General features: G+C 38.6%; 48 protein-coding genes, 4 tRNA genes, 3 rRNA genes and 1 other annotated feature (1 of these 56 running past the window's edge). Of the genes, 27 read left to right on the forward strand and 28 right to left on the reverse strand.

What is annotated here, in order from left to right; translation table 11 throughout:
- Position 1 precedes the first annotated feature (1 nt).
- The 19 genes from rrf to ADH51_RS09430 all read right to left on the reverse strand — a co-directional run bounded on the left by rrf (position 2) and on the right by ADH51_RS09430 (position 22,094).
- Positions 2-117: ribosomal RNA gene (gene rrf / locus ADH51_RS09340) — 5S ribosomal RNA — on the reverse strand.
- 83 nt (positions 118-200) lie between these two features.
- A 23S ribosomal RNA gene (locus tag ADH51_RS09345) occupies positions 201-3,100 on the reverse strand.
- 146 nt (positions 3,101-3,246) lie between these two features.
- Positions 3,247-3,319 (reverse strand) — tRNA-Ala (locus tag ADH51_RS09350).
- A gap of 54 nt (positions 3,320-3,373) precedes the next feature.
- Positions 3,374-4,921 (reverse strand): 16S ribosomal RNA (locus ADH51_RS09355).
- The 16S, 23S and 5S rRNA genes sit together here with 1 tRNA gene alongside, the layout of an rRNA operon.
- A 363-nt stretch (positions 4,922-5,284) precedes the next feature.
- On the reverse strand, positions 5,285-7,264 hold the full coding sequence (ftsH, locus tag ADH51_RS09360; RefSeq protein WP_048676416.1) for an ATP-dependent zinc metalloprotease FtsH: 1,980 nt from the start codon (positions 7,262-7,264) through the stop codon (positions 5,285-5,287).
- A 19-nt stretch (positions 7,265-7,283) separates the two neighbouring features.
- Complete coding sequence (hpt, locus tag ADH51_RS09365) at positions 7,284-7,826, reverse strand: hypoxanthine phosphoribosyltransferase (RefSeq protein ID WP_002883962.1); 543 nt, start codon at positions 7,824-7,826, stop codon at positions 7,284-7,286.
- An 81-nt stretch (positions 7,827-7,907) separates the two neighbouring features.
- The gene (gene tilS, locus ADH51_RS09370) at positions 7,908-9,173 is read right to left on the reverse strand and encodes a tRNA lysidine(34) synthetase TilS (protein ID WP_048676418.1); all 1,266 of its coding nucleotides are present in this window, start codon (positions 9,171-9,173) and stop codon (positions 7,908-7,910) included.
- Positions 9,173-10,465, reverse strand: coding sequence for a serine hydrolase (locus tag ADH51_RS09375; RefSeq protein ID WP_048676420.1), 1,293 nt, complete (start codon positions 10,463-10,465; stop codon positions 9,173-9,175). Before ADH51_RS09375 ends, tilS begins: the two co-directional genes overlap by 1 nt.
- Positions 10,462-10,593, reverse strand: coding sequence for an SP_0009 family protein (locus ADH51_RS09380; RefSeq protein ID WP_002883955.1), 132 nt, complete (start codon positions 10,591-10,593; stop codon positions 10,462-10,464). The genes ADH51_RS09375 and ADH51_RS09380 overlap by 4 nt, the downstream gene beginning before the upstream one ends.
- The gene (locus tag ADH51_RS09385) at positions 10,593-10,964 is read right to left on the reverse strand and encodes an FtsB family cell division protein (protein WP_002886276.1); all 372 of its coding nucleotides are present in this window, start codon (positions 10,962-10,964) and stop codon (positions 10,593-10,595) included. The genes ADH51_RS09380 and ADH51_RS09385 overlap by 1 nt, the downstream gene beginning before the upstream one ends.
- Complete coding sequence (locus ADH51_RS09390) at positions 10,948-11,223, reverse strand: RNA-binding S4 domain-containing protein (protein WP_002883975.1); 276 nt, start codon at positions 11,221-11,223, stop codon at positions 10,948-10,950. The genes ADH51_RS09385 and ADH51_RS09390 overlap by 17 nt, the downstream gene beginning before the upstream one ends.
- 185 nt (positions 11,224-11,408) lie before the next feature.
- Positions 11,409-14,915, reverse strand: coding sequence for a transcription-repair coupling factor (gene mfd, locus ADH51_RS09395; protein ID WP_048676424.1), 3,507 nt, complete (start codon positions 14,913-14,915; stop codon positions 11,409-11,411).
- The gene (gene pth / locus ADH51_RS09400; RefSeq protein ID WP_002883957.1) at positions 14,908-15,477 is read right to left on the reverse strand and encodes an aminoacyl-tRNA hydrolase; all 570 of its coding nucleotides are present in this window, start codon (positions 15,475-15,477) and stop codon (positions 14,908-14,910) included. Before pth ends, mfd begins: the two co-directional genes overlap by 8 nt.
- 72 nt (positions 15,478-15,549) lie before the next feature.
- Complete coding sequence (gene ychF / locus ADH51_RS09405; RefSeq protein WP_002883967.1) at positions 15,550-16,665, reverse strand: redox-regulated ATPase YchF; 1,116 nt, start codon at positions 16,663-16,665, stop codon at positions 15,550-15,552.
- 209 nt (positions 16,666-16,874) lie between these two features.
- On the reverse strand, positions 16,875-17,066 hold the full coding sequence (locus tag ADH51_RS09410; RefSeq protein ID WP_002883961.1) for a DUF951 domain-containing protein: 192 nt from the start codon (positions 17,064-17,066) through the stop codon (positions 16,875-16,877).
- Between the two features lie 51 nt (positions 17,067-17,117).
- The gene (gene dnaN, locus ADH51_RS09415) at positions 17,118-18,254 is read right to left on the reverse strand and encodes a DNA polymerase III subunit beta (protein WP_002883965.1); all 1,137 of its coding nucleotides are present in this window, start codon (positions 18,252-18,254) and stop codon (positions 17,118-17,120) included.
- 154 nt (positions 18,255-18,408) lie between these two features.
- Positions 18,409-19,773: a chromosomal replication initiator protein DnaA gene (gene dnaA, locus ADH51_RS09420; RefSeq protein WP_048676427.1), complete on the reverse strand. Its 1,365-nt coding sequence runs from the start codon at positions 19,771-19,773 to the stop codon at positions 18,409-18,411.
- A 237-nt stretch (positions 19,774-20,010) separates the two neighbouring features.
- Entirely contained in the window at positions 20,011-20,793 is a 783-nt protein-coding gene (locus tag ADH51_RS09425) for a ParB/RepB/Spo0J family partition protein (RefSeq protein WP_048676430.1), read from the reverse strand.
- Between the two features lie 65 nt (positions 20,794-20,858).
- Positions 20,859-22,094: a S1C family serine protease gene (locus ADH51_RS09430; protein ID WP_048676433.1), complete on the reverse strand. Its 1,236-nt coding sequence runs from the start codon at positions 22,092-22,094 to the stop codon at positions 20,859-20,861.
- A 205-nt stretch (positions 22,095-22,299) separates the two neighbouring features.
- Here ADH51_RS09430 and rlmH point away from each other — a divergent pair, with 205 nt between their 5' ends.
- Positions 22,300-22,779, forward strand: coding sequence for a 23S rRNA (pseudouridine(1915)-N(3))-methyltransferase RlmH (gene rlmH, locus ADH51_RS09435; RefSeq protein ID WP_014632473.1), 480 nt, complete (start codon positions 22,300-22,302; stop codon positions 22,777-22,779).
- Positions 22,780-22,794: 15 nt separating this feature from the next.
- Positions 22,795-23,478, forward strand: coding sequence for a YoaK family protein (locus ADH51_RS09440; protein WP_013991345.1), 684 nt, complete (start codon positions 22,795-22,797; stop codon positions 23,476-23,478).
- 25 nt (positions 23,479-23,503) lie between these two features.
- Here the strand turns inward: ADH51_RS09440 and ADH51_RS09445 are convergent.
- Positions 23,504-23,577, reverse strand: a tRNA-Arg gene (locus tag ADH51_RS09445).
- Positions 23,578-23,763: 186 nt separating this feature from the next.
- On the opposite strand from ADH51_RS09445, the gene ADH51_RS09450 reads away from it, so the two are divergent.
- Together ADH51_RS09450 and ADH51_RS09455 are read left to right on the forward strand one after the other, a co-directional pair.
- A tRNA-Glu gene (locus tag ADH51_RS09450) sits at positions 23,764-23,835 on the forward strand.
- A 22-nt stretch (positions 23,836-23,857) separates the two neighbouring features.
- A tRNA-Asn gene (locus ADH51_RS09455) sits at positions 23,858-23,931 on the forward strand.
- Positions 23,932-24,027: 96 nt separating this feature from the next.
- On the opposite strand, the gene ADH51_RS09460 is transcribed toward ADH51_RS09455, so the two are convergent.
- The 3 genes from ADH51_RS09460 to ADH51_RS09470 all read right to left on the reverse strand — a co-directional run bounded on the left by ADH51_RS09460 (position 24,028) and on the right by ADH51_RS09470 (position 29,233).
- The gene (locus ADH51_RS09460; protein WP_048676436.1) at positions 24,028-26,622 is read right to left on the reverse strand and encodes a YfhO family protein; all 2,595 of its coding nucleotides are present in this window, start codon (positions 26,620-26,622) and stop codon (positions 24,028-24,030) included.
- A gap of 49 nt (positions 26,623-26,671) precedes the next feature.
- The gene (locus ADH51_RS09465; protein ID WP_048676439.1) at positions 26,672-28,294 is read right to left on the reverse strand and encodes an ABC-F family ATP-binding cassette domain-containing protein; all 1,623 of its coding nucleotides are present in this window, start codon (positions 28,292-28,294) and stop codon (positions 26,672-26,674) included.
- 66 nt (positions 28,295-28,360) lie between these two features.
- Positions 28,361-29,233: a YitT family protein gene (locus ADH51_RS09470; RefSeq protein ID WP_002883963.1), complete on the reverse strand. Its 873-nt coding sequence runs from the start codon at positions 29,231-29,233 to the stop codon at positions 28,361-28,363.
- Between the two features lie 144 nt (positions 29,234-29,377).
- Positions 29,378-29,617: a binding site (T-box leader), on the forward strand.
- A 44-nt stretch (positions 29,618-29,661) separates the two neighbouring features.
- Here ADH51_RS09470 and trpS point away from each other — a divergent pair.
- Positions 29,662-30,684 (forward strand): tryptophan--tRNA ligase, encoded by a 1,023-nt coding sequence (gene trpS, locus ADH51_RS09475; protein ID WP_048676442.1) that lies wholly within the window; start codon positions 29,662-29,664, stop codon positions 30,682-30,684.
- Positions 30,685-30,862: 178 nt separating this feature from the next.
- Complete coding sequence (gene guaB, locus ADH51_RS09480; protein ID WP_048676445.1) at positions 30,863-32,344, forward strand: IMP dehydrogenase; 1,482 nt, start codon at positions 30,863-30,865, stop codon at positions 32,342-32,344.
- Positions 32,345-32,523: 179 nt separating this feature from the next.
- Here guaB and recF read toward each other — a convergent pair whose 3' ends face one another.
- Both recF and yaaA read right to left on the reverse strand, forming a co-directional pair.
- A complete protein-coding gene (gene recF, locus ADH51_RS09485) occupies positions 32,524-33,624 on the reverse strand; it encodes a DNA replication/repair protein RecF (protein ID WP_048676448.1) in 1,101 nt (366 codons plus the stop codon).
- A 2-nt stretch (positions 33,625-33,626) separates the two neighbouring features.
- Positions 33,627-34,004: a S4 domain-containing protein YaaA gene (yaaA, locus tag ADH51_RS09490; RefSeq protein WP_014635201.1), complete on the reverse strand. Its 378-nt coding sequence runs from the start codon at positions 34,002-34,004 to the stop codon at positions 33,627-33,629.
- A 77-nt stretch (positions 34,005-34,081) separates the two neighbouring features.
- Here yaaA and yfmF point away from each other — a divergent pair, with 77 nt between their 5' ends.
- The 19 genes from yfmF (at position 34,082) to rpsD (ending at position 53,556) form a co-directional block, all read left to right on the forward strand.
- The gene (gene yfmF, locus ADH51_RS09495) at positions 34,082-35,332 is read left to right on the forward strand and encodes an EF-P 5-aminopentanol modification-associated protein YfmF (protein ID WP_048676451.1); all 1,251 of its coding nucleotides are present in this window, start codon (positions 34,082-34,084) and stop codon (positions 35,330-35,332) included.
- 1 nt (position 35,333) lies between these two features.
- Positions 35,334-36,611, forward strand: a complete 1,278-nt coding sequence (yfmH, locus tag ADH51_RS09500) for an EF-P 5-aminopentanol modification-associated protein YfmH (RefSeq protein WP_048676454.1) — start codon at positions 35,334-35,336, stop codon at positions 36,609-36,611.
- A 58-nt stretch (positions 36,612-36,669) separates the two neighbouring features.
- Positions 36,670-37,527 carry a helix-turn-helix domain-containing protein gene (locus ADH51_RS09505; RefSeq protein ID WP_048676456.1) on the forward strand — a complete coding sequence of 286 codons (858 nt, stop codon included), beginning with the start codon at positions 36,670-36,672 and terminating at the stop codon, positions 37,525-37,527.
- Positions 37,528-37,539: 12 nt separating this feature from the next.
- Positions 37,540-38,082, forward strand: coding sequence for a CDP-diacylglycerol--glycerol-3-phosphate 3-phosphatidyltransferase (gene pgsA / locus ADH51_RS09510; protein WP_048676458.1), 543 nt, complete (start codon positions 37,540-37,542; stop codon positions 38,080-38,082).
- A 12-nt stretch (positions 38,083-38,094) separates the two neighbouring features.
- A complete protein-coding gene (locus ADH51_RS09515; protein WP_002885731.1) occupies positions 38,095-38,925 on the forward strand; it encodes an energy-coupling factor ABC transporter ATP-binding protein in 831 nt (276 codons plus the stop codon).
- Positions 38,901-39,743, forward strand: coding sequence for an energy-coupling factor transporter ATPase (locus ADH51_RS09520; protein ID WP_048676461.1), 843 nt, complete (start codon positions 38,901-38,903; stop codon positions 39,741-39,743). Before ADH51_RS09515 ends, ADH51_RS09520 begins: the two co-directional genes overlap by 25 nt.
- Positions 39,736-40,530, forward strand: coding sequence for an energy-coupling factor transporter transmembrane component T family protein (locus tag ADH51_RS09525; protein WP_022496149.1), 795 nt, complete (start codon positions 39,736-39,738; stop codon positions 40,528-40,530). Before ADH51_RS09520 ends, ADH51_RS09525 begins: the two co-directional genes overlap by 8 nt.
- 300 nt (positions 40,531-40,830) lie before the next feature.
- Positions 40,831-41,412: a LysM peptidoglycan-binding domain-containing protein gene (locus ADH51_RS09530; RefSeq protein ID WP_002885621.1), complete on the forward strand. Its 582-nt coding sequence runs from the start codon at positions 40,831-40,833 to the stop codon at positions 41,410-41,412.
- Positions 41,413-41,595: 183 nt separating this feature from the next.
- A complete protein-coding gene (locus ADH51_RS09535; protein ID WP_048676465.1) occupies positions 41,596-42,291 on the forward strand; it encodes a transglycosylase SLT domain-containing protein in 696 nt (231 codons plus the stop codon).
- Between the two features lie 107 nt (positions 42,292-42,398).
- Positions 42,399-44,108, forward strand: coding sequence for a membrane protein (locus tag ADH51_RS09540; protein WP_048676468.1), 1,710 nt, complete (start codon positions 42,399-42,401; stop codon positions 44,106-44,108).
- A 144-nt stretch (positions 44,109-44,252) separates the two neighbouring features.
- Positions 44,253-45,374: a tRNA 2-thiouridine(34) synthase MnmA gene (gene mnmA / locus ADH51_RS09545; RefSeq protein ID WP_037602384.1), complete on the forward strand. Its 1,122-nt coding sequence runs from the start codon at positions 44,253-44,255 to the stop codon at positions 45,372-45,374.
- A gap of 19 nt (positions 45,375-45,393) precedes the next feature.
- Positions 45,394-46,008 carry a MarC family protein gene (locus tag ADH51_RS09550; protein WP_037602382.1) on the forward strand — a complete coding sequence of 205 codons (615 nt, stop codon included), beginning with the start codon at positions 45,394-45,396 and terminating at the stop codon, positions 46,006-46,008.
- A 142-nt stretch (positions 46,009-46,150) separates the two neighbouring features.
- Complete coding sequence (locus ADH51_RS09555; RefSeq protein WP_037602380.1) at positions 46,151-46,606, forward strand: NUDIX hydrolase; 456 nt, start codon at positions 46,151-46,153, stop codon at positions 46,604-46,606.
- Positions 46,607-46,614: 8 nt separating this feature from the next.
- Complete coding sequence (gene mnmG / locus ADH51_RS09560) at positions 46,615-48,516, forward strand: tRNA uridine-5-carboxymethylaminomethyl(34) synthesis enzyme MnmG (protein ID WP_048676472.1); 1,902 nt, start codon at positions 46,615-46,617, stop codon at positions 48,514-48,516.
- Positions 48,517-48,589: 73 nt separating this feature from the next.
- Positions 48,590-50,554, forward strand: a complete 1,965-nt coding sequence (locus tag ADH51_RS09565; RefSeq protein ID WP_037602376.1) for a DHH family phosphoesterase — start codon at positions 48,590-48,592, stop codon at positions 50,552-50,554.
- A 1-nt stretch (position 50,555) separates the two neighbouring features.
- Positions 50,556-51,014, forward strand: coding sequence for a 50S ribosomal protein L9 (gene rplI / locus ADH51_RS09570; RefSeq protein ID WP_002885729.1), 459 nt, complete (start codon positions 50,556-50,558; stop codon positions 51,012-51,014).
- A 43-nt stretch (positions 51,015-51,057) separates the two neighbouring features.
- Entirely contained in the window at positions 51,058-52,419 is a 1,362-nt protein-coding gene (gene dnaB, locus ADH51_RS09575; protein ID WP_002892156.1) for a replicative DNA helicase, read from the forward strand.
- A 25-nt stretch (positions 52,420-52,444) separates the two neighbouring features.
- Positions 52,445-52,747, forward strand: a complete 303-nt coding sequence (locus tag ADH51_RS09580) for a Veg family protein (protein WP_002885699.1) — start codon at positions 52,445-52,447, stop codon at positions 52,745-52,747.
- Between the two features lie 197 nt (positions 52,748-52,944).
- Complete coding sequence (rpsD, locus tag ADH51_RS09585) at positions 52,945-53,556, forward strand: 30S ribosomal protein S4 (protein WP_002885833.1); 612 nt, start codon at positions 52,945-52,947, stop codon at positions 53,554-53,556.
- A gap of 182 nt (positions 53,557-53,738) precedes the next feature.
- Here the strand turns inward: rpsD and ADH51_RS09590 are convergent, their stop codons facing one another.
- Entirely contained in the window at positions 53,739-53,927 is a 189-nt protein-coding gene (locus ADH51_RS09590; RefSeq protein WP_002885644.1) for a hypothetical protein, read from the reverse strand.
- Between the two features lie 115 nt (positions 53,928-54,042).
- Between ADH51_RS09590 and ADH51_RS09595 the strand changes: the two genes are divergently transcribed.
- On the forward strand, positions 54,043-54,405 hold the full coding sequence (locus ADH51_RS09595; RefSeq protein WP_022496154.1) for a DUF1304 domain-containing protein: 363 nt from the start codon (positions 54,043-54,045) through the stop codon (positions 54,403-54,405).
- Positions 54,406-54,481: 76 nt separating this feature from the next.
- On the opposite strand, the gene ADH51_RS09600 is transcribed toward ADH51_RS09595, so the two are convergent.
- A complete protein-coding gene (locus ADH51_RS09600; protein ID WP_002885702.1) occupies positions 54,482-55,021 on the reverse strand; it encodes a TetR/AcrR family transcriptional regulator in 540 nt (179 codons plus the stop codon).
- A gap of 128 nt (positions 55,022-55,149) precedes the next feature.
- On the opposite strand from ADH51_RS09600, the gene ADH51_RS09605 reads away from it, so the two are divergent.
- Positions 55,150-57,519: a YhgE/Pip domain-containing protein gene (locus tag ADH51_RS09605; RefSeq protein ID WP_048676477.1), complete on the forward strand. Its 2,370-nt coding sequence runs from the start codon at positions 55,150-55,152 to the stop codon at positions 57,517-57,519.
- Between the two features lie 37 nt (positions 57,520-57,556).
- Here ADH51_RS09605 and ADH51_RS09610 read toward each other — a convergent pair whose 3' ends face one another.
- Positions 57,557-57,671, reverse strand: partial view of a DUF4097 family beta strand repeat-containing protein gene (locus ADH51_RS09610; protein WP_080730939.1) — the final stretch only. It continues 731 nt past the right edge of the window; only the last 115 of its 846 coding nucleotides appear in the window; its start codon lies beyond the right edge, outside the window — the gene reads right to left on this strand; it ends in the stop codon at positions 57,557-57,559.

Genomic DNA, 57,671 nt, shown 5'->3' on the forward strand with positions numbered 1-57,671 from the left:
CGCTAAGCGACTACCGTATCTAACAGGGGGCAACCCCCAACTACATCAGGCGTACTAGGGCTTAACTTCTGTGTTCGGCATGGGAACAGGTGTATCTCCTAGGCTATCGTCACTTAACTATGAGTATTCTCAACTCAAAATTGAATATCTATACTGTATCAAGAAACCTTAACGTTGTCAATATGTCTCAGTTACTTTCTTTGGATAAGTCCTCGAGCTATTAGTATTAGTCCGCTACATGTGTCACCACACTTCCACTTCTAACCTATCAACCTGATCATCTCTCAGGGCTCTTACTGATATAAAATCATGGGAAATCTCATCTTGAGGTGGGCTTCACACTTAGATGCTTTCAGCGTTTATCCCTTCCCTACATAGCTACCCAGCGATGCTCTTGGCAGAACAACTGGTACACCAGCGGTAAGTCCACTCTGGTCCTCTCGTACTAGGAGCAGATCCTCTCAAATTTCCTACGCCCGCGACGGATAGGGACCGAACTGTCTCACGACGTTCTGAACCCAGCTCGCGTGCCGCTTTAATGGGCGAACAGCCCAACCCTTGGGACCGACTACAGCCCCAGGATGCGACGAGCCGACATCGAGGTGCCAAACCTCCCCGTCGATGTGAACTCTTGGGGGAGATAAGCCTGTTATCCCCAGGGTAGCTTTTATCCGTTGAGCGATGGCCCTTCCATGCGGAACCACCGGATCACTAAGCCCGACTTTCGTCCCTGCTCGAGTTGTAGCTCTCGCAGTCAAGCTCCCTTATACCTTTACACTCTGCGAATGATTTCCAACCATTCTGAGGGAACCTTTGGGCGCCTCCGTTACCTTTTAGGAGGCGACCGCCCCAGTCAAACTGCCCGTCAGACACTGTCTCCGATAGGGATAACCTATCTGGGTTAGAGTAGCCATAACACAAGGGTAGTATCCCAACAACGCCTCACTCGAAACTGGCGTCCCGAGGTCATAGGCTCCTACCTATCCTGTACATGTGGTACAGATACTCAATATCAAACTGCAGTAAAGCTCCATGGGGTCTTTCCGTCCTGTCGCGGGTAACCTGCATCTTCACAGGTACTAAAATTTCACCGAGTCTCTCGTTGAGACAGTGCCCAAATCATTACGCCTTTCGTGCGGGTCGGAACTTACCCGACAAGGAATTTCGCTACCTTAGGACCGTTATAGTTACGGCCGCCGTTTACTGGGGCTTCAATTCATACCTTCGCTTACGCTAAGCACTCCTCTTAACCTTCCAGCACCGGGCAGGCGTCACCCCCTATACATCATCTTACGATTTAGCAGAGAGCTGTGTTTTTGATAAACAGTTGCTTGGGCCTATTCACTGCGGCTGACCATAAGTCAGCGCCCCTTCTCCCGAAGTTACGGGGCCATTTTGCCGAGTTCCTTAACGAGAGTTCTCTCGCTCACCTGAGGCTACTCGCCTCGACTACCTGTGTCGGTTTGCGGTACGGGTAGAGTATAATTAACGCTAGAAGCTTTTCTCGGCAGTGTGACATCACTAACTTCGCTACTAAACTTCGCTCCCCATCACAGCTCAATGTTAGAGATATAAGCATTTGACTCATATCACACCTCACTGCTTGGCCAGACACTTCCAATCGTCTGGTTTAGTTAGCCTACTGCGTCCCTCCATCACTATATACTCTAGTACAGGAATATCAACCTGTTGTCCATCGGATACACCTTTCGGTCTCTCCTTAGGTCCCGACTAACCCAGGGCGGACGAGCCTTCCCCTGGAAACCTTAGTCTTACGGTGGACAGGATTCTCACCTGTCTTTCGCTACTCATACCGGCATTCTCACTTCTATGCGCTCCAGCACTCCTCACGGTACACCTTCTTCGCACATAGAACGCTCTCCTACCATACCTATAAAGGTATCCACAGCTTCGGTAATATGTTTTAGCCCCGGTACATTTTCGGCGCAGGGTCACTCGACTAGTGAGCTATTACGCACTCTTTGAATGAATAGCTGCTTCTAAGCTAACATCCTAGTTGTCTGTGCAACCCCACATCCTTTTCCACTTAACATATATTTTGGGACCTTAGCTGGTGGTCTGGGCTGTTTCCCTTTCGACTACGGATCTTAGCACTCGCAGTCTGACTGCCGATTATATCTCGTTGGCATTCGGAGTTTATCTGAGATTGGTAATCCGGGATGGACCCCTCACCCAAACAGTGCTCTACCTCCAAGAGACTTAACATCGACGCTAGCCCTAAAGCTATTTCGGAGAGAACCAGCTATCTCCAAGTTCGTTTGGAATTTCTCCGCTACCCACAAGTCATCCAAGCACTTTTCAACGTGCCCTGGTTCGGTCCTCCAGTGAGTTTTACCTCACCTTCAACCTGCTCATGGGTAGGTCACATGGTTTCGGGTCTACGACATGATACTAATGCGCCCTATTAAGACTCGGTTTCCCTACGGCTCCGTCTCTTCAACTTAACCTCGCATCATATCGTAACTCGCCGGTTCATTCTACAAAAGGCACGCTCTCACCCATTAACGGGCTCGAACTTGTTGTAGGCACACGGTTTCAGGTTCTATTTCACTCCCCTCCCGGGGTGCTTTTCACCTTTCCCTCACGGTACTGGTTCACTATCGGTCACTAGAGAGTATTTAGGGTTGGGAGATGGTCCTCCCAGATTCCGACGAGATTTCTCGTGTCTCGCCGTACTCAGGATACTGCTAGGTATAAAGACTATTTCGAATACGAGGCTATTACTCTCTTTGGCCTACCTTCCCAGGTAGTTCTTCTATAATCTTTAAGTCCACGTTGCAGTCCTACAACCCCGAAGAGTAAACTCTTCGGTTTGCCCTCTTGCCGTTTCGCTCGCCGCTACTAAGGCAATCGCTTTTGCTTTCTCTTCCTGCAGCTACTTAGATGTTTCAGTTCACTGCGTCTTCCTCTACATTACCTTAACAGTAATGAGTGACAGGCATTACCTGCCGGGTTCCCCCATTCGGACATCTCTGGATCATTGCTCACTTACAGCTCCCCAAAGCATTTCGTCGTTAGTCACGTCCTTCATCGGCTTCTAGTGCCAAGGCATCCACCGTGCGCCCTTATTAACTTAACCTTATTTTGGTCTTTCGACCTAACTCATTAAATATTCACAGCGTTTCGGTTTATTTTCTTGTTACTATCTATATGTAATCAATTACATATGGAATTTGATATAGATATTCAATTTTCAATGGACAATACTTGAATCTTTCGATTCAATGGAGCCTAGCGGGATCGAACCGCTGACCTCCTGCGTGCAAAGCAGGCGCTCTCCCAGCTGAGCTAAGGCCCCACAAGACCTCTCAAAACTAAATAAGAAACTCAAGTACATTCCGTTTTTCCTTAGAAAGGAGGTGATCCAGCCGCACCTTCCGATACGGCTACCTTGTTACGACTTCACCCCAATCATCTATCCCACCTTAGGCGGCTGGCTCCAAAAGGTTACCTCACCGACTTCGGGTGTTACAAACTCTCGTGGTGTGACGGGCGGTGTGTACAAGGCCCGGGAACGTATTCACCGCGGCGTGCTGATCCGCGATTACTAGCGATTCCGACTTCATGTAGGCGAGTTGCAGCCTACAATCCGAACTGAGATTGGCTTTAAGAGATTAGCTTGCCGTCACCGACTCGCAACTCGTTGTACCAACCATTGTAGCACGTGTGTAGCCCAGGTCATAAGGGGCATGATGATTTGACGTCATCCCCACCTTCCTCCGGTTTATTACCGGCAGTCTCGCTAGAGTGCCCAACTGAATGATGGCAACTAACAATAGGGGTTGCGCTCGTTGCGGGACTTAACCCAACATCTCACGACACGAGCTGACGACAACCATGCACCACCTGTCACCGATGTACCGAAGTAACTTTCTATCTCTAGAAATAGCATCGGGATGTCAAGACCTGGTAAGGTTCTTCGCGTTGCTTCGAATTAAACCACATGCTCCACCGCTTGTGCGGGCCCCCGTCAATTCCTTTGAGTTTCAACCTTGCGGTCGTACTCCCCAGGCGGAGTGCTTAATGCGTTAGCTGCGGCACTGAATCCCGGAAAGGATCCAACACCTAGCACTCATCGTTTACGGCGTGGACTACCAGGGTATCTAATCCTGTTCGCTCCCCACGCTTTCGAGCCTCAGCGTCAGTTACAGACCAGAGAGCCGCTTTCGCCACCGGTGTTCCTCCATATATCTACGCATTTCACCGCTACACATGGAATTCCACTCTCCCCTTCTGCACTCAAGTTTGACAGTTTCCAAAGCGAACTATGGTTGAGCCACAGCCTTTAACTTCAGACTTATCAAACCGCCTGCGCTCGCTTTACGCCCAATAAATCCGGACAACGCTCGGGACCTACGTATTACCGCGGCTGCTGGCACGTAGTTAGCCGTCCCTTTCTGGTAAGCTACCGTCACAGTGTGAACTTTCCACTCTCACACTCGTTCTTGACTTACAACAGAGCTTTACGATCCGAAAACCTTCTTCACTCACGCGGCGTTGCTCGGTCAGGGTTGCCCCCATTGCCGAAGATTCCCTACTGCTGCCTCCCGTAGGAGTCTGGGCCGTGTCTCAGTCCCAGTGTGGCCGATCACCCTCTCAGGTCGGCTATGTATCGTCGCCTAGGTGAGCCGTTACCTCACCTACTAGCTAATACAACGCAGGTCCATCTTGTAGTGGAGCAATTGCCCCTTTCAAATAAATGACATGTGTCATCCATTGTTATGCGGTATTAGCTATCGTTTCCAATAGTTATCCCCCGCTACAAGGCAGGTTACCTACGCGTTACTCACCCGTTCGCAACTCATCCAAGAAGAGCAAGCTCCTCTCTTCAGCGTTCTACTTGCATGTATTAGGCACGCCGCCAGCGTTCGTCCTGAGCCAGGATCAAACTCTCATTAAAAACTTTAATAATTGTTCGAGCGTTAACTCATTACCGTCGTCTGACGATTTATTCTTGTAAATTGACAGGTTATAATGTCTTCTATCATAACCCTGCACTTGGTTTCTTATTCAGTTCTCAAAGGTCTTTGTCTCTCTTAAGACAACTTCTATATTCTAGCAAATCTAGAATACCTTGTCAACACTTTTTTGAAGTTTTTTTTACTTCTCGTGTCCGCTGTCTCTCCCGAAACAGCTTATTTATAATATCATCTCTATCTTGTCTTGTCAATAACTTGTATTGATTTTAATTTTCTTTTTTTTATAATACTTTTTAATAGTATTTCTTCTCTCGATTTATCTAAAAAAAGAAGAGTAAAACTCCTTACTCTTCTTCATCTTTATTTTTATTTTCAATTCTTTCTTTGACTTCATCGTAAGATAGGGCATGATTATCTTCTTCTGAATCTCCAAGAGAATCCTCCGGCATCTTACCAGTCTCATAAATTGACTTGATTTGTCCAGCATCAAGTGTTTCATACTTAAGCAAAGCTTCTGCAATGAGAGCATGTGTTTCTCGGTTGGCATTGATAATTTCAGCTGCTTTGTCATGTGCCTCAACTAAAAGTGATCGAATTTCTTCGTCAATAAGTTGAGCTGTATGAGTTGAGTAAGACTTATCTGTCGTAAATTGTCCTGGATTCATCGCATGATTACCCTCATATTGAACTGGTCCAAGTTTTTCGCTCATACCATATTCAGTAACCATTGCACGTGCTAACTGTGTTGCTTGCTCAAAGTCATTTGAAGCACCTGATGTTTGAACGTTGAAAATAATTTCTTCTGCAACACGTCCACCCATAAGACCTGCCAATTGTTCTTTTAGCTCATCTTTAGATGACAACATCTGATCCTCTTTTGGTAGAGAAATCATATAACCACCTGCGCGACCTCGTGGAACAATAGTAACCTTGTGAACATCACGAGCGCTAGAAAGTGTTAAACCAACAATTGTATGACCTGCTTCATGGTAAGCCACAACTTTACGTTCGTGTTCTGAAACTTGGCGGTCTTTCTTAGATGGTCCAGCAATAACACGATCCTCTGCTTCGTCGATATCACTAGCATCAATTCTAGTCTTACTACGTCGTGCAGCAACTAGGGCTGCTTCATTCAAGACATTCTCTAAGTCAGCTCCAACAAAACCTGGAGTTTGTTGAGCAACAACTTTAAGGTCAACATCTTCAGCCAATGGTTTATTCTTGGCATGGACTTTCAAGATAGCTTCTCGGCCTTTTACATCTGGGCGACCAACAAGAACTTTACGGTCAAAACGTCCTGGACGTAGGAGGGCTGGATCAAGAACATCACTGCGGTTGGTTGCAGCAATGACAATGATATTCTCATTTCCATCAAAACCATCCATTTCTATCAACAGTTGGTTAAGGGTTTGTTCACGTTCGTCGTTACCGCCGCCCATTCCAGTACCACGACGACGGCCAACCGCATCGATTTCATCAATAAAGATAATAGCACGTTCGGCCTTCTTAGCGTCTTCAAAAAGACTACGAACACGACTTGCTCCGACACCGACAAACATCTCTACGAAATCAGAACCTGAGATACTAAAGAAAGGAACATCTGCTTCACCAGCAACAGCTTTAGCAAGCAGAGTTTTACCTGTCCCTGGAGGGCCTTCAAGGAGAACCCCCTTAGGGATACGTGCACCAAGTGCTTTATATTTACGTGGATTTTTGAGGAAATCTACGACTTCTACAAGTTCTTCTTTTTCTTCTTCCGCACCAGCCACATCTGTGAAACGAACTTTAATATTCTCTTTTGATTGAGTCTTAGCACGGTTGCGGCCAAAATTCATTGCACCGCGGTTACCACCTTGATTCATCATGAAAAGGAAGAAAATAGCAATCCCAATCAAAGGTAGGTAACTAAAAAGATATGAAATCCAAGCACCACTTGAACTTTCACGTATCATTTTAACATTAACATCAGCTGCTTCTGATGCTGACTGCAATTTCTGCATGGTTGTTTCATTCTGCAGCACAGTCGATGTAAAGCTACGTGTCTCTGATGATGCACTACCTAAAAATGGTAGACTAAGATCAGTATCAACCTTTTCGGCCTTTTTGTAGCTACCTTTAACTTCAATGATACTACCGTCTGGCTGATAAGTGATAGATTTTACCTTACCATCTTCAATTTTCTTAACCAACTGTGTGTAAGACAATTGTTGACTTGGGCTTTGGCTTCCTCCTGCAAAGTATTGTACTCCGGTTACAACCGCAATAATAACTATGATGTAGAGAAAAGCGTTCCGTAAGAAGCCATTATTATTTTTATTATTCATAAATTAATTAGACCTTTACTTATTTTGTATAAATTTCTTCTTTTAGGACACCGACATAAGGGAGGTTACGGTATTTTTCATCATAGTCTAGTCCGAAACCAACGATAAATTCATTAGGAACATCGTAACATACGTAATCTGCCTCAATATCAACAACACGACCTTCTGGTTTATCAAAAAGAGTTGCGATTTTGACTGAATTGGCTTTACGATACTTGAACATATCTCGAAGATAAAGGAGCGTACGACCTGTGTCAATGATATCTTCAATAAAGATGATGTCTCGTCCTTCAACATTAGTGTCAACATCTTTAAGAATCTTTACTTCACCGCTGCTGACAGTTCCGCCACCATAACTAGAAACGACCATAAAGTCCATCTCAATATGGGTGTCGATATGTTTGATAAGTTCTGCCATAAATGGAACAGCACCTTTCAAAACACAGACTAGTAAAGGATTTTTCCCCGCATAATCCTCTGTCAATTGTTGTCCTAGTTCTTTAGTTTTAGCTACGATATCCTCTTGGGAAAAGAGGACTTTTTTAATGTCTTTTTCTAACATTTGGGTTCCCTTTCTCGAAGTCAATATTCTGTTATTATACCACTTTTACTTCAATCATCGTTATTTGAACATGGTATTTGATTAGAAATTCTTATAAATGACTACAGTGCCATAAAGTATAGCATTTTCAGGTCTTTTTTTCAAATAGAGACGCCCAGCAACATAAAGAAAAATAATCTGATCATCTTGTTCTCCTATAATGGCTTTTTGACGATCCTTCTCTAAAATCTTTTTGTCTATAAATAGTCGTCTTAACTTTTTATGGTGACTACCAAGGTCAATCTTATCGCCTTCTTTTCTATGACGAATCACTATTGGGGAATCTGACCAAATACTAATAGTATCTGAGTTAGAAACGTCATTGAATTCTGAAAAACTCAAGGTATAATCCTCAAACTCAACAGATTTTCCAAATTCTAAGAGACAAGGAGGGGATAAAGAGATAGCCTCTTCTTTCCTTACTAGGAAAGAAGTCTGTGTTTTTACTAGTTCGTAACCATTTTTTAGTGGTATCTTCCCTGAACCATTTTTTCTTAGATAACTTATCAATTGATTAAATTGGCCTTTAGAAAGCTGTAAATCAGGAAAGGTATCTAAATAGTTCTGAAGAAGAAAGAGCTGGACAGAATCTGACTGTTGCTGAAAAACAGATAAATCAGTGATAGTAATATCCTTTGTTAACTCCCCTAAAGCTTGCTTCAAAAGACCAATCTCCTCGGCTAAAAGACAAAGGTGCTCCTTAAATTTAGGATTTTCCTGAGATAAGGTAGGAAGATAGGTCAGTCTGATGCGATTTCGAAGATAGGCTAGTGACGTATTACTCCGATCTTCAAAATGGAAAGTTACGGGAAGTTGATCTTTCGTAAGATGCAAAAAGGGACGAATAATCTGACCAGTGCCAAATGGTCTGATCGCTGATATTCCTGTCAGGTGTCTTAAACGACTTCCTCTCAACAGTCTCATAAAAATCGTCTCTGCTTGATCATCTGCATGATGGGCTGTTACAAGAGCAGAGTAATCATAATCTTTCATGACCCGCTTAAAAAACTCATAGCGAAAGGTACGGGCAGCATTTTCTGAAAACTTTCCTGAGAAGGCACTATAGTGAAAAGGGACCTTATGTTCCTTTGCCCAATGACGTAAATACGCTTCTTCATGCTCCGACTCTTGTCGTTGTTTATGGTTAACGTGAGCAATCCCCAACTGAATATCCAAATCTTTTTGATGGTTATACAAAAAGTGCAGCAAACTCATAGAGTCTGCTCCACCTGATACTGCTACTAAAATTTTCTTGTGCTGGTTAAAATAACCCTTGGCTTGCATCATTTGCAACAATTTTTGTGTCATTATTTTAAAATTCCATAAACATCATCTGCAATTGAGGTGATTTTGTCATAGCCCTCTTTATCCGTAAAAATCGATAGAATAAAGGGAGAATCTGCATAAACAATAGCGACGTCATGTTTAAAGTCGTAGGCATCACCAATTTTATGAGCGACGGGAACATCAATGTTTTTGGAAATACGTTCGCCATCATAGTCCGTACTTGAAAGATAAGTGATAATATCTCCATTTTGTCTATAAACAGCCTCCATCAAAGTACCTGCGGCTCTAGCAGTCAACTCCTTTTTATCCATATTCCACGAAGTCGCTGCGGCTTTATCTACTGATTTTTGGAAGGCCTTGTCATACTGATTAGTTACATAATAACCTAATATATTTGTCGCTACATTATCTGAGTTTTGGGCTACAGCCTTTAACAGATTTTCCAAACTATAATTCTTATCATCAGGCATCTTACTAATCTTTCCAGAACCATCTGAATCATAGGCACCTGGAAAACCATTTACAGCTGAGGTATATTGATACTCATCTGATAATGATAATTTCTTTTGAGACAGACGTTCCTGTGCATAATAGAGTACTCCAAGCTTGGCTACGCTTGCTGCATACATGCTTTTTTCGTCATTGATAGCAGCTACTCGGTCCGTATCTAGCTGTTTAACATAAACTGAGATGCGCTCTTGATTGTTATACTTCTCATTAAGGACTTTTTGAACAGCCTCGATGCGATTGTCAGTCATTGATAAATCAGAAGCGTTAATCCACCCCTCTCCGTCTACCAAATAGTAGATTCCTGCATGCGTCTGAGCTGCTTGGCTAACCTTAATGGGTTTAAAACTAGCGAGTTTGGAGTCAGCTTTTTCAGTTCCTAAAACGTAAGGTTCTTTGTATACCGTTAAACCATCTTTAGTCCAGAAGGTCATATCTACTGGTTTTTGATTATAGATACTGTCGTCTACAATTGATTTCTGACTAGCGGCTACATAATCACCATCTTGAAGTTGGAAAACAGGCTCACCTTTAGCATTCCAAAAAATAGCAGAAATCGATAGTTTGGTATCCGCTTGGATACTGGTTTTAAATTCTGTTAAATCCTTGTTCTTGTAAGTTAGGATAGTTGTTATCGTTCTTGGATTTTTAGGAATCTGTTTAAATTGAGTCAAGCTAGCTGTAGTATTTTGAGTCAATTTTTGGACCTGTTTTGGGGTCAGAGTTAGCTCCTTCTCCATAGGAAGTAAGACCAGGGGGCTAGAAGATACAAGCACAACAGTTGCAGCTAGTAAGAGCTTTTTCATGCTTGCTTCTTCACCTCCTCTTTCCTCGGTAATTCCGTTTTAAGTTGCTGATTTTTTTCTGATAGTTCCTCTAACTTGGCTTCTGAATAGGTTAAAAAAGTTTCTACAGTTTTTAGTAAATCTTTCATTAGGGTAATAAGCTTGGTACAGGATAGATTGACTCTCCTTCACGTGAATAATAGTACTTAGCACGCGCATATTTCTCGGCGAAAGCATCATCCTTAAGTTTCTTAGCCAAATCCTTTCGTTCCTTTGTCTGATCTGACAATTTATCATAGTCTTTCTGAAGCGACAAGACTTCCTTCTCTTGCTGTTTGATATTCATATAGGTCTCAACCAGATTGTAGGTTGGCAAGATAAAGAGTAAAACAACCACAAAGAGAATCCACCCCATAAAGCGATTCCTTTGTTCGTGTTCGGCACGCTCTAATCGTTGCTCTTGATTGGCATTATCAATGTAATCGTTCGTAAGCTGTACAATATTAGGCTTCTTGCTCATCTGCTTCAATCCTTGTTTCACTTATAATCTCGTACATTTTTGCCGCATCTTCTTTTTTAGTACTGTCTTTCATTTCTAAAACACGGACAGTTAAAAGTTTATTTCCAAAACGAACTTCCACTTGGTCACCAATTTTTAAATCTGTAGATGACTTAGCGAGTACTCCATTTACTTTTATACGTCCTTTATCAGCCACTTCTTTAGCAACTGGACGGCGTTTGATAATTCGTGATACTTTTAAATATTTGTCTAATCTCAATGTTACTGTTTCCTTTTCGTTAGGATATCTCTTCTATGATAGCATTTTTTTGAGAAAATAGGGGACTAAAGCCTTTTCAAGTACAAAAATAAGAGAATCGACACTAGTCGACCCTCTCAGGAGATTTATGAAAAAGAAAAGTTTTAGGATGTTTTATATTATAGAGAGACTTACTTAAACTTTCCTTAAGCTTCTTTTTTTTCTTTACGTTCTTTGATTTCCATAAATGTCTGTCCAAAAATCTTTAATTCTTCAAGAATCTCATAGTCTTTCTTGTTACGAACATCAAAAGTAATCTCTACTTTCCCTTGGTTATCACTGATTTTTGCTTTTAAATGCGTTTTAGAGATGGCTTCGAAATAGTCTTGAGTCAAGAAGAATTTAAGAGAGGCTTTTTCGAAACGAACAATAATAGTATCGTTCTTACGCTCGACTAATTCTGCAAAGGCAGCATCTAAATAGGCCTTAACCAGACCAATCTCAATGAGATAGGCAACTTGGTCTGGATATTCTCCAAAGCGGTCAATAAGCTCATCTTGAAGGTCTTGATAGTCTTTCTGATTCTCAATTTCTCGAATACGCTTATAAATTTCAATTTTTTGGCGCTCGTCAGAAATATAGTCGGAAGGGAGGTAAGCATCAATCTGAAGATTGAACTCTGCATTTCCTTTACGGCGAACTTGAGTTTTACCTTGACGTTTATTGATAGCCTCTTCCAAGAGTTGCGAGTACATTTCGAATCCGACTGAGTCAATGAAACCACTTTGAGAAGCACCAAGAATGTTACCGGCACCACGAATTGATAAATCACGCATGGCAATTTTGAAACCTGATCCCAGTTCTGTAAAGCCCTTAATAGCATCCAATCGCTTCTCAGAGACTTCCGTCAACACTTTATCAGGACGATACATGAGATAGGCATAAGCAATTCGATTACTACGTCCCACACGACCTCTCAACTGATAAAGAGTAGATAAGCCCATATGATCTGCATTCTCAATAAAGAGCGTATTAACGTTAGAGATATCAATCCCTGTCTCGATAATTGTCGTTGCTACCAAAACATCGTAATCACCATTCAAGAAATCCAAGAGGGTATTCTCCAACATAACCTCACTCATCTGACCATGAACAAATCCGATACGTGCTTCAGGGACCAGCTCATGTAGTTCAGAAACTTTTTGATCAATGGTTTCAACACGATTATAAACATAAAAAATCTGGCCGCCTCGGTCCATCTCTCTTAATATCGCTTCTCGAATAAGACCAGGATTGGTTTCCATAACATAAGTTTGAACTGGATAACGGTTGGTAGGTGCTGTCTCAATAATCGACAAATCACGAATACCTAACATAGACATATGAAGCGTACGAGGAATAGGTGTCGCAGTTAGCGTAAGGACATCAACCTTAGCTTTCAACTCCTTAAGTTTTTCTTTATGCTTCACGCCAAAACGTTGTTCTTCATCAATTACTAGCAAGCCTAAGTCAGAGAACTTAACATCTTTAGACAGCAGGCGGTGGGTACCGATAATAATATCAATACGCCCTTTAGCTAGATTTTCAATAGTCTCATTTTGCTCTTTTTTACTTCTAAAACGACTGAGTTCATCTACTTCAACAGCATGATTTTCAAAACGTTCTTTAAAATTCAAATAATGCTGATGGGCAAGAACTGTTGTAGGAACTAGGATAGCAACTTGCTTTCCATCATTGACTGCCTTGAAGGCAGCACGCATAGCTACCTCTGTCTTACCAAAACCAACATCACCCACCAAGAGACGATCCATGGGTTTGTCTGACTCCATGTCTGCCTTAATTTCCTTGATAGAACGCAATTGATCCTCTGTCTCAGCATAGGCAAAATCATCTTCGAAATCCCTTTGGTTATCATCATCTGGTGAAAAAGCAAAACCTTTAAGTTGACTACGCTCAGCATAAAGTTTTAAGAGATCATCGGCAATATCCTCTACTTGCTTGCTTACTTTTTGTTTAGTCTTTTGGAAACGCCCATCATTGAGTTTATTAATTTTAGGCTCTTTTCCGTCCGCTGATACATACTTAGAGAGACTCTCAATCTGCTCAACAGGTAGAGAAATTGTTGCAGCATCCTGATATTGGATGGTCAAGTAGTCACGATGCACCCCTTTAATCTCAATAGTCTCAATACCTTTAAATTGACCGATACCATGAGTCTGGTGTACAACATAATCACCTTTTTCAAGTTCATTGTAATCTTTGAGACGCTCAGCATTGGAAACGTGACTGGCACGCGCACGACGTTTTACTTTTTTATGAAAAATCTCACGTTCAGTGACAAGAACAAGCTTTTCATCCGCAAAGTAAAAACCATTGGATAAGTTTCCTAAGACTAACTGAGGCTTATGAGGTATCAAATCTCCAAAGCTACTAAGGGGTAAATCTAAATCATATTCTTCCAAGGTTTCCTTCAAAGATTTGAGCTGCTTCTCAGACCCCACTTGTAAAATAACTGTTGCCTTATTCTTGGTATAGCGATGTATTTCATCAACTAGAAGTGGGAACTGGTTAAAGAACTCTTGCATAGGGTATTGCGTGAATTGATACAACTTATCAAATTTAAGATTTCCCAATCCCTTATGAAAATTCGAAAAGAAACTAGCTGGCTGATAGTTACGTAAAGTCTTAAATGAATCCACTAAGTAATTTAGATGACTCAGAGACTTGCCCTGATGAAGATCTTCAGTTAAAAGATTAGCCACTTCCAACTCAAGACGTCCATGGCGGTCCACTATCTTTTGAAAATCATCAATGAATACAGGAGCTCCCTTTGGAAGGTAGTCAAATAAGGTGTAAGCTTTATCATAAAAGAGAGACAAAAACTTACGTAAATCTTTATGACGGTAACCATCAATCGTAACCGAAAGAACATCCTCAAGGTAAGCCTTATGAGGACCTTCTGCCTTTGAGACCGCACTTTCCAAAGTCTTCTCAGCACGTTGGTAATCTTCTCTTGTTAAGATAATATCATCTGCCGGAGATACGATAATATGCTCTAAATTGTCTAAAGATTTCTGACTATCGCTATCAAACTGACGAATACCATCAATCTCATCTCCAAAAAATTCTAAACGGTAAGGGAGTTCTGCAGTCAGTTCATAAATATCTAAAATATCGCCCCTACGACTGAACTCACCAGGGGAGAGAACCTGCTCTACTCTTTGGTATCCAATATGAGTCAGATGCTTACTGAGAGCCTCTAAATCATGTTCCTCCCCTAGTGTTAAGTCAATGCGAGAGTCTTTATAAACCTCAGGATTAGGCAAATGTAACTTAGTACCAACTAAACTCGTAACCAAAACCCCACTGGCCTCTTTATCTATTAAAAAATTAAGACTTTCGAGACGAGAATGGGTCTTTTCTGGAGAAGCGAAGATAAACTCTGCAGCTACTACATCATCTGCAAAAAAAGAATAAACCTTATCCTCTCCTAAGATAGCTGATAAATCTCCTGTTAGTTGCTCAGCTTCATTTTGTGTTGAAGTAACGATTAGAATCTTAGGAACCTGCTCAGAAAGGGCAGATGCCATGACAACTGCCTTGCTGGAACCAGAAAATCCCATGACCAACTGCCTACTCAATAAGGTTACTTTATCACGCCACTCAAGCAATTGATGATTCTTCTCAAAAAGATCTAATAGGGTATTAGCCATTATAACGCCTCATAGTGTCTTCGAAATCATTGGTTTTAAGGTAATGATTGAGAGCCGTCTCTACCTTGTCTAAAGTCAGTAAAATTGTGGCATAATCATCTTCACTAAATTTTCCAAGGACATGATTAACGACCGTCATTCCTTTCTGTGGGCGACCAATACCAATTTTTATACGGTCAAATTCTTGAGTGCCAGTTTCAGCAATGATAGATTTAATCCCATTATGACCACCTGCTGAACCTTTTTGACGAAAGCGCAATTTCCCAACTTCCATATCTAAGTCATCGTAAATGACGATAAAATCCTCTACAGGAATATTGTAATAAGCTAGTAATGCTCTAACAGCTAGACCTGATAGATTCATAAAGGTTGTTGGTTTCACAAAATAAACCTTCTCACCATTTAAAAAGGTCGAAGCCACTTCAGCCTTAAAGGTCTTTTCCTCAGAAAAGGTTAATCCCAGTTCCTTAGCCATTAGGTCAATGGCCATAAAACCAACATTGTGACGTGTCTCATGGTATTTTGAACCAGGATTTCCCAAGCCAACTACTAATTTTGTCATTATTTCTCCTCTTCGATAAACAGCAAAAGGACTGAAAAATACTTTTCAGCCTTGTGCACTATTTTTTATTTTCTAAACGTTGAAACGGAATTCCATAATATCGCCATCTTGGACAACATATTCTTTTCCTTCTTCACGAAGGCGACCAGCTTCCTTAACAGCTTTCTCAGAACCATATTTAATGAGATCATCGTAAGACATGGTTACAGCACGGATAAATCCTTTCTCGAAGTCAGAGTGGATAATTCCTGCTGCTTGTGGAGCCTTGATGCCTCGTTTAAAGGTCCAAGCACGTACTTCTTTCTCACCAGCAGTAAAGTAAGTTCCAAGACCAAGCAAGTGATAGGCTGCGCGTGTCAGTTTATCAACTCCTGATTCTGTCAAACCAAGGTCTTCCAAGAACATTTCTTTGTCTTCATCATCCAATTCAGAAATTTCTTCCTCAACACGTGCCGAGATAACAACTACTTCTGCATTTTCAGTCGCTGCAAACTCACGAATTTGTTTGACATAATCAATATCATCAGGATTTGCGACTTGGTCTTCATCAACGTTAGCCACATAAAGTACTGGTTTTGTTGTCAAGAGGAAGAGTCCCTTAACAATTTTTTGCTCTTCCTCAGTAAAATCAATCGTACGTGCAGACTTACCATCTTCTAGAACAGGTTTAATCTTTTGAAGAATATTAAACTCTGCCACAGAATCTTTATCTTTTTGTGTACGCGCAATTTTTTCGACACGCGCATAACGTTTGTTAATTGATTCAAGGTCAGCCAAAATCAATTCTAGGTTGATTGTATCGATATCAGCCATCGGATCTACAAAGGCATCCTCACGCCCTTGTTCACGCATAACATTTTCATCATCGAAAGCACGAACCACATGGACAATCGCATCTACTTCACGAATGTTCGCCAAGAACTTATTTCCAAGACCTTCACCCTTTGATGCTCCTTTTACGATACCCGCAATATCTGTGAACTCAAATGTGGTTGGAACTGTCTTTTTAGGGGTAATAAGTTCAGTCAGTTTCGTCAAACGCTCGTCTGGTACCTCAACCATTCCGACGTTTGGATCAATTGTCGCGAAAGGATAGTTAGCAGCTTCCGCACCCGCTTTTGTAATTGCATTGAAAAGAGTTGATTTACCAACGTTTGGCAAACCAACGATACCTGCTGTTAAAGCCATTAATTTATTTCTCCATAAAAAAGTAATTCAGTTAATTATAACACAAAAATTGTTAAAATTAGGCAACTTCCCTTTGAGAATCAGAAAAAGGGAAGCAAGGCAAAGAATGCTATAAAGAAGATAATTGGGGACTCTAGAAAGTTTTTATATTGCTAGTAAACTAATTTCCTTAACATAAGAATCTCCTTATCTAGACTCCTCAATGTCTGTTATAAAATCTTCTTAAGTTTCTTTTCGAAATCATGACGACTCATCATAACCACATGATCACAATTCGTACAACGGATCTTAATGTCAGCTCCAAGACGGGTCACTTCCCATTCATTAGCTTTTTTTCCTGTTGCTTTGATGGTACAAGCATGTGGTTTTTTCATTTCAACTAAACTTCCAATTTGATACATAGACTTCCTCTCTAGTAAAAAAGTTATCCACAGTGGATAACTTTTTCGATTTTAGTTTGTTCTTACAGGTGTAATCAATTGAATAAAATTCTCACTGTCATCTGCTGGCGTCAAAGTAAATGGGCGCACTGGTGAAATGAAACGTACACGGACAGTCTCACTCTTAAGAGCTTTCAAAGCATCTATTAGGTAGGTTGGGTTGAAACTAATGACCAAATCACTACCTGAAACATCTTGCACGTCAATATCCTCATTCACCTTTCCGACTTCTGGTGAATTAACATGGGCACTGACACTGCCATTGATGATTTCGAGTTTGACGGTACCACTTTGACTAGCATTAGAAATCAAATATGAACGTTCCATAGCAGAACGAAGGCTAGCTGTCTCGAAAACAACTTCTGTTTCAAATGAATCAGACAAGAGACGATTTGTGTCTGGATAATTTCCTTCAAGTAGACGTGTATAGAAAGAAATTGTTTCACTACGGAATAGAATTTGATTTGCTGAGAAGAAAACCTCTAAGTTTTCAATATCATCGCTAAAGACTGCCGATAATTCTTTAAGTGAGCGACTTGGGATTACAACATCAAAGTTATCTGCAGAATGCTCCAAAACAAGTTGGCGTTGGCTCATACGGTGAGAGTCCGTTGCTACAGCTTTGAGATCTTTATGATTTGAAAGAACGAAGTGAACACCGGTTAAAATTGGACGACTTTCTTGTGTGCTTGCTGCGAATGAAGTTTCAGCAATGATAGATTTTAACACTTTTGTGTCCATGAGTAATGGTGTCAAACTATCAACTTCCTGAATACGGGGATATTGTTCAACATCTTTCCCTTTTAAGGTAATTTCTGATTTACCACTCTTCAGTAAAACTTGGTATTGTTCGATTTCTTCAAAAGTAAGGGTAACATCAGGCAAGCTTGAGACAACATTAATGAAAAAGTTGGCTTCCAAAAGGATACTACCTGGCTGTGTAATTAATAGGCCTGCATTTTCTTCTGAAACTGAGATACTATTTTCAATTGAGATTTGCCCATTTGATCCTGTCAAATAGATACCATCACTGGTAACTTCGATTTTAATCGTTGATAGAATTGGGATAGCATTTTTAGAAGAAATAGCACGGCGAGTCGTATGAAGTGCTTGTAAGAAATAAGCTTTATTAATAGCAAATTGAATCATGATGCTCCTTTATTTTAGTAGTATTATTTTAGTAGTAGTAGTAGGTCTTGTGGACACTGTGCATAAGTCTACAAAACATAGTTTTATCAATGCTTTAAACTTGTGCACAGCCTGTGGAAAAGTTTGGATAATTTTTAATAGTTATCCACAAGTATCATTTTATCTTGTTTTTGATGCTATCAATTTCAATGCGTAAACTGTCATCTTGAGCAATCATATTTTTGATTTTATTGTATGCATGTAAGACAGTTGAGTGGTCTCTTCCTCCAAATTCTTTTCCAATTTTCGGAAGAGAGTTATCAGTCATTTCACGCGCAAGATACATGGCTACCTGACGTGCCAAGACAATATTTTGTGTTCGTTTAGTTGCCTTGATCTCTTTTACAGTGACATTATAAAATTTTCCTACCTCAGTTTGGATATCCTCAATCGGAATAAGAGTTAACTTAGGACCATCCATTTTACGTGCGCGAATGGCTTCAGCAGCTACTTCAACTGTGATAGTATCTAACTGGCGAACATTGGCAACTAAGCTAATATCTTTTAAGGCTCCTTCTAAGTCACGGACATTTGAATCAAATTGGCCAGCTAAATACTCAATTGTTTCAGGAGGAAAATGATAATCATAGTCCATAATCTTATTAGTAAGAATGGCCACTCGCGTTTCAAAGTCAGGTGGTGTGATATTGACGGTTAACCCCCATTTGAAGCGCGTGACAAGACGCTCTTCCATTTCGTTCAATTGATCTGGATTACGGTCGCTGGTCAGGACAATTTGTTTATTATTATTGTGAAGGACATTGAAAGTATTGAAAAATTCCTCTTGAGTGGCTTGCGTTGATTTTTTAGCCAAAGATTGAATATCATCAATTAAGAGAACGTCCAGATGACGGTATTTAAGTTTTAGTTCATCCATTTTATCTAAACGGATATGGACAACAAATTCATTAATGAAATTCTCTGCAGTAATGTATTTGATACGTGCTTGAGGATTATCATGTAAGACCTTGTTACCAATGGCATTGAGTAAGTGAGTTTTTCCGAGACCAGGTCCTCCATAAATAAATAGAGGGTTATACGTAGCTCCTGGTGAATCAGCTACAGCTAAAGATGCAGCAACTGACCAACGGTTTTCATCCCCCTGAATAAAATTATCAAAGGTGTACTTACTATTTAAGTCAGAGTCCAATGTAGGAAGAGCAGGTGTTTGCTGTTCCTTTTTATTGCCAAAGTCATTGTTTGTTACAGTTGAATTTGCCTCGTTTAAGAGTGCTTCGTCAAAGACGTACTCAACTTTGATTTCACTATTATAGGCTTCAAAACCAGCCATCAAAATGAAAGATTGCATATTCTTTTCCCAGAATAGCTTTTTGACTTCTTCAAGCAGAATTGTAGCAACGTTATTTTGAACTTTGATGAGCTTGGTATCCAGGACATAATAATCAAAAGTGGCTTGTGTTAGTTCCTCTTTGGCCAGCTCTAAGAGCTTATTCCAAAAAAAATGCTCTTTTTCGGTCATTCCATCAATTCTCCTTCTTTATTCTTGTTCTCTGATTCTATCATAAAACAAAAAAGTTTTCCACAGGTCCGGAGATAAAAGTTCCTTAAGTTATCCACAAGCAAAAAAGACAATTAACATTGTGCACAAGAGTTATCCACAAGTTGTGAATAAAAAAAGAAACCCTCTTAAATAAAGGGAGGGCCACCGTTTTATGATGTGGATAAGTTTGTTTTTTTTTGCTACTCAATTCACAGGTCAAATAAGCTTGTTGATAATTCTGTTAAAATCTTCTTCTGTCGAAAAGTGGATCTGAATAGTTCCAGAGTGGTTTTTGTGATAACGAAGAGTAACAGGGAGACCAAGTGATTTTTCAAGTTCTTTTTCTTTATCTTTTATATGAATATCTTTTTTTGATTTTTGTTTTTTTGATTTTTGTTTTTTTGGAAGTTCTTGAAGTCTTTTTTCCAGGGTACGAACTGACCATTTTTCAGTAAGGACCTGATGATAGATAGTTAATTGCTTTTTTGTATCCTCAATAGCTAAAAGTGCTCTAGCATGTCCTTGACTCAATTTGCCATTTTCGATACTCGTCTGTATCTCTTGGGGAAGTTGGAGGAGTCTGAGAGAGTTACTGATATAGGGTCTGGATTTTCCCATAGCTTTCGCCAGTTCCTCGTGATTATAAGCTAGCTCATTAATTAAACTACGATAGGCCTTTGCTTCTTCAATGGGATTGAGATTCGATCGTTGTAAATTTTCAATAATAGCTTGTTTACGGCTTTCTTGATCTGTAACTTCCTTTACAACTGCAGGGATTTCTGTCATTCCTAGACGTTTACAGGCACGTAAACGTCTTTCCCCAGCAATTAGTTCATAACCAATAATATCCGATTTTCGGACAATGATTGGCTGTATCAGTCCATTTTCTGAGATTGATTGGCTTAGCTCTGCTAATTCTTCATCAGAGAACTCTATACGAGGTTGAAAAGGATTGGGATAGATGTCACTAATAGGTAGAGCTTTGAGTTGTTCTTGCATGTTATTCCTTTCCAAAAAAGACCTTTACATTATTGTAAAGGTCTTTTGACAGATTTGTCAATGACTTAGTCAGACAAGTCTTCTGTAGATTTTGTTAATTTAAGTTCTTCAGTTTTCTTCTCTTTACCACGATAGAAGGTTACCTTGATTGTATCTCCAATACTATGGCTGTAAAGATTGGTTTGAATATCAGTTTTTGAGCTGATTTCCTTACCGTCAATTTCAGTGATAACATCATTTTCTTGAAGTTTACCGTCAGCTGGCATACCTTTTTGAACGCTGCCGACTACAACTCCAGCTTTCACATCATCTGGTAAATCTAATTTAGAAGTTGCACTGCTAGAAAGGCTGTTAAGATCGGCCATTGAGATTCCTAGGGCTGGTCGTGTAACTTTACCGTCTTTTTCCAATTGATTGATGATTTCGACAACATCGTTTGATGGAATGGCAAATCCCATACCTTCAACGGCACTACCAGCGACTGCTGACGTTGATGAAATTTTACTTGAGTTAATACCGATAACTTGTCCTTCGATATTGACTAAGGCACCACCTGAGTTACCAGGGTTAATGGCAGCATCTGTTTGGATAGCATTTGTTGAAACAGTTTCACCATTGTCGTTTTGCATAGTTACGGTACGGCTAAGGCTAGAAACGATTCCCTCTGTTACTGAGTTGGCGTATTCGGTACCAAGTGGGCTACCGATAGCAATTGCCTTCTCACCGACTGTGAGAGAGTTTGAGTCTGCAAATTCCGCTACGGTTTTAATTTTATCTGAAGAAACTTTGACAACTGCTAGGTCAGAGTAAGTATCTTTACCAACGAGTTCACCAGTAATTTTTGATCCATCTGAAAGCATGATTTCAAGTTTTTTAGCGCCATCGACAACGTGGTTGTTGGTTACGATGTAGGCCTCTTTCCCATCTTTTTTATAGATGACTCCAGAACCTTCACCAGCGACTTGCAACCCATCAGAATCTTTTGATTTGTCTTGGTTAGAGTCAGAACTATCATCTCCACCAAAGATACGGCCATAAAGTTCATTTAGAGAATCTGAAGATGATCCTTCTTGGTAATTGATGACAGAAACAACGGCATTTTGTACTTTCTTAACAGCTTTAGTTGTATCTGTTGTATTATTGTATACGGTCTTAGCTGTTTTAACACCTGTATCTGTTGAATTGGTAAAAGATACCCCTGCTGCTGTTAGTAGGATAAAGGCACCTAGTAAACCACCTAGTAAGCCAATAACAAGCATTGCAATTGGCGCTACTATTTTTTTCCAGTTAAATTTTTTCACGTTTAGTCCTCCTTTTTGATAAACATATCAAAGTAAGCTTAATTATATCATAAAGTGATTTTAAAAAACAGTTATCAACAGTCTGTGGATAAGTTTCAAAAAGTGTAGATAAGAAGCTATTTTATAGGGATAACTAAAGATTCTTAACAGTAAAAAGGTGTGGATAAGGTGTTAAAAGATTGTGGATATGTGCTATAATAAGCCTATGAAAGTTAAATTGATTACCGTTGGAAAATTGAAAGAAAAATATTTGAAAGATGGCATTGCGGAGTATGTCAAACGACTAGGACGCTTTACAAAATTTGAGTCTATAGAATTAACGGATGAAAAGACGCCAGATAATGCAAGCGAAGCTGAAAATAAAGCTATCCTAGACAAAGAGGGGCAGCGTATCTTGGCTAAAGTAGGTGATCGTGATTATGTCATTGCCTTGGCTATTGAAGGAAAACAATTTCCCTCGGAGCAATTTGCTAAAGAGTTAGAGCAGGCGACCCTTAGAGGCTATTCAGATATTACTTTTATTATAGGGGGAAGTTTGGGACTCTCTCCTACAGTGAAAAAGAGGGCTAATCAATTGATGAGTTTTGGTCTCTTAACGTTCCCTCATCAACTTATGCGCCTTGTATTAGTAGAACAAATTTATCGTGCATTCATGATTCAGCAGGGAAGTCCTTACCATAAGTAGAAGAAGGAAACAGACATGTTCAGAATGAAAAAACGCTCCTATCGTGTTTTTGAAGGATTACGGGTAGCAACTCTAGTAAGTTATATAGGGGGCTTCATTGATGCCTATACTTACAATACTCAAGACGGACGATTTGCAAGTATTCAGACAGGTAATCTCCTTTATTTGGTTATTCATCTTGTTGAGGGGCATATTGCAAGAGCTTTCAGCTATGTGATACCTATTTTTTTCTTTGTTTTAGGTCAGTTTTTTGTTTTTTTTGTTAAGAAGTGGCTCATTAACCATAAATGGGGATGGCATTTGCAAGCGATTAGACTTGCCTTTCTCTTGATGACTATTCTCGCCATTATTACACCTTACGTTGATTCTACTATTACGATTGCAGGCTTGGCATTTTTTGCCTCTCTTCAGGTAGGGATTTTTAAGCGTGTCAGAGGGGTAAATTATGCTTCCTTCATGATGACTGGTAATATTACGAATACCTCTTTAACCGTTGCCAGGGCTATTGACGAGGGGGATCCCAAAGTGCTTAAACAAGCTTCTTATACTACTATTATCATCTTTACATTTATGGTAGGAGTTGCAGCCTCAACTTGGTTTGCTCAATATTTACATGAATACAGCCTATATACGACTTTGCTTCCCTTGTTTGTTTTAAATTATTTCCTATTTATCGAGGCAAAAGAAAAACGCAACTAGAGATTCTAGATTGCGTTTTTTTATCTGATCCCAGCAGGATTCGAACCTGCGACCGTTCGCTTAGAAGGCGAATGCTCTATCCAGCTGAGCTATGGGACCAATAACTCTATTAGTTTACAAAATATAAAGCAACATGTCAATACTTTGTAAAAGCAAGATAAAAACTAACGTAAAATTCGAATAAATTTAGCAAAATTTAATATTTTTTTTGAAAAAAAGTATAGACAAAATCGAATACTCTGATATAATAATAAGAGTGTTAACGAGATAAAAATCTCAGAACTTGGTCCGTTGGTCAAGGGGTTAAGACACCGCCTTTTCACGGCGGTAACACGGGTTCGAATCCCGTACGGACTATTTTTGCTACTTAGCAGTTTTATCCGCCATAGCTCAGTTGGTAGTAGCGCATGACTGTTAATCATGATGTCGTAGGTTCGAGTCCTACTGGCGGAGTGATAAGACACCTCAAGTTGTATAGCTTGAGTTTTTTTGTACCCAAAGATAAATAGGTCTGGAACAATTGTTCCAGACCTATTTAATTTAAGATAATCAGCGTTTTTGAATAACCGTTATTTTTCTGATGAAATAAGCGTAGCAACAAAATATGATACTTGCCAATAGACTAATCAATAAACCTGTCTTAAGACCATAGGGAATGAAGGTTAGAACAACTTTACCTTTCCCACTAGGGACATCAACTTTCATGAACCCCTTTTGAGCTCTATGAATCTTAACTTTTTTATGATTTATGGTCGCTGTCCACCCCTTATCGTATGGAATGGTGAAGAATAGTGAGGCATTCGTTTTACTACTATAATCAACGAACACTTTATTATTTGACGTCGTAACCTTGCTATCACGTTCATTAATAGTATCCATAGCTATCTGATAGTTTTGAGTATCAAGGGCATAAAAACTAGGATTATCAAAGGATATTGCTTTATTGCCAGGAAAACTAAGTTTGATGGTAACCATTGATTCTGTTTCAAAGTAGCCAAGATCGAAGAAATCAAAGGTATTATCAGTAACTTGATTCCTTGTCACACCATTTACAGTAATTGACAGAGAGTGGTTATTGTCATCGGACCAAGAAATATTAGGAACACTAACATAGAGTTGACTATGTGGTGGAGCGATGACTCGATAGGTTATTGTAACAAAATCTTGATTCGAGTTGCTAACGTTTTTAGCCACGCGCTGATTCAAAGACTTAGCATCTTGATCAAAGAGTTGAGATGGAGCTCGTTTAAAATAGTTTAAGTTAAGTCCAGATAGAGCATTTAACAAGCTAGTTTGATTGTCAAGCGTATTGACAGTGAAGTCAATATTCTTGTAAATGCCATCAGTTAAGATAGCAAGCTGGCTTGCATTATTATTTTGATAAAGCCCCATTGTTTTCTCAGAAGTTACGTGATTAAAACCATACTTATTAAGGTCAAAGTTCGATAAATTATATTTTATTCCGAAGAGACTATCAGCGATAATGGTGTTATTTTGGTAACGTAGGTTTAAATTAGTCCCTTCAGATTTGAAGCCTAACCTATCGAGTGTTGAGCTTGAAGCAGTATTTCGAATGGATGAAAACTGAGAAATACCATTATAGTTAAATTTCATACTGTCGTTACCAGTTTGAGCCTCTAACCTTTCAGTACGGTAAAAAGTCTTATTCGCTTGCTTAGTATCTGAAACTAGTTTTGTAATGGCAGACATATTTCGTAGGTAGCCTTCACGAGTTGGGAATACCCACTCATTTCCCAGAGCTCCAACAACATAGTAAGTACTTAATGCAAGCTCAAAAATGCAGAATAAGAAGGTGAAACAGCGAAAAACACTCCTAGGAATTTGCTGTCTAAAATAGCTAATAAATAGAATGGCATAGGCTAGAAGAAATGCTAGGCTTAATAGCCAGGAGACTGATTCAATAAAGCTATAATGAGATTGGAAAATCCAAGTTAGTAAGTAAGCGGTACTCAATCCTAAGAAAGATAGGAGGAGTCTTTTAAAAGAAAAGTTTTTAATTCGGTTGAGTGTTTCTCCTGCCAAAAGAACAATTAGGAGAGATAGGAGCCAAGAATAGCGATGGAGAAACATGTTGGGTGCATGCATTCCTTGCCAAAACAAATCAAGAGGCTGTAAGTAGAAGCTAGCGATAAAGAAAGCTACTAATAGGAGATAACCTATACGTAATGATAGCTTGACTTCCCTACTAATAAAGAAAAGTAGAAAAAGAATCAAAGGTAAGATTCCCACATAGATCATAGGTATTGATCCAAATTTAGTAGTATCGTAAACTCCAACGAGATTTTTCGCAAAGAAGTCAAAATAATAGGTGGACTCTGTCAATAAACTTGACGCGCCTGTAAACTTTTCACCATGTGTGGTCAAGTCAAGTAGTGTTGGTAGTAGCATGACAGCACTACTTAAACCAGCAAGTATAGAAACAATTCCAAAGTCTATGAAATGAAGAATCTTACTCTTCCATCCCTTGATAGTTATCAATTGTACTATGGTGTAAAGGGTTAGGAAAATAGCCATCATATAACCAAAATAGTAATTTTGGATAAAAAGGCAGTTTAAGCTAAAAAAGTATAAGCCCCGTTTATTGAATCTTAGTAAGAGGTGTAAACCTAATATGATTAGAGGTGCTAGAATAAAGGCATCTAGCCAGGTATTAATTTCTAACTGACTGGTAGCGAAGCTCATCAAAGAAAATCCTGTAGAAAGACATAGGATGAAACTTCTTGACACTTTTGTAAAGAGCCGCTTAAAACTAAAAGATCCTGATAACCCAATAAGACCGAATTTAAGTAGTGTTATATAATAAAAAGCATCGGCCATTTGGTTGACAGTAAAGAAATAGTAAAGTGGAGACAAGAAAGAACCTAGGTAATAACTTGTTAGAGCATAGAAATTAAGCCCTAGACCACTTGTAAAGGTGTAAAAGAGGCTCCCATCTCCATGAAGTATATTCCGAAGTCCAGTTGCAAAAATCACATACTGATGAAAACCATCACTTGTTAAAATAGTCCGCTCACTACCAGGATAGATTTTTTGGCTATACAGCACCCCTATCATGATTAGTACTGGCAAGAAAAAAGCAGCCAGATAAAATAATAAAGTCGTATGGTATTTTTTATTTGTCATAATGATACTAAGACAGGTTGGGATATCCCAACCTGCATCTTTTTATAGTTTAATCAGCCCATAGTGCTTTGACTTTAGCTTGCACTTCTTCATTTTCAAGGAACTCATCATAAGTTTCATCAATACGGTCAATAACCCCATTTTTAGAAACAACTACGATGTGGTTCGCTATTGTTTGAATAAATTCATGGTCATGACTGGCAAAGATAACAGACTCTTTGAAGTCACGGACGCCATCATTCAGACTTGAGATTGATTCCAAATCCAAGTGATTAGTAGGATCATCTAGAAGAAGGACGTTAGATTTCAAAAGCATGAGTTTAGAAAGCATGACACGTACCTTTTCTCCCCCTGAGAGAACACTAACAGATTTATTAACCTCATCCCCTGAGAAGAGCATACGCCCAAGGAATCCACGCAAGAAGGTATCGTCATCTTCACCTTTTTCGGCAAATTGACGGAGCCATTCGAGAATTGATTCACCGGATGAAAAGTCTTTAGAATTGTCTTTTGGAAGGTAAGAACGGCTAGTAGTAACACCCCATTTGATTGTACCTTCGTAGTCAATATCACCGGCAAGAGCACGAATCAATGCAGTTGTTTGAATATCGTTTTGACCGATGATGGCAGTCTTATCTCCTGGTCGCAAGATGAAACTAATGTTGTCAAGAATAGTCTCACCATCCATCTTAACAGTGAGATTTTCAACTGTTAGAAGGTCATTACCAATTTCACGCTCTGCTTTGAAATTGATGAATGGGTATTTACGACTTGATGGGACGATTTCTTCTAGCTCAATTTTATCAAGCATTTTCTTACGAGAAGTCGCTTGTTTAGATTTTGAAGCGTTGGCAGAGAAACGAGCAACGAATTCTTGAAGTTCCTTAATTTTTTCTTCTGCTTTGGCATTACGGTCAGCCTGCAAGCGTGCAGCCAATTCTGAAGATTGTTTCCAGAAGTCATAGTTACCGACATAGAGTTTGATTTTACCAAAGTCAAGGTCGGCCATATGCGTACACACCTTATTCAAGAAGTGACGGTCATGGGATACGACAATGACCGTATTTTCAAAATCAATCAAGAAATCTTCAAGCCAAGAGATTGACTGGATATCAAGACCATTGGTAGGTTCGTCAAGAAGAAGTACATCAGGTTTACCAAAGAGTGCTTTTGCAAGGAGAACCTTGACCTTGTCACCATTAGCCAATTCACTCATGTTTTGATAGTGAAGGTCTTCTGGGATATTTAGATTCTGAAGCAATTGTGAGGCTTCGCTTTCAGCTTCCCAACCACCTAATTCAGCAAAGAGTCCTTCTAATTCAGCAGCACGGACACCATCTTCATCTGAAAAATCTTCTTTCATGTAGATGGCATCTTTTTCTTTCATGATATCGTAGAGGCGTTCATTACCCATGATAACAACATCGATAACGCGTTCTTCTTCATAGTCAAAGTGGTTCTGACGAAGGACAGAAAGACGTTCATCAGGACCAAGAGAGATGTGTCCTGTTGTTGGTTCGATATCACCAGCTAAAATTTTCAAAAAAGTAGATTTACCAGCACCATTAGCACCGATAAGACCATAAGTATTACCTGGCGTGAAGGCAATGTTAACATCATCAAAAAGTTTACGATCGCTAAAACGAAGCGATACATCTGATACAGTAAGCATATAATATCCTTTATTTTTATTCTTAACTACTATTTTACGAGAAATTAGACTTTATTTCAATCGATTTTACAAGGGATTAATAAAGTCATTTGGAACTCTTTGGTAATCTTTTTGGAGGCTAAATCCACGTCCCATAACTGTAGAAGCAGGAACAATGACGATAAAGGCAGTTTCATCTATTTTTTGGATTTCTTCTTGGACTTTTGGAACCTCATGAGTTGACAAGGTAGTCATAATCATATTTTGTGCATGTCCGGTATGTCCACCAAGAACTGGGATTTTTGTTGCTCCTCGATCAGCCACTCTAGTGATGTAGTTTAGGATTTGTTCACTATTTTGCGAAATGATTAGAAGATTTCGTGATGAATTGAGTCCGACCATCATTTTATCAATTGTAAGAGAAACAACTCCAAGTGAGAGAATGGAATACATAACAGTATCAGGAGGAAAGGCAATAGCACTGATTGCGACAATGATTCCATCGACAATAAGTAGTACCATTCCTAGTGGGAGTGGCGTATATTTGTTGAGAATTTGTGTGATAATTCCAGTTCCTCCAGTTGAGGAATTTCCATAAAAGACTATTCCTAGTCCTAGACCTAATACAATCCCACCAAAAATAGCAGCCAACAAAGGTTGTTTGGTGAGTGTAGGTAAGCCCTCAGTTAATTTAATAAAAGTTGGGAAGACAAGAGACCCATAGAAGGTTTTTAGGAGAACTTCGCGACCAAGAAAGAACCAACATAAAATTAACAAAGGGATGGTTGTTGCTAAGACGAAGTTAGCATTATTCCAACCAAAAAGGGCGTTTAAACTAATGGCTAGCCCTCCGACACCACCTGAAGCAATATTATTCTTAACTAAAAGTGAGTTATAGCCAACCGCAGCAATAAAAGAACCGAGTGTAACTAAAAGTATATCTATTATTCGACGTTTCATATATTATCTCCTAGAAATGATATTCTTATTATCAAGTCTTTTTAAGTTTCCGTCAAGTAATGACTATTTTGGTTGTATCTGAGGTTGTGTTTCACGTGAAACTAGAAACATAATCTTGACAAAAATAGATAAAACAATGTAGAATAATAGTCATCAGAAGAGTAATTCTATCCTTTTTTATAGAGAGCTGGTGGTTGCTGAAAACCAGTATGAAGGTGGGATGAATGGGCTGAAGAGAATTGACAATTAACGTGAACACATAAACGTTAGGTTTGGCACCCCTTATCGTGCAACTTCTTTGTTGAGAAGGTTTGAGATGATAACTTCAGAAAGAGTTATCAACTGAGGTGGTACCGCGTATCAAAAGTGATTAACGCCCTCACGCATGTTTTTGCGTGGGGATTTTTTTGTATTAGAGAGGTAATTATATGACGAAACCTATTATTTTGACGGGAGACCGTCCAACAGGGAAACTTCATCTAGGACACTATGTTGGTAGTTTAAAAAATCGTGTCCTTTTACAAAACGAAGATAAATATAACATGTTTGTCTTCTTGGCTGATCAGCAAGCTCTTACGGATCACGCAAAAGAGTCAGAGATCATCAAAGAATCAATTAGGAATGTTGCTTTAGATTATCTCTCTGTAGGTTTGGATCCAGCGAAGTCAACTATTTTCATTCAAAGTCAGATTCCTGAGTTGGCTGAGTTGACTATGTATTATATGAACCTAGTTTCATTGGCACGTTTAGAGCGTAACCCAACGGTTAAGACGGAAATTGCTCAAAAAGGTTTCGGAGAATCGATTCCAACAGGCTTTCTAGTTTATCCAATTTCTCAGGCAGCTGATATCACGGCCTTTAAAGCAAATTATGTTCCTGTAGGTAATGACCAAAAGCCAATGATTGAGCAGACACGTGAAATTGCACGTAGCTTCAATCATACTTATAATTGTGATATTTTGGTTGAGCCAGAGGGAATCTACCCTGAAAATGAAGCTGCAGGACGCCTTCCAGGTCTAGACGGTAATGCTAAGATGTCTAAATCCTTGGGTAATGGTATCTTCCTTTCAGATGATGAGGACACTGTTCGTAAAAAAGTCATGAGCATGTATACGGATCCAAATCATATTCGTGTGGAAGATCCAGGCCAAATTGAAGGTAATATGGTTTTCCATTATCTTGATATCTTTGGTCGCGAAGAGGATGCTACTACAATTGCTGAAATGAAAGAACATTATCAACGAGGTGGTTTAGGAGATGTGAAGACAAAACGTTATCTTCTAGAAATCTTAGAACGTGAGTTAGCTCCAATTCGTGAACGTCGTTTAGAATATGCCAAGGATATGGGAGAAGTTTTCCGTATGCTTGAAAAAGGTAGTCAAGCAGCGCGTGAAGTTGCTGGACAAACATTGGCAGAAGTAAAAGAAGCAATGGGAATTAATTATTTCTAAGAAATAGAAAGTAGGGACTCAAGATAATCTGGGGCCCTATTTTTATTTGGAAAAAGGTTTTCTTAGAATCTTATGCGAAATCTGTTGACAAATCATTTTAGCATGATATGATATTATCAATTAAAAAATAGACTGGGGTTTCTGTACCTCAAAACTTTGAGAAAAGAGGACGATTATAATGTCAAATTGGGACACTAAATTCTTGAAAAAAGGTTACACTTTTGATGACGTATTGCTTATTCCTGCGGAAAGTCATGTTCTACCAAACAACGTCAACTTGAAGACGAAATTGGCTAAAAATTTGACATTAAATATCCCAATTATCACTGCAGCCATGGATACGGTAACAGATAGTAAGATGGCTATCTCAATTGCTCGTGCAGGTGGTTTGGGTGTCATTCACAAAAATATGTCTATTGCGGAACAAGCTGAAGAAGTTCGAAAAGTAAAGCGCTCTGAAAATGGTGTCATCATTGATCCATTCTTCTTAACGCCTGAAAATAAAGTTGCTGAAGCTGAAGAGTTGATGCAACGTTACCGTATTTCAGGGGTTCCAATTGTTGAGACACTTGAAAATCGTAAATTGGTTGGTATTATCACAAACCGTGATATGCGTTTTATCTCTAATTACGATACTCCAATTTCAGAACACATGACTTCTGAAAAATTGGTCACTGCGCCAGTTGGAACAGATCTTGAAACAGCTGAAAGTATTCTTCATGAGCATCGTATTGAAAAGCTACCTCTAGTTGATGAAGAAGGTCGTTTGTCAGGACTCATTACTATTAAGGATATCGAAAAAGTTATCGAGTTTCCTAATGCAGCTAAGGATGAATTCGGTCGTCTTTTGGTCGCAGGTGCTGTAGGGGTTACTTCTGATACCTTTGAACGTGCAGAAGCTCTATTTGGAGCAGGCGCAGATGCTATTGTCATTGATACTGCACATGGTCATTCAGCAGGTGTTCTTCGTAAAATTGCTGAAATTCGTGCCCACTTCCCAGATCGTACTTTGATTGCAGGAAATATTGCAACAGCTGAAGGTGCGCGTGCACTTTATGAAGCAGGTGTTGATGTCGTTAAAGTAGGTATCGGACCAGGTTCTATTTGTACAACACGTGTGGTTGCGGGTGTAGGTGTTCCTCAAGTCACTGCTATTTACGATGCTGCAAGTGTTGCGCGTGAATACGGAAAAACAATTATTGCTGATGGTGGTATCAAATACTCAGGTGATATTGTAAAAGCTCTTGCAGCAGGTGGTAATGCTGTAATGCTTGGTTCTATGTTTGCTGGTACTGATGAAGCACCAGGTGAAACTGAGATTTTTCAAGGTCGTAAATACAAGTCTTACCGTGGTATGGGATCAATTGCAGCTATGAAGAAGGGATCAAGCGATCGTTACTTCCAAGGTGCAGTTAACGAAGCGAATAAACTTGTTCCAGAAGGAATTGAAGGCCGTGTAGCTTATAAAGGTTCTGCTGCTGATATCGTATTCCAATTGATTGGCGGTATCCGTGCAGGTATGGGTTATACAGGTGCAGAAGATATCCAGGCTTTACATGACAAAGCTCAGTTTGTTGAAATGTCAGGTGCAGGGCTTATTGAAAGTCACCCTCATGATGTTCAAATTACCAACGAGGCGCCTAACTACTCAGCTCATTAATAAACAAAAAGTACTTATCTCAGGTAAGTACTTTTTGTTTACAGTGATGTTTACGATAAGTTTACATCACGTTTACGTGGTTAAAACCGTCAGTAGAGGGTTGGACGAAAAAAAGTTGACAACTTATTGGGCGACGATTGTCACATGTGTCAATCACGAAAAATAGAAAAACAAGTCGTTTAATCGACTTGTTTTTCATAAATATCACCATTCTTAACTAAGAAGGTCTTTAAATCAGGTGGTAGGTTACTCAGATGATCAAGTGAAGTTGTCGTCATGAAGGTTTGAACCTCTTCGTCAATACTTTCTAACAGTTTAAGTTGACGGTGATTGTCAAGCTCACTCATGACATCATCGAGGAGAAGAATAGGAAATTCACCTGTTACTTTTTTTATCAGAGCAATCTCAGCCATTTTTAAAGAAAGAATGAGGCTACGTTGCTGCCCCTGACTGCCGAAAGATGCGTTCATGTCATTGATGTAAAATGTCAAATCATCCCTATGTGGACCAACACCAGTGTTCTTTTTGAAGATATCTCTTTTGTGATTTTGCTTTAACGTGGTTAAAAATGATTCGCGAATAACTTTGTTATTTTCCAGTGGGATATTAGATTCGTAGGAGATTTTAAGGCGCTCTATCTGATTTGAGAGGTTACTATGATGTCTATCTGCCTCCTCCTCTAATTGCTTGATAAATTCTAGTCTATGTTCGATAACTCGTGCTCCAAAATCGGAAAGCTGTTCATCTAACACTGAGAGGAAATTAATGTCTACATTGTCAGTAGATTTGAGATAGGCATTACGTTGTTTGAGTACATGATTATAACTTGATAAGTCTGAGAGATAAACAGGCTTAATCTGTCCTAAATCAATATCTATAAATTTACGTCTCAGGCTTGGAGATCCTTTTACAAGTTGTAAATCCTCAGGAGCAAATAGTACCACAGTCATGTGACCGATATAATCGGATAATTTAGCTTGTTTGAGGTGGTTAACCTTTGTTATGCGTCCTTTATTAGATAAACTGATTTCCAGAGGTAGCTTCCCACTATGACGATGCACGATGCCGTTCAGTTTGAGAGTATTTTGTTGAAATTGAATCAGTTCTTTATCTGAACGGGTCCTATGACTACGTGTCAATGCTAGAAAATAAATGGCCTCAAGAATATTTGTTTTTCCTTGGGCATTGCGACCAAGAAAAATATTGAGATGAGGTGAGAAGCTCACAGAGGCTTCAGTATAATTTCTAAAGTGTTGAATATCAATTTTTTCGAGCCACATAGTTAGGTTCCTGGGAAACGAACGGGTTTTCGTTTAGTTTTATTGCTTTCTTTTGACGGATGTGCTTTTTGTTTCTTTTTATTATCCTGATTCATTTTTTTAACAATGGCAGCAACACGTGCTTTTTCAGCGACTTCTTTTTGATGTTCTTCAATTTCATTTGTCGTAGGAGCTACAATCGTTATTTCAAGTTCCTCAGACGGAATGGTAATAACATCTCCATAACGAAGTTTTTTTCCACGACGTTTCTCATCCTCACCGTTGAATAAAACGGTATTATTAGCTAAAAATCCTTTAATAGCCCCGCCACTATGAATGATACTTAATTCTTTTAAAAGTGCCTGCAGTGTGATGTATTCATCAAATAATTTATATTCCATAGTACCTCAACTTTCTCTTGAGATAAGATAGCATAAAAATGGTATAATTGGAAGCATAAACTTTTTAGAGGTTATCAATGAAAATTGCTGATGGTGTCTATGTACACTTTATTCCAACACAAAAATATAAAACTAATCGTATTGTTTTTCGAATGACAGGTTCTTTGAATAAACAAACAATTGCTAAACGAGCCCTAGTTTCACAAATATTGGCTACAGCCAATCAGACGTATCCAACAGTACAGTCTTTTAAAGAGAGACTAGCTTTTCTTTATGGAACACAGTTGTCAACTAGAGTGTCAACTAAAGGATTGACACATAGTGTTGACATCGAGTTGACATATCTGAAAGATGCCTTTATCCCTACGAATGATGGATTGTTTTGGGAAGTGCTAGGATTTTTGAAAGAGTGTCTTTACAAGCCACTGTCAAGAGTAGCTCAATACCAAAATAAAGTATTTGACATAGAAAAACAAAATTTAATGACCTACCTGGACGTTGATACAGAGAATAATTACTATTACAGTGAAGTTAAAGGAAGAGAGCTTTATTTTGTAAACGAGGGATTGAAAGTTCCCAAATATGGTCAAGCAGAACTTGTTGAAGTAGAGACCTCGTTTACAGCTTATCAAGAATTTCAAAGCATGTTGACAAGAGATCGTATTGATATCTTTATCGTTGGAGAATTTGATGATTATCAAGTACTCCAAGCGTTACATCGTTTTCCTTTGGAGGGACGTCAAGTTGATTTACAGTTTAGCTATAGTCAACCTTATGTCAACGTTGTGAAAGAAAAGATAGAACCTAGACAGAGTAGTCAATCTATTTTACAGCTAGGGTACCAATTTCCGTGTCAATATGGAGATAAAGATTACTTTGCTTTAATTGTATTCAATGCCATGTTCGGTGAATTTGCCCATTCAGCCTTGTTTACAACACTTCGAGAAAAGGAAGGGTTGGCTTATTCAATTAGTAGTCAATTTGATATCTTTACAGGTTTACTGGAAGTTTACGCTGGAATTGAAAAATCTAATAGAAATCAGGCTATGCGAGGAATTAGTAGAGAATTGAATTACATTAAATTAGGACGTTTTTCAAGTTCTCTCCTGAATCAAACCAAAAAAATCATACGAATGAATGCCCTACTCTCTGAAGATCATGCCTTAACATTAGTGGAACAACGTTTTAATAAGGTGATTTTTGGTGATAAAAGTCTTTCATTGGAGAATTGGTTAGATGAGATTGAGAAGGTTACTAAAAAAGATGTTTGCCGTGTAGCACGTCAAGTTAAGCTACAGAGTTTGTTCTTTTTAGAAGGAGTGTCTTAGAATGGCTGCTTTGAAGAAACGTTATTATCAAAAAATTGATGAAGAAGTTTATTCAGCAATTTTAGATAATGGTATGTCTTTATCAATCATTAAGAAAAAAGGATTTGTAGAAAAAGCCGCCTTTTTGTCAACAAATTTTGGAGCGCTAGATAATCACTTTTATATTGATGGTGAGTCACAATCTTACCCTGCAGGTATTGCTCATTTTCTTGAACACAAGCTATTTGAGGATGAGCAGGGAAGGGATGTGACATTGGATTTTGTCAAGCTTGGAGCTGATGTCAATGCTTTTACAACCTTGGAGAAGACAACATATTATTTTTCTACCCTTGACCACTTTGAGGAGTCTTTAGAGCTTTTATTAAAGTTTACATCGAGCTTTACAAGTTCTGAAGATGCTGTCAACCATGAAAAAAGAATTATTGAACAAGAAATAAATATGTATCAGGATGATCCTGACTACAGAGCTTATCTAGGTTGTTTACAAAGTTTGTATCCTAATACTATATTAGATAAAGACATTGCTGGAAGTGTTGATAGCATTGAAGAAATTACTGTAAAGGATTTAAAAGATAATTTTGATTGCTTTTACAGACCAGCAAGCTGTCATCTCGTCTTAGTGGGCGATTTTGATGTTGAAAATATTTACACTTTTGTCAATGAAAAACAAAGTAAGTTTACACCACCTGAGAGAATAGTCGAGAAAGAAAAGCACCTCATTGAGTCAGATATCCAAAAATTAGATAGTCTCCAAATGGAGATATTCATCTCAAAACTAGCCATTGGTTTTAAGAGTGTTCCTTTTACTGATAATCGTATGAGAGAAAACATACTGGTACAGTTATTGTTCAATTTACTGTTTGGCTGGACGTCTCCTTATTATCAAAATTGGTATGCTGAAGGAAAAATAGACGAGTCTGTGTCAATTGAATACGAGGTATCTAATCGATATTCATTTGTCATTATGACTATGGACACTGCAGAACCGATTCGTATGTCAAGTTTAATTCGTCAGGTGATGACATCGGCAGATAAAAAACGATTGTTGACGGAAGAAGCATTGGATTTGCAAAAGAAAGCTTTGTATGGTGAATTTTTACGTAGTCTAGATAATATCCAGAATTTAGGAAGTCAGTATTTAGCTTATTTTGAGAATGATAAAACATACTTTGATTTTGGTCAGGAACTGATGAGCATTACTTCCAAGGATTTGAAGGATTTTTTGAATCACTATCTCTCAAATATAGAGATTACCGATTTTGTTGTCTTCCCTAAATAAGTGATTATTTGCTATAATAGAGACACGAAAACAAAGAAGAATATTAGAAAGGGGAAAAATGAAGTTACACTCTCTAGGTGAGCAATTACGTGCAGCACGTATAAAGAAAGAATTAAGTTTATATGATGTAGAAAAAATTTCTGGAGTAGAAGCTCAGTTTCTTCTGGCTATGGAAATGGATCAACTTAAAGCTTTGCCAGAGGACATTCAGAAAGAAGCGCTTGAAAAGTATGCCACTTCGGTTGGTTTAGATGGAAAGCGTCTGTTTGAGGAGCAGAGACAGAACGAGCAAAAACTAAAAAAAGAAAAGAAAACAGTTGAACGTAAGGAAGAAAGCTTAGCTACCAAAGCTCCTATGTCACGCTTTTTAAAGCATAAACGTGAAGAAAAAAGAAAGTCTAACTATCTACCTTTACTAATTCTTAGTGCGGTTTCGTTACTTATCATTTGTTCAGTAGGTTATATTATTATTAGACATCTTTCTAATCAACCTCATGTGATAAAACCGAATACTATCTCTACAGTTAATCATCTATCAACGGCTAGTAAGGCTAAATCGTCACGAAGCATTTCTGAGGTTACCGTTTCAGGGGCAAATGTAACAACGACAACTCAAGGAAATCAACTAATGGTTGATTTCTCCAATGTAAATTCTTCAGTAGTTTTAGATGTGGAGTTATCAAAAGATAGTGATGACACATGGTTTTCAGTAGATAACTCAGATACTTCAGAGAGTTACCTCCTTTCAAAAACGAAAAATTCAAAATACTCTTTAGATTTTTCTGATAAAACTAAACCAACTCAAATTATTATTGCTCAATCTTCAAAAGTAACTCTAAAGGTAAATGGGGAGTCACTTGATTTATCTCAATTAGATAAAAATACCCCTAGCTACCTCACATTAAGAATCCAATAGAATCGAGAAGAAATGTTTAAAAAAGAAAATTTACCTAATTTATTGACACTTGCTAGAATTATTTTGATTCCTATCTTTTTACTGATGACATCACTTGCGTCAAGTAATGTCATGCATATTGCTGCGGCGGTTGTCTTCGCTATTGCCAGTATTACAGATTATTTAGATGGCTATTTGGCACGAAAATGGCATGTTGTTACTAATTTTGGGAAATTTGCAGATCCATTGGCAGATAAGATGCTAGTGATGTCAGCATTTATTATGTTAGTCGGTATTAATCAAGCGCCAGCCTGGGTGGTTTCAGTTATTATCTGTCGTGAGCTTGCAGTCACAGGTCTTCGTCTTTTATTAGTGGAGAACGGTGGTACAGTTCTCGCTGCAGCTATGCCTGGTAAGATTAAGACAGTGACCCAGATGTTATCTATTATTCTATTATTGTGTCATCTGCATTTTGTAGGAACAATTATGCTTTATATTGCTTTGTTCTTTACAATTTACTCAGGCTATGATTATTTCAAAGGTGCAGGTTTCTTATTTAAGGATACTTTCAAATAGTACGATAAATCAATGATTGAAATAAAAAATTTAAAGTTTAAATATCATCAAGATCAACCATCCTATATTCTTGATGATGTATCGTTTCACGTGAAACGTGGGGAATGGTTATCCATTGTAGGGCATAATGGTTCTGGAAAATCCACGACAGCACGTCTTATTGACGGACTATTAGTGGCAGAGTCTGGGCAGATTATTGTTGATGGTCAAGAATTAACAGAAGACAATGTCTGGGATATCCGTGATAAGATTGGTATGGTCTTTCAAAATCCAGATAATCAATTTGTTGGGGCAACTGTTGAAGATGATGTTGCTTTTGGTCTTGAAAATAAAGGTGTTCCCTATGAAGAAATGGCTTCAAGAGTTCAAGAGGCTCTGGAATTTGTGGGAATGTCAGAATTTAAGGATAGGGAGCCAGCTAGATTATCTGGAGGCCAAAAACAACGTGTGGCTATCGCAGGTATTGTAGCTATGAGACCATCTATTTTGATTTTGGATGAGGCAACTAGCATGCTTGACCCGGAAGGTCGCCAGGAATTGATTCAATCTATTAAAGCTATTCGTAAAGAATACGGAATGACTGTTTTATCAATTACTCATGATCTCGATGAGGTCGCTTTGAGTGACCGTGTTTTGGTTTTGAAAAAAGGTAAAGTGGAGTCTGTTTCAAGTCCTCGTGAACTATTTAGTAGAGGCTCAGAGTTAGTTGACTTAGGTTTAGATATCCCTTTTAGTGCATTATTAACTCAAAAGCTAAGAAATAAAGGTCTGATAGATTGTGAAGACTATCTGACAGAAAAGGAATTGGTAGAACAACTATGGGAATCTCTCTCAAAAATGTAAGTTATATCTATCAAGCGGGTACTCCTTTTGAGGGGCGTGCCCTTTTTGATATGACGACGACGATAAAAGATGGTTCATATACGGCCTTTATTGGACATACAGGAAGTGGTAAATCTACTATTATGCAGCTCTTGAATGGCCTTTATTTACCCACTAGTGGTCAGGTTCAAGTTGATGATACGATCATAACCAGTCAATCAAAGAATAAGGACATAAAACCAGTTCGTAAGAAGGTAGGTTTAGTTTTCCAATTTCCAGAAAGTCAGTTATTTGCAGAAACTGTTTTAGAAGATGTTGCCTTTGGACCTCAAAATTTCGGAGTTTCTAAGGAAGAAGCAGAACAACGTGCTATTGAAAGTCTAAAATTAGTTGGACTCCCGGAAGAGTTTCATGGACAGAATCCTTTTGATTTATCAGGGGGACAAATGCGACGTGTTGCCATCGCAGGGATTCTAGCTATGCAACCAGATATTCTAGTGCTGGATGAACCAACTGCCGGTCTAGATCCACAGGGCCGGAAGGAATTGATGTCTCTCTTTAAGGAGTTACATCTTTCTGGAATGACGATTGTTTTAGTAACCCACTTGATGGATGATGTTGCCGATTATGCGACAGCTGTGAATGTTATGGAAAAAGGGCAACTAGTGTTGTCAGGAGCTCCTAAAGATGTTTTTCAAAAGGTTACTTTTCTTAAAGAAAAGCAGTTAGGTGTTCCTAAAATCACAGAGTTTGCGCTACAGCTACAAGAAAAAGGTTATCAATTTGAAAGTCTCCCTATTACAATCGAGGAATTCGTAGAGGTGGTGTCGCATGGATAAGTTAATTATTGGACGTTATATTGTTGGGGACTCTTTTATACACCGATTAGATCCTAGAAGTAAATTATTAGCCATGTTGATTTATATTGTTATTATCTTTTGGGCTAATAATCCTTTAACTTATGCTGTAATAACTTTATTTACACTTTTCTTGGTTTTCTTGTCTAAAATAAAACTTGGTTTCTTTTTAGGTGGAATCAAACCAATGATTTGGATTATTTTATTTTCTACCCTATTTCAAGTTTTCTTCAATACAAAAGGGAGTGTGCTTTGGTCTATCGGCTTTTTAAAGATTACGGAAGTCGGTTTAAATCAAGGTTGGATGATATTCCTTAGATTTATCCTCATTATTAGTTTTTCCACCCTACTTACTCTAACGACAACACCTTTAAGTTTATCTGATGCAGTTGAATCACTTTTAAAACCTCTTACTGTTTTCAGAGTGCCAGCACATGAAATTGGTTTAATGCTATCTTTGAGTCTACGTTTTGTACCAACTTTGATGGATGATACGACTCGTATTATGAATGCTCAAAAGGCGCGTGGTGTTGACTTTGGTGAAGGAAATATTATTCAAAAGGTACGGTCAATAATACCTATTTTAATTCCTTTGTTTGCATCAAGCTTTAAACGAGCAGATGCTCTGGCGATTGCTATGGAAGCACGAGGCTATCAAGGTGGTGAAGGACGAACAAAATATCGTCGACTTTCATGGAATGGTCGAGATACCTTATCAATTATTGCTATTTTAGCTTTAGGATTAATGCTTTTTTATCTTAAGAGTTAACTCGTTGAGATAAATAAAAACTAGGTCTTAAGACCTAGAAGTTATAGATGGACGCCCACGTAGGCGTTCTTTTTTCGTCTAATCCCAACCTACTTGTAATATTTTTAATATCCCTAACAAGGGGATGTTATATTTCCAAGGTATCATAGATACATGGTTATAGTTCTTCAGCTTAATCTGGATTGAGAAATCCCTGTATAGAGTAAGCCAGTTGATTTACCTATTAGTCATAAACAATAAAATAACTTAAAATCTTTGACTAATATGGATTGGACTATAAATAGATAAAGGAGCATCATCATGCAAAAAAAGAATACATCTAACACTAAAAAATTAGGTCTTTTTGGACTTGTTACAGTAGCAACACTTGGGGCAACAGCTTTAGCTAATGCAGAAACTTACACAGTTCAAAAAGGCGATACACTTTCAGCTATTGCTAAGAAAAATGGTACGACCGTAGATGAAATCGTTTCAAAAAACGGTATTCAAGACGCCAATAAGATTTCTATTGGTCAAAACTTAACAATTAATGAAACAACTGAAGAGACTACAGAACCTTCAGCTACAACAGCTACAACAGAAGCAGCTGCTGAATCAACACAATCAACAGAGTCTACACAAAGTGAAGATACTCAAGCAACCAATACAAATCTTTCTTCTTCAGAGGCAGCTGCCAAAGAAGAAATCGCACAACGTGAGTCAAGCGGTAGCTATACAGCTCAAAATGGGCAATATTATGGACGTTACCAATTAGCATCATCATATTTGAACGGAGACTTGTCTCCTGAAAATCAAGAAAAGGTAGCAGATAATTATGTAGCAAGCCGTTATGGTTCATGGACAGCAGCTCTTGCTTTCTGGAATGCTAATGGTTGGTACTAAATCATTATTACTGCCTTATGAGGAAAACTTGTAAAACCTCATACAAATAAGGGGAAAATGCCAGATTCTTGGCATTTTTTTATTAAAATGATAAATCATTGTAACATTAGACATAATACAAATAATCGGCAGTAATATTACTAAGTTATGATGAATGTAACTAGAATTAACTAGGAGGGATTTATGTTAAAAAAAAGTTATAAGGGACGCCGTATCAAATTAGCAGCGAAGAAATCATTGGCGGTACCAGTAGCAATTGTAACAAGTTTTATTGTCATTTTGGCAGTATCACTTTCTACACTAATTAATAAAGGGTTGGTTAATGCATTTTCAGATTCTGTTACCCCAGCACCTTCAACAGCATCAACAACGTCAGAATCGACAGCAGATTTAGTTAAATCAACAGAAATTAGCTCAAGCAAAGAGAATAAAGCTAACAAAGAAAAGGTTGAAGAAAGTAAGCCTCAGTCAGAAACAACAGGAGAATCGGTAGAAGCAGCTGAAAAGTCTCAGTTAGATACTACTACAAGCGCTGTTTCAACGAATACTGATACTACGTCGACTCAAAATACTGGAACAGCTCCTTCGGTTGCTGCAACTGGTAGCGGGTCAGTTGTTCTCTCAAATGGTAACACTGCAGGAGAAGTTGGTTCTTATGCAGCGGCACAGATGGCAGCAGCTACTGGTGTTCCTCAGTCAACTTGGGAGTCAATTATTGCGCGTGAGTCAAATGGTGATCATACTGCAGCAAATGGTTCAGGTGCATCAGGTCTTTTTCAAACAATGCCTGGATGGGGCTCTACTGCAACAGTTGAGGATCAAATTCAATCAGCCTTGAATGCCTATAACGCACAAGGTTTGTCAGCTTGGAATTACTAATATTAAATATTAATAGAAGTTGGGAGCATACTCTCAGCTTTTTAATTTGGATGTAGGTAATATGTTTTATAGAGCTTTTTGTTATAATAGGAATGAAAGGTATAGCAATGAAACAAATTTTTAAATTAAGAGAAAAGTTGTGGGTTTCTCTTATTATTATAGCTTTTGCTGTGTTATTGGTTACACCACAACTATTTACAAGAAAAGTCATTTTAGGTTCAGATTCCATCTTTCACTATAACAGGTTCTATGAAGCTGCTATGCAACTAAAAAATGGTAACTTTTCTTACTTTTTATCTTTATATGGATTCCAACAGTCAGGCCGCATTGTCAATGCTCTTTACGGTCCTTTTTTTGCCTATTTACAAGGAGGGCTTATTTTAATAAGTCGCACTTGGTTTCGTTATCAGATTGTGTCAAGGGTATTACTACATATACTAGCTGAGTCCTCAATGTATGCCTTGCTCAAGCAGTGTAAAGTTAAGACAAACATTGCCTTGTCACTAGGTTTACTCTATGCGACAACATTCTCTATCCAATACTGGACGATGCGTCAGGGTTTCTCTAGTTGGGGAGCAGCATTACTACCTTTTTGTTTTATTCCGGCAATTCACTATGTCTTTTATCAAAAAGTAGAACCAATTAGACTTGCCTTATCTATGGCATTGATTTTTCAGGTTCACGTACTCAGTGCTTTGATATTAGTGATGATGTATCTTCCTTTTTATCTTTACACTTTTGTAAAGTCTCCTATAGCTAAGAAAAAGGAAACCTTCGTACAAGTCCTTATAGCAGTCATTTTGTTCCTCTTACTGACTGTCAATGTCTGGTTAGTACTCCTATATTTGAGAGGGACTAATCATCTCTTAGATCCATTTATAAATAGAGAAATAGGTAAGAATGGGATAGATGGAACAGCAAGATACTGGCTATATACTCCAATTTCTTTAATGGTGTTACTCATTTTACAGTTTCTTTACGCTGTTTTGAATTGGAAGAAATTTGCTAGATGGAAAAAAATACTACATTTTATTTATTTTGTCTTCTTCTTCTTGTCGACAGGTCTTTTTCCGTGGCAGTATCTAGTAGAAAATGGAAATACATTTGCTGAACTGATTCAATTTCCATTTAGATTCTTTGTTCCTGCCACTATTTTACTTTTAGCAATTACGGGGTTAACGGTCACGCGATTTGTAAACTGGCGAAAAAGTATTGCTGTTTTACTCTTTGCCTTTGCGGGTGTTGGTCTTATTCAGAACATGATGGATACTACCGATCGTGTAAAAACGGCGGCACAAGATGGTGAACTTATTTCCATTGTTAAACATACTTACGTTGAAGGAGATTATCAGACGATAAGTCTTACCATGAATGACAGTGACTTGTCACAGTTTTTAAATTTAGTTGTCAAACCCACACCAGATTACGTACCTATTTATGGGACAATAGGTAAGCAGAACACTTATGATCTTTATTACGAAAATATCGTTACGAATCAGAAGGCAGAAAAGCTACTCGAAGATGGTTATCTTGTATTAACTTGGCAGGCTGCTGATGGGGAGGAACTGAATCTACCGATAGTTGTCTATAAAGATTCTATCTTGACACTAAATGGTAAAGAACTAGACAAGGATGACTATGACTTGTCAACGATTGGTACACCGACCGTTTCCTCACAAGAAGGACAAAATAAACTTTTATTAAGTTATAAGGAGCCAGGATGGCTATTTGTAGCGTTAGTGATTCCAATAATAGTTCTGGGAGTAATAGGTTTACAGTGGCTTTACACAAAAATAAGTATAAAAAAGGTTGCCTAGTGGTAACCTTTTTGCATTATTCTTTAATCATGATATAATTAAGCTTGCGTGCTTTTACGCTTCAAAATCGACCTTCAAATCGATATTTGAATAACTAGACCCTTCAAGTCTATGTTAATTTTTATTTGATGGGAGGAGTTATCTATGACTGATAATTCAAAAACACGTGTTGTTGTCGGTATGAGTGGTGGCGTTGATTCATCAGTGACAGCCTTACTTTTAAAAGAGCAAGGTTATGATGTAATCGGTGTTTTCATGAAAAACTGGGATGACACAGATGAGTTTGGTGTGTGTACAGCAACCGAAGATTATAAAGATGTAGCAGCAGTAGCTGATCAGATTGGTATCCCCTATTACTCTGTCAACTTTGAAAAAGAGTACTGGGATCGTGTATTTGAGTATTTCTTAGCAGAGTACCGTGCAGGCCGTACCCCTAATCCAGACGTTATGTGTAATAAGGAAATCAAGTTTAAGGCATTCTTAGATTATGCGATGACATTGGGAGCAGATTATGTGGCTACAGGACATTACGCTCAAGTTGTTCGCGATGAAGACGGCATTGTCCATATGTTGCGTGGTGCAGATAATAATAAAGATCAAACCTACTTCCTTAGTCAACTTTCACAAGAGCAGTTGCAGAAAACGATGTTTCCCTTAGGACATCTACAAAAGCCAGAAGTTCGTGAGATTGCTGAACGTGCAGGTCTTGCAACAGCCAAGAAAAAAGATTCGACAGGAATTTGTTTTATTGGTGAGAAAAACTTTAAAGAGTTTCTTAGCCAATACTTGCCAGCTCAAAAAGGTCGTATGATGACTGTCGATGGTCGTGATATGGGGGAACATAACGGACTCATGTATTACACCATTGGTCAACGTGGGGGTATGGGTATTGGTGGTCAAAAAGGTGGCGATAATGCTCCTTGGTTTGTAGTAGGGAAAGATCTTTCTAAAAATATTCTTTACGTGGGTCAAGGTTTCCACCATGAGTCGTTGATGTCAACTTCACTTGACGCTTCAATGATTCACTTTACTCGAGATATGCCAGAAGAATTTGAAATGGAATGCACAGCAAAATTCCGTTATCGTCAACCTGATAGTAAAGTTACTGTAAAGGTTAAGGGGGATAAAGCAGAGGTTGTTTTTGCTGAACCTCAGCGTGCTATTACACCTGGTCAAGCTGTTGTTTTCTATGATGGTCAGGAATGTTTGGGCGGCGGTATTATTGACCAAGCGTATAAAGACGGAAAAGTTTGTCAGTATATCTAACTGGAGTTAAGTAATAACGATGAGTTCACAATTGTTTTTTGCATTTATGGCATTTTTCGCTATAATGAATCCAATTTCAAATCTTCCTGCTTACATGGCTTTAGTAGCAGATGATAGCCAAAAAATTTCACGAAAAATTGCTTTTAGGAGTCTTTTGATTGCCTTTGTTATTGTAACTGTTTTTATCTTTTCAGGAGATTTCATTTTTAAAGTATTTGGAATTACAATTGTTTCTTTCAGAATTGCTGGTGGAATATTAGTGGCCGTTATCGGTTATCATATGATTAATGGTAATCATTCACCTAGCTATAAAGGAATGGAGCAGCAAGCAGTAAATTCAGATCCAATGTCTATTGCTATTTCTCCTCTTGCAATGCCGCTTTTTGCAGGACCAGGAACAATTACAACTGCCTTAAGCTTGGCTAATGGAGGTTTGCGGAATCAACTAATAACCGTAGTTGCTTTTGCTATACTATGTGTAATCACTTATCTCCTACTAAGAAGTGCAAAGCAAATTGCAGGCTTCTTGGGAAAAAATTTGATGAAAATTATAACGAAAATGATGGGACTTTTACTATTCTCGATAGGAATACAGATGATTATCGTCAGTGTGCAGACCTTGATCAAACAGTGATTTGCATTGACAAAACGATTTGATTTGATAAAATAACTTTAACAATAGTCATGATGGTCAAAGCTCATGGATGTTGCAGGTTTTTTGCCCTGTACTTCTTGCGAGTTTTGACTATTTTTGTGTCGTTTTAAGGGAGGAAAAAATGCAACATCAGGATTTTCGGACGAAAATTGATTCCACTGTTTTTGGTGTGAGAGCGACTGCTTTGATTGTAAAAGACAATCGCTTGTTAGTCGTAGAAGATGAGGACAGTTTTTATACAATTGGAGGTGCTATTCAAGTGGATGAAGCTACTGAAGATGCTGTGGTTCGAGAAGTAAGAGAAGAACTTGGTGTCGCATCTAGAGCTGTTCAGTTAGCTTTCATTGTTGAAAATCGCTTTGAACAAACTGGGGTCCATTATCATAATATCGAGTTCCATTATTTAGTGGACTTGCTAGAAGATGCCCCTTTAACCATGCAAGAAGAGGCGAAGCCATTACCTTGCCGGTGGCTTGCTTTAGATGACCTACATACTGTTAATCTGAAACCGGCATTTCTAAAAGCCGCCTTACCAGAATGGGACGGACAATTGCGACACATTCATCTTAAAGAGTAGGAGAAAAAATGACTTATAATTTTATAGAAGAGTACGATATTATTGTAATCGGAGCTGGTCACGCTGGTGTAGAAGCCTCCCTAGCTGCAGCCCGCATGGGATGTAAGGTTTTATTAGCGACTATTAACCTAGAGATGCTGGCATTTATGCCATGTAATCCTTCTATTGGAGGATCGGCCAAGGGTATTGTTGTCCGTGAGATTGATGCCCTCGGCGGAGAGATGGGTAAAAATATTGATAAAACTTATATTCAAATGAAAATGTTGAATACTGGTAAGGGACCTGCTGTCAGAGCTTTACGTGCACAAGCAGATAAAGCCTTGTATGCTATGACGATGAAGCATACAGTTGAGCGTCAGGAAAACTTAACTCTCCGTCAGTCAATGGTTGATGAAATTCTTGTTGAAGATGGTAAGGTAGTTGGTGTCAGAACAGCCACAAATCAAAAATACGGAGCAAAAGCGGTTATTGTAACAACAGGAACGGCTTTGCGTGGTGAAATTATCCTAGGTGAGCTCAAATATTCTTCAGGTCCTAATAATAGCCTTGCATCTGTTACATTGGCAGATAACTTGAGGGATCTTGGCCTTGAAATAGGAAGATTTAAAACGGGTACCCCTCCTCGTGTTAAGGCATCATCAATTAATTACGAAGAAACTGAAATTCAACCAGGTGATGAAAAACCAAATCATTTTTCATTCTTGTCGAAAGATGAAGATTATCTTCAGGATCAAATACCTTGTTGGCTAACTTATACGAATCAAGAGAGCCACGATATTATCAATAATAATTTACACCGTGCACCAATGTTTTCAGGTATTGTCAAGGGTGTAGGACCTCGTTATTGTCCATCAATCGAAGATAAAATTGTCCGATTTGCCGATAAGAATCGCCATCAACTTTTCCTTGAACCTGAAGGAAGAGAGACTGAAGAAGTCTATGTGCAAGGCCTGTCAACTAGTCTTCCAGAAGATGTTCAAAAAGAGTTGATTCACTCAATTAAAGGTCTCGAGAAGGCAGAGATGATGCGAACTGGTTATGCGATTGAATATGATATCGTGCTCCCTCATCAATTACGTGCAACACTTGAAACGAAGTTAATTTCAGGTCTCTTTACAGCAGGACAGACCAACGGAACTTCTGGATACGAGGAAGCAGCAGGTCAAGGTCTAGTTGCTGGTATCAATGCAGCTCTGAAAGTCCAAGGTAAACCTGAGCTTATTCTCAAACGTAGTGATGCCTATATTGGTGTAATGATTGACGATCTTGTCACGAAAGGAACCTTGGAGCCATATCGTTTATTGACATCACGCGCAGAGTATCGTCTCATATTACGTCATGATAATGCTGACATGCGCTTGACACCTATTGGTCGAGAAGTTGGTTTGGTTGACGATGAACGTTGGAATATCTTTGAAATTAAGAAAAATCAGTTTGACAGCGAGTTGACACGTTTGTCAAAAGAAAAATTAAAACCAATTAAAGAAACGAATGAGAAAATTCAAGCTCTAGGCTTTAAGCCATTGACAGATGCCATGACAGCTAAAGAGTTTATGCGTAGACCAGAGATTGATTACGCCACAGCTACTCAGTTTGTGGGTCCAGCTGCAGAAAATTTGGACGCTAAGATTATAGAGTTGCTTGAGACTGAAATCAAGTACGAAGGTTATATCAATAAAGCTTTGGATCAAGTAGCTAAGATGAAGCGTATGGAAGAAAAGAGGATTCCCAAAAATATTGATTGGGATGCTATTGATTCTATTGCTACTGAAGCTCGTCAAAAATTTGAGAAAATCAATCCTGAGACCATTGGTCAAGCGAGTCGTATTTCAGGGGTCAATCCAGCAGATATCTCAATTCTGATGGTTTATCTTGAAGGCAATAATAAGGCCCGCAGAAAAGTAGATTAACGGTGGTAACACGTTTAAAAGCCTTTTAATTAAGGCTTTTTTATGTTATAATTGTTAGATTAAGAGGTTTTATATGAAAAGATTTCACTTTGCAACGATTCATCTTATAATGATTGGGTTAATTCTTTTTGGAATTGCTACTATTTTTGTTCGCGTACTAAAATCGGAGTCTGCCCTCATTTTTGCGCTTTTTATTATTATGGTAGTAGTTGTTGCCTTATTGCATTACCAAAAGACAACATATGAGTCCTTAGAAATAGAGCAATTAGATGAACTGAATCAGGATGTTGAAGATTCTTTGAAGACCCTTCTCGGAAAGATGCCTGTTGGGGTTATTACTTTTGATGAGAACGATCATATTGAATGGTTCAACCCCTATGCGAAGCTAGTACTTTCGGATGAAAATGGAAATTTCAATAAACAGTTGATTGCGGATTTTATTTCCCAGAAACGAAAAGGTTCGCCTTCGAATGTGATAACCGTTGGTGACAATAAATATGCCGCTTTTGTGGATTTTGACAATAAGTTGACATATTTTATTGACAATGTTTATGATCAAGATGAAAATGCTGATCCAAATATGACTCGTCCTGTTATCGGGATTATTTCAGTTGATAACTACGACGATGTGACAGGAAGTTTACCCGATGCCGATGTTTCAAAAATCAACACATTCGTGGCAGGGTTTATTTCTGAGTTTGCTAAGGCTAAGCATATTCATTATCGACGTATTGAAGGCGATCGTTTTTACTTCTTCACCAATTACAGTGTCTTGACAGAATTCATGTATCAAAAGTTTTCTGTCTTGGATGACTTTCGTCAGCAGGCTCAAGAGCGTGGTTTACCACTGACTTTGAGCATGGGAATTTCGTTCGGCACGCTTAAGCATGATCAAATCGGTCAGGTTGCCTTGCAGAATCTGAACATCGCACTAGTTCGCGGTGGAGATCAAGCTGTTGTCAAGGAAAACGATGATCACAAGGAACTTCTTTATTTTGGAGGAGGTTCTGTCTCAACAGTAAAACGTTCTCGTACAAGAACAAGGGCTATGATGACTGCAATCTCAGATAAGTTGAAAACAGTCGAAAAAGTGTTTGTTGTCGGACATAAGAATCTCGATATGGATGCCCTAGGGGCCACTGTCGGTATGGCTCATTTTGCTAGTCAAATTGTTCGAAAAAGCTATGCTGTTTACGATGATACGGCTATGAATGCAGATATTGAGCGTGCGGTCGAACGCTTAAAAGAAGATGGTCAATCACCTCTTGTTACACTTTCAGAGGCTGAAGAGTTAGTCAACCAACAGTCATTACTAATTATGGTTGACCATTCTAAAATCAATTTAACTTTGTCTAAGGATTTTTATGATCGATTTAATGAAGTTATTGTGGTAGATCATCACCGTCGAGATGACGATTTTCCTGAAAATGCTGTTTTGACCTTTATTGAAAGTGGGGCAAGCTCAGCCTGTGAATTGGTTACGGAGTTGTTGCAATTCCAAGGTGCCCCAGAACGTTTGAGTAAAATCCAAGCCTCTATCCTTATGGCAGGTATCATGCTAGATACTAAAAATTTCTCAACTCGTGTGACTAGTAGAACCTTTGATGTCGCCTCTTATCTACGTAGTTTAGGAAGTGACAGTGGAGAAATCCAAACAATCTCTGCTACTGATTTTGAAGAGTATCGACGTATCAATGAGCTAATTCTCTCAGGTGAACGTATTACAGATGATATCATTGTTGCCTCAGGTGATAATCCTAAATGTTATAATAATGTTGTGATTTCTAAGGCAGCAGATACGATGCTTGCCATGGCAGGTATTGAAGCAACTTTTGTTGTCGCTAGGACAAGCGATTCTACTGTGAATATCTCTGCTCGAAGTCATAAAACGATTAATGTACAACGTATTATGGAGAAAATGGGTGGTGGTGGCCATTTTAACTTAGCTGCCTGCCAATTGCGAGACTGTAGTGTTGCTCAAGCAAAAAATAAATTGATTGAAACTATTATGGGAGAGTTGGCTCCCAAGGAGGACTAAAATGAAAGTTATTTTCTTACAAGACGTTAAAGGTAAAGGTAAAAAAGGCGAAATTAAAGAAGTACCATCAGGTTATGCTCAAAACTTCTTGATTAAAAAGAATCTTGCTAAGGAAGCGACAAACCAAGCTATCGGTGAGTTGAAAGGCAAGCAAAAATCTGAAGAAAAACATGCAGCAGAGTTGTTGGCTGAAGCGAAGCAAGTTAAAGAGCAACTTGAAAAAGAAGAAAATCGTCTTCAATTTACTGAGAAGGTCGGACCAGACGGACGTACTTTTGGTTCAATTACAGCCAAAAAGATTGCAGAAGGACTTCAAAAACAATTTGGTATAAAAGTTGATAAACGTCATATTGAACTTGAACATCCTATTCGTGCGATTGGTCTGATTGAGGTTCCTGTAAAGCTTCATAAAGAAGTTAGCGCACAAATTAAACTTAACATCAAAAATAGTGCTGAGTAATTCGTTGACACTATAAGTAAATCTTGTAAAGGAGGGAATAATTGTGGCAGAGGCTCAAGAATTACGAGTACAACCTCATGATTTAGTAGCGGAACAGTCTGTTCTAGGGGCTATTCTCATTAACCCAGAAAAGTTGATTACAGTTCGAGAATTTATCGAAGCAGACGACTTTTACAAGTATTCCCATCGTGTCATTTTTAAAGCAATGGTAACGCTGTCGGATCGAAATGATGCCATTGATGCCACGACAGTACGTACCATTTTAGATGACCAAGATGACCTCCAAAATATAGGGGGTATTTCTTATCTTGTAGATTTGGTCAATAGTGTCCCAACATCCGCAAATGCTGAGTACTATGCTAAGATTGTGGCTGAGAAAGCCATGCTTCGACGTATTATAAATAGGCTGACAGAGACTGTCAACCAAGCATATGAGGGCGCAACGGAATCTGATGAAATTATTGCGAATGCTGAGAAAGCCTTGGTTGATGTTTCAGAGCATAGTAATCGTAGTGGTTTCCGCAAAATATCTGAAGTTCTTGACGTTAATTTTAATACCTTGGAGATGCGTTCCCAGCAAACATCAGATGTTACAGGATTACCAACAGGTTTCCGTGACCTTGACAAGATTACAACAGGTTTACACCCTGATCAATTAATTATTTTAGCAGCTCGCCCCGCAGTTGGTAAAACAGCCTTTGTGTTGAACATTGCTCAGAATGTTGGCACCAAGCAAAATAAAGCTGTTGCAGTCTTTTCATTAGAGATGGGTGCAGAAAGCTTGGTTGATCGTATGTTGGCAGCTGAAGGGATGATTGATTCTCATGCTTTACGTACAGGTCAATTGACAGAGCAAGATTGGAATAATGTTATGATTGCTCAAGGAGCACTGGCTGAGGCACCGATTTACATAGATGATACCCCTGGTATAAAGATTACTGAGATTCGTGCACGGTCCCGTAAATTGTCACAAGAAGTAGAGGGTGGTCTTGGTCTTATTGTGATTGACTACTTGCAGTTGATTACAGGTACGCGACCAGAAAATCGCCAACAAGAGGTTTCAGATATTTCAAGACAGTTAAAAATCCTGGCCAAGGAGCTCAAAGTTCCTGTAATTGCCTTGAGTCAGTTATCTCGTGGGGTTGAACAACGTCAGGACAAACGTCCAGTCTTATCTGATATCCGTGAGTCAGGATCTATCGAGCAGGATGCCGATATTGTCGCCTTCTTGTATCGTGATGATTACTACCGAAAAGAGGGTGAAGAACCAGAAAATGCGATTGAAGATAATACCATCGAAGTTATCCTAGAAAAAAATCGTGCTGGTGCGCGTGGAACAGTCAAGTTACTATTCCAAAAAGAATACAATAAATTTTCATCGATTGCTCAGTTTGAGGAATCATAATTTTCAGATTTAAGGAGATATATATATGAGTGATGCATTTGCAGATGTTGCTAAGATGAAAAACATCAAGGAAGCTATTAAGTCACATGAAGGTCAGCTAGTAGAATTGACCCTAGAGAATGGACGTAAACGTGAAAAGAATAAAATTGGTCGATTGACAGAAGTTTATCCATCATTGTTTATTGTTGAATATCAAGACTTCAGTTCTCAAGCAGGAGCTATTAATAATAGTTATGTTGAATCTTACACTTATTCAGATATTTTGACTGAGAAGACTCTCATTCGTTATTTGAGTCCTGAGGAACAAGCTGAAATCGAAAATAAATAAGAAAAAGCCTTTACTTGGGCTTTTTTTCGTGGTAAAATGTTAAAGTATGTGAAATAATAGCAGGATAAAATGAAGCTCGTCAACAGGAAGTCGGCTAGAAAAGTAACCTTTGCTGTTTGGGCGAAGTCTTTCTGAACGAATCAGGTTTATCTAAAACGTTATTTCCTAAAAATATTTTTTATAGGAGGACATTATTAATGTCACGTTATACAGGTCCATCATGGAAACAATCACGTCGCCTTGGTTTCTCACTTACAGGCACAGGTAAAGAATTGGCACGTCGTAACTACGTACCAGGTCAACACGGTCCAAACAACCGTTCAAAACTTTCAGAGTACGGTTTGCAATTGGCTGAGAAACAAAAACTTCGTTTCTCATACGGTTTGGGTGAAAAACAATTCCGTAACTTGTTCGTACAAGCTACTAAAGTTAAAGGTGGAACACTTGGTTTCAACTTTATGGTTCTTTTGGAACGTCGTCTTGACAACGTTGTTTACCGTCTCGGTCTTGCAACTACTCGTCGTCAAGCACGTCAATTCGTAAACCACGGTCACATCCTTGTTGACGGTAAACGTGTTGATATTCCATCATACCGCGTTGAAGTTGGTCAAGTAATCTCAGTTCGTGAAAAATCAGCTAAAGTTCCTGCTATCCTTGAAGCAGTAGAAGCTACTATCGGACGTCCAGCATTTGTATCATTCGATGCTGAAAAACTTGAAGGTTCATTGACACGTCTTCCAGAACGTGATGAAATCAACCCAGAAATCAACGAAGCACTTGTCGTTGAATTCTACAACAAAATGCTTTAATTTTAAAATTCATTTTGCAAAAAGCCCGTTGTTATGGGCTTTTTTGTTTATCTTAAATCATTGATTTCTAGGTTTGTTCAGTTATTTGTTTAGTTACAAGTTTGTTTTCTAATAAAAAAGTCCCTAGTCTAATACAAGTGACTAGGGGAGGGATATGATAATAGATGATTTTCAGGTATAAATTATTTATTATCCAATCCGCCTTCAAAATCTGCTGAAACATTTGAAACGTAGTTAGTGAAATAGGCTTCAAAATCTTTTTTTAGTTGGTCGTACTCCTCTTCGGAGTAATCTTTATCCTCTATATAAGCCTGAAATCTGGGAATTCCCAGATCTTTTTGGAGACGTTGGATTACTTCTGTCTTTGTCATAAGAACCTCTCTTTCATTCTTTATTTTACCATATTTCGAATTGTATGAAGCATGCATGTTGTTTTAAAGGTTTACTTTTGATATACTGTCAAAGTTACTTAAGAAGGAGGCTACTATGTCTATTATTACACTAATTTTAGCTGGGATTGTTGCTTTGGAGCATCTCTATATCATGTATTTGGAAACTTTTGCGACACATTCAGACACGACTAGTCGTGTTTTCAATATGAGCAAAGAAGAACTTCAACGTGATTCTGTTACAAACTTATTTAAAAATCAAGGAATTTACAATGGTTTGATTGCTGTATTCCTCTTGTATGGGATTTGTACAAATAGTCAGCTACTTGTAACTGTTTTTGTACTCAATGTTTTCTTTGCTGCTATTTATGGTGCTATAACTGCCAATAAGAAAATTATTTTAACGCAAGGCGGACCCGCAATTTTGACCTTGCTTTCACTTATCATTCCCTTATTTTAAGGATTTTATTGTAAAAGAAAAAAGCTGCTTTAACTATTGAAATGGTTTGCAGCTTTTTTATGCTTTTGAAGTTATTTTATTGTGGAATAAATCGTAGAAGAAAGTCTGTCATTTCTTGAGGTGATTCTTTTTTTCCTTTATTTATCCAGGCTTGACAAGCGCCAAAAATAGCATGCGCAAAATAAATACTGGCATAGTCTTTCTCGAATCCTTTGAGAGCTCTTTCTTCAGCAGTGGGATCAATGAAGTCCTCAGCTATCATACGCTGAAGTTTATGTATCAGAAAATCTTGAATTTCTTTTGATCCATTGGTAGACAATAGAGCTGATAGGAGCTTTTCACGAGTGAGAAATTCAAAGATTTCGAGAAAGGCTCCCTCTTTCTTTCCTTCATATTTATCGAAGATATACTCTAGCTTGTGGAAAAGTTCTTTCTGATAACTATCAATCATTTCATACTTATCTTTGTAGTGGGTATAAAAACTCGAACGGCTAATCCCAGCTGTTTGAACCAGACGAATGGTAGTAATATCATTGAAATCTTGGTCTTCAAGACATATTACCAAAGCATCTAAAAGAGCTTTTTTTGTTTGCGCGCGTCTTTGATCTTTTGACATACAAATCTCCTTTTATACACTTTTAGACTATGTGTCCAAAAATCGATTGTTTAACATTGATTTTCAGGTAAATGAGTTTATAATTGATTATATCATAAAAATAAACACAATGTCTAAAAAGGAGAAATATGTTAGCAGAATTAAAGGCTCTTCTTAAAAGTCCAAAGCTCTGGATAACTATTATTGGTGTCTCATTGATACCTGCTTTATATAATTTAATCTTTTTGTCTTCTATGTGGGATCCTTACGGTAATGTCAAACACTTACCAGTGGCAGTAGTGAACAAAGATAAGAGTGCTAGTTTCCAGAATAAGACTCTGAATATTGGTCATGATATGGTAGACAATATGTCTAAAAACAAAAATCTAGACTATCACTTTGTGACTGAAAATGAAGCCCAAAAAGGAATTGAGGATGGTGATTACTATATGGTAATCACTTTTCCAGAAAACCTCTCAAGTAATGCAGCAAGTCTTTTGACAAATGATCCTAAGAAACTGGAAATTTCTTATCAAACAACAGCAGGACATAGCTTCGTTTCTTCAAAAATGAGCGACTCTGCCATGTCTAAGTTGAAGGATACCGTTTCTAAAAATATTACGTCAACTTATGTTGGAGCTGTATTTAGGAGTATGTCTCAACTTCAGGGTGGTATGGGAACTGCAGCGAATGGGGCTAGTCAATTATATGCAGGTGCAGGCGCACTTCAGTCTGGGAGTCAGACCTTATCAAATGGCTTAGGAACTCTTGCTGGATCTACACAAACATTGGCTACAGGTGTTGATACCTTGAGTTCAGGCGCGTCTGCCTATACTTCAGGCGTGTCAACTTTGTCAGGCGCTTTGTCACAATTAGACGCTAACTCTGAATCTGTTAACTCTGCTGCAGGTCAATTTGTATCAGGAGCAGAGGCCATGAATACCTTAGTTACGGGTGCAGATTCTTTGTCAACGGCGCTCAGTCAAATGGCTACAGCAACAAGTTTATCTGAAGAACAGCAAGCACAGTTGTCAACCCTGTCAACTAATTTAACTGATTTAAATACAGCAATTCAAAATCTTAATACAGCGGTAAGTAACACATCATTACCAAGTGGAACATCAACAACATCAGTAGATACAAGTTCAATAGCGACTTATCTTTCAAATATTTCTTCTGCAGCTAGCTCTATAGCTACAGCTAGTGCAACTGATAAAGCAAATGATTTGGCTGCGGTACAAGGAACAGCTGCTTATCAAAGCTTGACGGCAGATCAACAAGCGGAGATTACATCGGCAATTAGTAATGCAGGCTCTACAGCTAGTAGTTATGCTTCAACTATTGCATCTGATGTGTCAAGTATGTCAACTGCTTTATCTAGCTTGACAGGTACGACAACAACTAGTAGCGGAGATTCAGGTAGTTTGGCTTCTCTACAAACGTCTATTTCAGGCATTGCAAGTTCGGCGAATGCTCTTCTCCCTGTAGCTTCATCAACGGTATCATCAATGCAAGCTAATATTGCTAATGTCAATTCAGTACTTGTCAATCAATTATCACCAGGAGCAACTCAAGTGGCTTCAGGTGTATCAACCGCTCAAAATACTCTAGCAACAGGTGCAAGTGCACTTTCAACTGGTTTGTCAACTTATACTGGTGCAGTGTCAACGATTGCCAGTGGTGCTCAAACTCTAGATGCTAACAGTAGTAGTTTAATGACTGGTTTTGCTACTCTTCAGAGTGGTACAAGTGCTCTCAATACAGGTGCTCAACAATTAGCAACGGGCGGAAATACCTTAACAAATGGATTGACAAGTTTGTCAACTAACCTTTCTACATTGTCTGATTCATTAAATAAGGCTAATCAGCAATTATCTCTTGTTTCTGTAAACTCAGACAATGCAAAAATGGTTAGTGCTCCGCTTAAAGAGAAGAAAACTGATAAGGATAAGGTTGACACTAATGGTGTGGGGATGGCTCCATATATGATTTCTGTTTCTCTTATGGTTGTCGCTCTTTCAACTAATGTTATCTTTGCTAAGAGCTTGACGGGAAGAAACTTTACGAGCCGTTTTGATTGGGCTAAGAATAAGTTCTTTATCAATGGTATCATTACGACTATGTCTGCAATTGCCCTTTATATTGCCATTCGATTTGTGGGAGTTGAACCAAATCATCCATTAGCTACATTTGGTATGATTCTCCTTGCAGCATGGACTTTAATGGCGCTCGTTACAGCCCTTGTGGGTTGGGATGATAGATATGGTGCATTTGCTTCTATGATTATGCTCCTTTTGCAGCTAGGTTCTAGTGCAGGGACTTATCCAATTGAACTTAGTCCTAAGTTCTTTAAGGTCGTCCAACCATTCTTACCAATGTCCTACTCCGTATCAGGTCTTCGTCAAACTATTTCAATGACAGGACAGATCTCAGATCAAGTACGTATGTTATTCATTTTCTTACTTATTTTTGTAGTTGTAGGTATTATTATTTATAGACCAAAGTCTGAAAATGAATAAACTAAAGGCCAGCTCTAATGTGAGCTGGCTTTTTATGTTATTCAACAGTTATATCACCAAGGTCTGAGGTAATAGTTAGTGTGTTATCCTTTGAAATCTTAAGGTTATTTGTGATGTACACCTCTCCTGAATGACTATCGGCTTGAACATTG

Origin of the sequence: Streptococcus sp. 449_SSPC, from assembly GCF_001073005.1 — a bacterium.
Lineage (GTDB): Bacteria > Bacillota > Bacilli > Lactobacillales > Streptococcaceae > Streptococcus > Streptococcus salivarius_F.

Coding starts and splice junctions, on each gene's coding strand:
- ADH51_RS09515 (WP_002885731.1), top strand. CDS start 38,095: ATGATTGAAATAAAAAATTTAAAGTTTAAATATCATCAAGATCAACCA.
- ADH51_RS09380 (WP_002883955.1), bottom strand. CDS start 10,593: ATGAAAGATTTACTAAAAACTGTAGAAACTTTTTTAACCTATTCAGAA.
- ADH51_RS09540 (WP_048676468.1), top strand. CDS start 42,399: ATGAAACAAATTTTTAAATTAAGAGAAAAGTTGTGGGTTTCTCTTATT.
- rlmH (WP_014632473.1), top strand. CDS start 22,300: ATGAAAGTTAAATTGATTACCGTTGGAAAATTGAAAGAAAAATATTTG.
- yfmF (WP_048676451.1), top strand. CDS start 34,082: ATGAAAATTGCTGATGGTGTCTATGTACACTTTATTCCAACACAAAAA.
- guaB (WP_048676445.1), top strand. CDS start 30,863: ATGTCAAATTGGGACACTAAATTCTTGAAAAAAGGTTACACTTTTGAT.
- ADH51_RS09375 (WP_048676420.1), bottom strand. CDS start 10,465: ATGAAAAAGCTCTTACTAGCTGCAACTGTTGTGCTTGTATCTTCTAGC.
- ADH51_RS09525 (WP_022496149.1), top strand. CDS start 39,736: ATGGATAAGTTAATTATTGGACGTTATATTGTTGGGGACTCTTTTATA.
- ADH51_RS09465 (WP_048676439.1), bottom strand. CDS start 28,294: ATGCTTACTGTATCAGATGTATCGCTTCGTTTTAGCGATCGTAAACTT.
- dnaA (WP_048676427.1), bottom strand. CDS start 19,773: ATGACCGAAAAAGAGCATTTTTTTTGGAATAAGCTCTTAGAGCTGGCC.
- mnmA (WP_037602384.1), top strand. CDS start 44,253: ATGACTGATAATTCAAAAACACGTGTTGTTGTCGGTATGAGTGGTGGC.
- rplI (WP_002885729.1), top strand. CDS start 50,556: ATGAAAGTTATTTTCTTACAAGACGTTAAAGGTAAAGGTAAAAAAGGC.
- ADH51_RS09600 (WP_002885702.1), bottom strand. CDS start 55,021: ATGTCAAAAGATCAAAGACGCGCGCAAACAAAAAAAGCTCTTTTAGAT.
- ADH51_RS09595 (WP_022496154.1), top strand. CDS start 54,043: ATGTCTATTATTACACTAATTTTAGCTGGGATTGTTGCTTTGGAGCAT.
- mnmG (WP_048676472.1), top strand. CDS start 46,615: ATGACTTATAATTTTATAGAAGAGTACGATATTATTGTAATCGGAGCT.
- ADH51_RS09590 (WP_002885644.1), bottom strand. CDS start 53,927: ATGACAAAGACAGAAGTAATCCAACGTCTCCAAAAAGATCTGGGAATT.
- ADH51_RS09580 (WP_002885699.1), top strand. CDS start 52,445: ATGAGTGATGCATTTGCAGATGTTGCTAAGATGAAAAACATCAAGGAA.
- rpsD (WP_002885833.1), top strand. CDS start 52,945: ATGTCACGTTATACAGGTCCATCATGGAAACAATCACGTCGCCTTGGT.
- ADH51_RS09520 (WP_048676461.1), top strand. CDS start 38,901: ATGGGAATCTCTCTCAAAAATGTAAGTTATATCTATCAAGCGGGTACT.
- ADH51_RS09460 (WP_048676436.1), bottom strand. CDS start 26,622: ATGACAAATAAAAAATACCATACGACTTTATTATTTTATCTGGCTGCT.
- ADH51_RS09385 (WP_002886276.1), bottom strand. CDS start 10,964: ATGAGCAAGAAGCCTAATATTGTACAGCTTACGAACGATTACATTGAT.
- ADH51_RS09535 (WP_048676465.1), top strand. CDS start 41,596: ATGTTAAAAAAAAGTTATAAGGGACGCCGTATCAAATTAGCAGCGAAG.
- yfmH (WP_048676454.1), top strand. CDS start 35,334: ATGGCTGCTTTGAAGAAACGTTATTATCAAAAAATTGATGAAGAAGTT.
- recF (WP_048676448.1), bottom strand. CDS start 33,624: ATGTGGCTCGAAAAAATTGATATTCAACACTTTAGAAATTATACTGAA.
- ADH51_RS09605 (WP_048676477.1), top strand. CDS start 55,150: ATGTTAGCAGAATTAAAGGCTCTTCTTAAAAGTCCAAAGCTCTGGATA.
- ADH51_RS09550 (WP_037602382.1), top strand. CDS start 45,394: ATGAGTTCACAATTGTTTTTTGCATTTATGGCATTTTTCGCTATAATG.
- pgsA (WP_048676458.1), top strand. CDS start 37,540: ATGTTTAAAAAAGAAAATTTACCTAATTTATTGACACTTGCTAGAATT.
- yaaA (WP_014635201.1), bottom strand. CDS start 34,004: ATGGAATATAAATTATTTGATGAATACATCACACTGCAGGCACTTTTA.
- ftsH (WP_048676416.1), bottom strand. CDS start 7,264: ATGAATAATAAAAATAATAATGGCTTCTTACGGAACGCTTTTCTCTAC.
- ADH51_RS09410 (WP_002883961.1), bottom strand. CDS start 17,066: ATGTATCAAATTGGAAGTTTAGTTGAAATGAAAAAACCACATGCTTGT.
- trpS (WP_048676442.1), top strand. CDS start 29,662: ATGACGAAACCTATTATTTTGACGGGAGACCGTCCAACAGGGAAACTT.
- mfd (WP_048676424.1), bottom strand. CDS start 14,915: ATGGCTAATACCCTATTAGATCTTTTTGAGAAGAATCATCAATTGCTT.
- ADH51_RS09505 (WP_048676456.1), top strand. CDS start 36,670: ATGAAGTTACACTCTCTAGGTGAGCAATTACGTGCAGCACGTATAAAG.
- ADH51_RS09555 (WP_037602380.1), top strand. CDS start 46,151: ATGCAACATCAGGATTTTCGGACGAAAATTGATTCCACTGTTTTTGGT.
- ADH51_RS09470 (WP_002883963.1), bottom strand. CDS start 29,233: ATGAAACGTCGAATAATAGATATACTTTTAGTTACACTCGGTTCTTTT.
- ychF (WP_002883967.1), bottom strand. CDS start 16,665: ATGGCTTTAACAGCAGGTATCGTTGGTTTGCCAAACGTTGGTAAATCA.
- ADH51_RS09440 (WP_013991345.1), top strand. CDS start 22,795: ATGTTCAGAATGAAAAAACGCTCCTATCGTGTTTTTGAAGGATTACGG.
- hpt (WP_002883962.1), bottom strand. CDS start 7,826: ATGTTAGAAAAAGACATTAAAAAAGTCCTCTTTTCCCAAGAGGATATC.
- tilS (WP_048676418.1), bottom strand. CDS start 9,173: ATGACACAAAAATTGTTGCAAATGATGCAAGCCAAGGGTTATTTTAAC.
- ADH51_RS09530 (WP_002885621.1), top strand. CDS start 40,831: ATGCAAAAAAAGAATACATCTAACACTAAAAAATTAGGTCTTTTTGGA.
- ADH51_RS09425 (WP_048676430.1), bottom strand. CDS start 20,793: ATGCAAGAACAACTCAAAGCTCTACCTATTAGTGACATCTATCCCAAT.
- ADH51_RS09565 (WP_037602376.1), top strand. CDS start 48,590: ATGAAAAGATTTCACTTTGCAACGATTCATCTTATAATGATTGGGTTA.
- dnaN (WP_002883965.1), bottom strand. CDS start 18,254: ATGATTCAATTTGCTATTAATAAAGCTTATTTCTTACAAGCACTTCAT.
- pth (WP_002883957.1), bottom strand. CDS start 15,477: ATGACAAAATTAGTAGTTGGCTTGGGAAATCCTGGTTCAAAATACCAT.